The 57,671-nt window shown below is 62.6% G+C and carries 48 protein-coding genes and 1 pseudogene (2 of these 49 running past the window's edge); 20 read left to right on the forward strand and 29 right to left on the reverse strand.

Features of this window, described 5'->3' with window-relative positions:
• A protein-coding gene (locus tag FXB40_RS27810; protein WP_148775318.1) for an MATE family efflux transporter crosses the window boundary here: on the reverse strand, positions 1-567 show its 5' end (the start). The gene continues 1,014 nt to the left of window position 1, outside the view; only the first 567 of its 1,581 coding nucleotides appear in the window; it begins with the start codon at positions 565-567; the stop codon falls past the left edge of the window.
• Positions 568-745: 178 nt separating this feature from the next.
• Here FXB40_RS27810 and rffA point away from each other — a divergent pair, with 178 nt between their 5' ends.
• Positions 746-1,888 (forward strand): dTDP-4-amino-4,6-dideoxygalactose transaminase, encoded by a 1,143-nt coding sequence (rffA, locus tag FXB40_RS27815; RefSeq protein WP_148775319.1) that lies wholly within the window; start codon positions 746-748, stop codon positions 1,886-1,888.
• A 3-nt stretch (positions 1,889-1,891) separates the two neighbouring features.
• Here rffA and FXB40_RS27820 read toward each other — a convergent pair whose 3' ends face one another.
• Positions 1,892-2,587, reverse strand: coding sequence for a hypothetical protein (locus FXB40_RS27820; RefSeq protein WP_148775320.1), 696 nt, complete (start codon positions 2,585-2,587; stop codon positions 1,892-1,894).
• Positions 2,588-2,899: 312 nt separating this feature from the next.
• On the opposite strand from FXB40_RS27820, the gene FXB40_RS27825 reads away from it, so the two are divergent.
• A complete protein-coding gene (locus FXB40_RS27825) occupies positions 2,900-6,529 on the forward strand; it encodes an autotransporter outer membrane beta-barrel domain-containing protein (RefSeq protein ID WP_148775321.1) in 3,630 nt (1,209 codons plus the stop codon).
• A 10-nt stretch (positions 6,530-6,539) separates the two neighbouring features.
• Here FXB40_RS27825 and gspM read toward each other — a convergent pair whose 3' ends face one another.
• From gspM to FXB40_RS27870, 9 genes are read right to left on the reverse strand one after another with little or no spacing between them, the layout of a single operon-like run.
• Positions 6,540-7,133 (reverse strand): type II secretion system protein GspM, encoded by a 594-nt coding sequence (gene gspM / locus FXB40_RS27830; RefSeq protein ID WP_246207996.1) that lies wholly within the window; start codon positions 7,131-7,133, stop codon positions 6,540-6,542.
• Positions 7,130-8,167 (reverse strand): PilN domain-containing protein, encoded by a 1,038-nt coding sequence (locus FXB40_RS27835; RefSeq protein WP_148775322.1) that lies wholly within the window; start codon positions 8,165-8,167, stop codon positions 7,130-7,132. The genes gspM and FXB40_RS27835 overlap by 4 nt, the downstream gene beginning before the upstream one ends.
• Before the next feature lies 1 nt (position 8,168).
• A complete protein-coding gene (locus FXB40_RS27840; RefSeq protein ID WP_246207998.1) occupies positions 8,169-9,110 on the reverse strand; it encodes a type II secretion system minor pseudopilin in 942 nt (313 codons plus the stop codon).
• Entirely contained in the window at positions 9,107-9,823 is a 717-nt protein-coding gene (locus FXB40_RS27845) for a general secretion pathway protein GspJ (protein WP_148775323.1), read from the reverse strand. Before FXB40_RS27845 ends, FXB40_RS27840 begins: the two co-directional genes overlap by 4 nt.
• A 20-nt stretch (positions 9,824-9,843) precedes the next feature.
• On the reverse strand, positions 9,844-10,242 hold the full coding sequence (locus FXB40_RS27850) for a type IV pilus modification PilV family protein (protein WP_148775324.1): 399 nt from the start codon (positions 10,240-10,242) through the stop codon (positions 9,844-9,846).
• Positions 10,220-10,735, reverse strand: a complete 516-nt coding sequence (locus FXB40_RS27855; RefSeq protein WP_148775325.1) for a prepilin-type N-terminal cleavage/methylation domain-containing protein — start codon at positions 10,733-10,735, stop codon at positions 10,220-10,222. The genes FXB40_RS27850 and FXB40_RS27855 overlap by 23 nt, the downstream gene beginning before the upstream one ends.
• Positions 10,698-11,153 carry a type II secretion system major pseudopilin GspG gene (gene gspG / locus FXB40_RS27860; protein ID WP_148775326.1) on the reverse strand — a complete coding sequence of 152 codons (456 nt, stop codon included), beginning with the start codon at positions 11,151-11,153 and terminating at the stop codon, positions 10,698-10,700. Before gspG ends, FXB40_RS27855 begins: the two co-directional genes overlap by 38 nt.
• 25 nt (positions 11,154-11,178) lie before the next feature.
• Complete coding sequence (locus tag FXB40_RS27865) at positions 11,179-12,390, reverse strand: type II secretion system F family protein (protein ID WP_148775327.1); 1,212 nt, start codon at positions 12,388-12,390, stop codon at positions 11,179-11,181.
• Positions 12,391-12,394: 4 nt separating this feature from the next.
• Positions 12,395-14,092: a GspE/PulE family protein gene (locus FXB40_RS27870; RefSeq protein ID WP_148775328.1), complete on the reverse strand. Its 1,698-nt coding sequence runs from the start codon at positions 14,090-14,092 to the stop codon at positions 12,395-12,397.
• 126 nt (positions 14,093-14,218) lie between these two features.
• On the opposite strand from FXB40_RS27870, the gene gspD reads away from it, so the two are divergent.
• Both gspD and FXB40_RS27880 read left to right on the forward strand, forming a co-directional pair.
• Complete coding sequence (gene gspD, locus FXB40_RS27875; protein ID WP_148775329.1) at positions 14,219-16,603, forward strand: type II secretion system secretin GspD; 2,385 nt, start codon at positions 14,219-14,221, stop codon at positions 16,601-16,603.
• Between the two features lie 4 nt (positions 16,604-16,607).
• Complete coding sequence (locus FXB40_RS27880) at positions 16,608-17,204, forward strand: prepilin peptidase (protein ID WP_148775330.1); 597 nt, start codon at positions 16,608-16,610, stop codon at positions 17,202-17,204.
• Between the two features lie 134 nt (positions 17,205-17,338).
• On the opposite strand, the gene FXB40_RS27885 is transcribed toward FXB40_RS27880, so the two are convergent.
• Positions 17,339-17,845: a tetratricopeptide repeat protein gene (locus tag FXB40_RS27885; protein WP_430648163.1), complete on the reverse strand. Its 507-nt coding sequence runs from the start codon at positions 17,843-17,845 to the stop codon at positions 17,339-17,341.
• Positions 17,846-18,006: 161 nt separating this feature from the next.
• Positions 18,007-19,836 carry an acyltransferase family protein gene (locus tag FXB40_RS27890; RefSeq protein ID WP_148775331.1) on the reverse strand — a complete coding sequence of 610 codons (1,830 nt, stop codon included), beginning with the start codon at positions 19,834-19,836 and terminating at the stop codon, positions 18,007-18,009.
• 214 nt (positions 19,837-20,050) lie between these two features.
• Here FXB40_RS27890 and FXB40_RS27895 point away from each other — a divergent pair, with 214 nt between their 5' ends.
• Complete coding sequence (locus FXB40_RS27895; RefSeq protein WP_148775332.1) at positions 20,051-20,767, forward strand: WbqC family protein; 717 nt, start codon at positions 20,051-20,053, stop codon at positions 20,765-20,767.
• A gap of 109 nt (positions 20,768-20,876) precedes the next feature.
• On the opposite strand, the gene FXB40_RS27900 is transcribed toward FXB40_RS27895, so the two are convergent.
• Entirely contained in the window at positions 20,877-21,695 is an 819-nt protein-coding gene (locus FXB40_RS27900) for a right-handed parallel beta-helix repeat-containing protein (RefSeq protein WP_187437185.1), read from the reverse strand.
• Between the two features lie 607 nt (positions 21,696-22,302).
• On the opposite strand from FXB40_RS27900, the gene FXB40_RS27905 reads away from it, so the two are divergent.
• The 5 genes from FXB40_RS27905 (at position 22,303) to FXB40_RS27925 (ending at position 26,495) form a co-directional block, all read left to right on the forward strand.
• Positions 22,303-23,256, forward strand: coding sequence for a glycosyltransferase family 2 protein (locus FXB40_RS27905; RefSeq protein WP_283812954.1), 954 nt, complete (start codon positions 22,303-22,305; stop codon positions 23,254-23,256).
• The gene (locus tag FXB40_RS27910) at positions 23,253-23,897 is read left to right on the forward strand and encodes a class I SAM-dependent methyltransferase (RefSeq protein ID WP_148775335.1); all 645 of its coding nucleotides are present in this window, start codon (positions 23,253-23,255) and stop codon (positions 23,895-23,897) included. The genes FXB40_RS27905 and FXB40_RS27910 overlap by 4 nt, the downstream gene beginning before the upstream one ends.
• Positions 23,898-24,041: 144 nt before the next feature.
• On the forward strand, positions 24,042-24,782 hold the full coding sequence (locus tag FXB40_RS27915) for a hypothetical protein (RefSeq protein ID WP_148775336.1): 741 nt from the start codon (positions 24,042-24,044) through the stop codon (positions 24,780-24,782).
• Between the two features lie 26 nt (positions 24,783-24,808).
• A complete protein-coding gene (locus FXB40_RS27920) occupies positions 24,809-25,630 on the forward strand; it encodes a phytanoyl-CoA dioxygenase family protein (protein WP_148775337.1) in 822 nt (273 codons plus the stop codon).
• 85 nt (positions 25,631-25,715) lie between these two features.
• Positions 25,716-26,495: a class I SAM-dependent methyltransferase gene (locus FXB40_RS27925; RefSeq protein WP_187437186.1), complete on the forward strand. Its 780-nt coding sequence runs from the start codon at positions 25,716-25,718 to the stop codon at positions 26,493-26,495.
• A gap of 65 nt (positions 26,496-26,560) precedes the next feature.
• On the opposite strand, the gene FXB40_RS27930 is transcribed toward FXB40_RS27925, so the two are convergent.
• The 3 genes from FXB40_RS27930 to FXB40_RS27940 form a co-directional block, all read right to left on the reverse strand.
• The gene (locus FXB40_RS27930; RefSeq protein WP_148775339.1) at positions 26,561-27,478 is read right to left on the reverse strand and encodes a glycoside hydrolase family protein; all 918 of its coding nucleotides are present in this window, start codon (positions 27,476-27,478) and stop codon (positions 26,561-26,563) included.
• Between the two features lie 8 nt (positions 27,479-27,486).
• Positions 27,487-28,155 carry an acetyltransferase gene (locus FXB40_RS27935; protein ID WP_148775340.1) on the reverse strand — a complete coding sequence of 223 codons (669 nt, stop codon included), beginning with the start codon at positions 28,153-28,155 and terminating at the stop codon, positions 27,487-27,489.
• 138 nt (positions 28,156-28,293) lie between these two features.
• Positions 28,294-31,080, reverse strand: a complete 2,787-nt coding sequence (locus FXB40_RS27940; RefSeq protein WP_148775341.1) for a M10 family metallopeptidase C-terminal domain-containing protein — start codon at positions 31,078-31,080, stop codon at positions 28,294-28,296.
• 203 nt (positions 31,081-31,283) lie between these two features.
• Between FXB40_RS27940 and FXB40_RS27945 the strand changes: the two genes are divergently transcribed.
• Positions 31,284-31,586, forward strand: coding sequence for a hypothetical protein (locus tag FXB40_RS27945; protein WP_148775342.1), 303 nt, complete (start codon positions 31,284-31,286; stop codon positions 31,584-31,586).
• Positions 31,587-31,714: 128 nt separating this feature from the next.
• A complete protein-coding gene (locus tag FXB40_RS27950; protein ID WP_148775343.1) occupies positions 31,715-32,908 on the forward strand; it encodes a CaiB/BaiF CoA transferase family protein in 1,194 nt (397 codons plus the stop codon).
• Between the two features lie 78 nt (positions 32,909-32,986).
• Here the strand turns inward: FXB40_RS27950 and FXB40_RS27955 are convergent, their stop codons facing one another.
• Both FXB40_RS27955 and FXB40_RS27960 read right to left on the reverse strand, forming a co-directional pair.
• Positions 32,987-34,867, reverse strand: a complete 1,881-nt coding sequence (locus tag FXB40_RS27955) for a hypothetical protein (RefSeq protein ID WP_148775344.1) — start codon at positions 34,865-34,867, stop codon at positions 32,987-32,989.
• Between the two features lie 188 nt (positions 34,868-35,055).
• The gene (locus FXB40_RS27960; RefSeq protein ID WP_187437187.1) at positions 35,056-35,865 is read right to left on the reverse strand and encodes a class I SAM-dependent methyltransferase; all 810 of its coding nucleotides are present in this window, start codon (positions 35,863-35,865) and stop codon (positions 35,056-35,058) included.
• A 414-nt stretch (positions 35,866-36,279) separates the two neighbouring features.
• On the opposite strand from FXB40_RS27960, the gene FXB40_RS27965 reads away from it, so the two are divergent.
• The gene (locus tag FXB40_RS27965; protein ID WP_148775346.1) at positions 36,280-38,865 is read left to right on the forward strand and encodes a YfhO family protein; all 2,586 of its coding nucleotides are present in this window, start codon (positions 36,280-36,282) and stop codon (positions 38,863-38,865) included.
• 38 nt (positions 38,866-38,903) lie between these two features.
• Complete coding sequence (locus FXB40_RS27970) at positions 38,904-39,677, forward strand: glycosyltransferase (RefSeq protein WP_187437188.1); 774 nt, start codon at positions 38,904-38,906, stop codon at positions 39,675-39,677.
• A gap of 108 nt (positions 39,678-39,785) precedes the next feature.
• On the opposite strand, the gene wecB is transcribed toward FXB40_RS27970, so the two are convergent.
• Together wecB and FXB40_RS27980 are read right to left on the reverse strand one after the other, a co-directional pair.
• Entirely contained in the window at positions 39,786-40,868 is a 1,083-nt protein-coding gene (gene wecB, locus FXB40_RS27975; protein WP_148775348.1) for a non-hydrolyzing UDP-N-acetylglucosamine 2-epimerase, read from the reverse strand.
• Positions 40,869-40,902: 34 nt separating this feature from the next.
• A complete protein-coding gene (locus FXB40_RS27980) occupies positions 40,903-42,189 on the reverse strand; it encodes a class I SAM-dependent methyltransferase (RefSeq protein ID WP_148775349.1) in 1,287 nt (428 codons plus the stop codon).
• Positions 42,190-42,524: 335 nt separating this feature from the next.
• Here FXB40_RS27980 and FXB40_RS27985 point away from each other — a divergent pair, with 335 nt between their 5' ends.
• From FXB40_RS27985 to cysN, 4 genes and pseudogenes are all read left to right on the forward strand, one after another.
• Positions 42,525-43,403 carry a dTDP-4-dehydrorhamnose reductase family protein gene (locus FXB40_RS27985; protein WP_187437190.1) on the forward strand — a complete coding sequence of 293 codons (879 nt, stop codon included), beginning with the start codon at positions 42,525-42,527 and terminating at the stop codon, positions 43,401-43,403.
• Positions 43,404-43,994: 591 nt separating this feature from the next.
• Positions 43,995-44,801, forward strand: a complete 807-nt coding sequence (locus FXB40_RS27995; RefSeq protein ID WP_148775351.1) for a 3'(2'),5'-bisphosphate nucleotidase CysQ family protein — start codon at positions 43,995-43,997, stop codon at positions 44,799-44,801.
• A gap of 22 nt (positions 44,802-44,823) precedes the next feature.
• Complete coding sequence (gene cysD / locus FXB40_RS28000) at positions 44,824-45,720, forward strand: sulfate adenylyltransferase subunit CysD (RefSeq protein WP_246208003.1); 897 nt, start codon at positions 44,824-44,826, stop codon at positions 45,718-45,720.
• A pseudogene (gene cysN, locus FXB40_RS48155) lies at positions 45,720-47,589 on the forward strand (sulfate adenylyltransferase subunit CysN). Before cysD ends, cysN begins: the two are co-directional and overlap by 1 nt.
• Positions 47,590-47,678: 89 nt before the next feature.
• Here cysN and FXB40_RS28020 read toward each other — a convergent pair.
• The 8 genes from FXB40_RS28020 to FXB40_RS28055 form a co-directional block, all read right to left on the reverse strand.
• Positions 47,679-48,479, reverse strand: coding sequence for a YdcF family protein (locus FXB40_RS28020; RefSeq protein ID WP_148775354.1), 801 nt, complete (start codon positions 48,477-48,479; stop codon positions 47,679-47,681).
• A 133-nt stretch (positions 48,480-48,612) separates the two neighbouring features.
• Entirely contained in the window at positions 48,613-50,130 is a 1,518-nt protein-coding gene (locus tag FXB40_RS28025) for a tripartite tricarboxylate transporter permease (protein ID WP_148775355.1), read from the reverse strand.
• 11 nt (positions 50,131-50,141) lie between these two features.
• Positions 50,142-50,684 (reverse strand): tripartite tricarboxylate transporter TctB family protein, encoded by a 543-nt coding sequence (locus FXB40_RS28030; RefSeq protein WP_148775356.1) that lies wholly within the window; start codon positions 50,682-50,684, stop codon positions 50,142-50,144.
• A 69-nt stretch (positions 50,685-50,753) separates the two neighbouring features.
• Positions 50,754-51,740, reverse strand: coding sequence for a Bug family tripartite tricarboxylate transporter substrate binding protein (locus FXB40_RS28035; RefSeq protein ID WP_148775357.1), 987 nt, complete (start codon positions 51,738-51,740; stop codon positions 50,754-50,756).
• A 132-nt stretch (positions 51,741-51,872) separates the two neighbouring features.
• Positions 51,873-52,670: an enoyl-CoA hydratase/isomerase family protein gene (locus tag FXB40_RS28040; RefSeq protein WP_148775358.1), complete on the reverse strand. Its 798-nt coding sequence runs from the start codon at positions 52,668-52,670 to the stop codon at positions 51,873-51,875.
• 24 nt (positions 52,671-52,694) lie between these two features.
• Positions 52,695-53,894 (reverse strand): pyridoxal-phosphate-dependent aminotransferase family protein, encoded by a 1,200-nt coding sequence (locus tag FXB40_RS28045; protein ID WP_148775359.1) that lies wholly within the window; start codon positions 53,892-53,894, stop codon positions 52,695-52,697.
• A 112-nt stretch (positions 53,895-54,006) separates the two neighbouring features.
• Complete coding sequence (locus FXB40_RS28050; RefSeq protein WP_148775360.1) at positions 54,007-55,290, reverse strand: MFS transporter; 1,284 nt, start codon at positions 55,288-55,290, stop codon at positions 54,007-54,009.
• Between the two features lie 54 nt (positions 55,291-55,344).
• Positions 55,345-56,547, reverse strand: coding sequence for a pyridoxal-phosphate-dependent aminotransferase family protein (locus FXB40_RS28055; RefSeq protein ID WP_148775361.1), 1,203 nt, complete (start codon positions 56,545-56,547; stop codon positions 55,345-55,347).
• 132 nt (positions 56,548-56,679) lie between these two features.
• Between FXB40_RS28055 and FXB40_RS28060 the strand changes: the two genes are divergently transcribed.
• Positions 56,680-57,429 (forward strand): GntR family transcriptional regulator, encoded by a 750-nt coding sequence (locus FXB40_RS28060; protein WP_187437191.1) that lies wholly within the window; start codon positions 56,680-56,682, stop codon positions 57,427-57,429.
• A gap of 107 nt (positions 57,430-57,536) precedes the next feature.
• Positions 57,537-57,671 carry the 5' portion of an FAD-binding and (Fe-S)-binding domain-containing protein gene (locus FXB40_RS28065; protein WP_148775363.1) on the forward strand. It continues 2,841 nt past the right edge of the window, so only the first 135 of its 2,976 coding nucleotides appear in the window; the start codon lies at positions 57,537-57,539; its stop codon lies off the right edge, out of view.

The raw sequence follows: 57,671 nt of genomic DNA on the forward strand, positions 1-57,671 counted from the left end.
GCCGAGCAGCAGTGCGGCGTTTTGCATCCACACGGCCCGGCCATACAGGCCGCGGACGCGGTAAAGGCCGGAGCAGAGGTTGGCGGGCAGGCTCAGCAGCATTCCCAGTGTCATCACCAGCATCGCGGCGTCGAATGTCGGCATCGCGTCAAAACCGAGCACGGCCGACGGCGGCGCGAGATACTCGGCCGCGCAAAGCAGGACACCGAGCCCTGCGACGATGGCGAGATAGATGCGCAGCATCCCGTGGTAGACGCTCGCGGTGCGTCCGTCGCAGTCGACACAGGACTTGAAGGCGAGAAACCGGTTGATGGCGCGAAACTGCAATCCGGCATCGGCCACGATGACGAGGCTTCCGGCGGCATAGATCGCAAGCCACGCCGCGAGCACGTCGCCACTCCAGACGTGCAGGAAGGCGGGGATCAGCAGCAATTGCTGGGTCAGCCCCAGCACCATCTGGACCAGGTTCGCCGACCAGCCGCAAACGAGCCGATGCCGGCGGCCGCTGCCCTCTTCGCTTTTGGGGCCGTCCGTCCCGCCTGGCGCGTTAACTTGCGTGTCGGTCAAGCCGCATCCTTCCCCGCGAAAACACACCGCGATCCGTCGCGAGTGTCCGCGATGGTGCAGCGCGGCCGTTCCACCGGACTGCACATGATGGCCAGTTGATTTTCGCAGCGGGAAACGTCAACGTGGATTCGGACCAGAGCGTTAATGTGGTTCTTAAGGTGGTTCAACGGCTTAGGCAATGGCATTAGAGTACATCCCGTTCAATCGGCCCTACGCGACCGGAAAAGAGCATGGCTACATCCAGGATGCGCTGGACAGCCGTTACGTGTCCGGCGACGGTCGCTTCACCAAGCTTTGCCATCAATGGATCGAGCGGCGCACCGGATGTGCGCGCGCGTTGTTGACGCACTCCTGCACTTCGGCCCTCGACATTGCCGCGATGCTGCTCGACCTCAAGAGCGGGGACGAGGTGATCATGCCTTCGTTCACCTTTGTCTCGACCGCGAACGCGTTCGTGCTGCGCGGCGCGGTCCCGGTCTTCGTCGACATCCGCGAAGACACCCTCAACCTCGACGAACGGCAGATTGAGGCTGCGATCACCCCGCGCACGCGCGCGATCGCGCCGGTGCATTATGCCGGCGTTGGTTGCGAGATGGACACGATCGTCGCGATCGCGCGGCGTCATAATTTGCGGATCGTCGAGGACGCAGCCCAGGGGATCATGGCGAGCTACAAGGGCTCGGCGCTCGGCGCCATCGGCGATCTCGGCAGCTTCAGCTTCCACGAAACCAAGAACATCATGTCGGGCGAAGGCGGCTGCCTGCTGGTGAACGCCCCTGAGTTTGCGCAGCGTGCCGAAATCATGCGCGAGAAGGGCACCGATCGCGGCCGCTTCTTCCGTGGCGAGGTCGATAAATACACCTGGCAGGATATCGGCTCCTCCTATCTGCCGAGCGACATCACAGCGGCTTTCCTGTGGGCCCAACTGGATCAGGCCGAGTATATCACCGGCGAGCGGCTCGCGATCTGGGACAGGTACCACGCCATGCTGGCTCCGCTAGAGCAGCGGGGCTTGCTGCGGCGCCCGATTGTACCCGCTGACTGCGGACACAATGGCCACCTCTATTACGTGCTGCTGCCGCAAGATGCCGACCGCAACGCAGTGCTCAAAAAGTTGCGGGAAGCAGAAATCCAGGCGGTCTTCCACTACGTCCCGTTGCATTCAGCGCCAGCCGGGATGCAGTACGGACGCGCGCACGGCGATCTGGCACGCACCATCGATTTGTCCGCGCGCTTGATCAGGCTGCCATTCTGGATTGGCCTGCCGGAGCAGCATCAACAGCGAGTCTGCGAAACGCTTGGGGCGATCCTCGGACGGTAGCGCTCAGAGCCCGTCCGATTCGCCATTCTTTGGCGTCGAGCGCGGTACGAAGGGCGCGAACAAAGTGTTGGCCGTCGTCGGCATCGTCAGCTTGCTGCCGCTGTCCGCAGGCAAACCGGCCGTTGCGGGCGCCCCTGCCGGTGCGGGCGATCCGTCCGGCCGCTGCAGCGCCAGCACCTCGCTGCGATCGCCCCGCTTGAATGTCACCTCGCGCGGCTGGACCGAGGCCAGCGACCAGCCGTCCAGCGATTCGCCCTGCCGCAGCCGAACGATCTTCTGATCAGTGCGGTTGACGAGGATCGCGATCGCATCACCCTCGCCCACCACGGCCCCGACCAGCATCAGCGGTGGCGGCGCCTCGACCGGCTTGGGCGGCGGCGCCGTTTTGGCCTCTTCAGCCGGCGCGGCCGCAACGGCGCGCGGCGGCGGCCGCCGCGTCGCCGAGAAAATCGGACGCTCCTGGGTCCCGGTCAACGCCGATAACGGCACCGACCAGAGCGGATTGCCGCGAGGCGCAGGCTTGCTCGGCGCGGGCCGGGCAATCGGTCTGACCGCACCGACATCGACGCTCTCGGCAGGACCGCTGGCGGCATCGTCAGACAGGATGTCCATGCGCGACGAGATCGCCGCTACGCTTACGGTGATGCCGAGGACCGCGCAAAATACAGTCAATCCGACCGATCTCAGCCACCCGGACATCGAACTCCCCTGCGATCGGCCAGCGCGCGGCAAGCCAGAGGCAGCAAACTAGTTCTGATAGGCCTCACGATCAACCCGCGTCCAACTTGTTCTACCGGATTGGAGAAACTGGGCTTTCAGCGTTGTTGCAGAGCATGAAAATGTTGCCGAACGGCCACGATCCTCGAAATTGCAAACGAAACAGCATGGAACTCAACGCAAATGGACTCCCATTCATTGCAGGACGCCGCGACGCTATGGATTATGGCATCGGCAAGCGGCTTCGCTACACGCATAAGCTGCTGATTTTCTTTGTCGATTTGAGAAGACCCAATGGCTGGACCGACAATGTCGCGGGGAAGGATGGATGGCCGGTTGCGCGCCGTCGCCCGGCACTCGCTGGCGACCTTGCTCGCGACAACGGCGCTTGGCGTCGTCGCCGCGCACGCCGCCGTGGACGCCAACTGGACCGGCACCTTCAGCAACGATTGGACGGATCCGGGCAACTGGTCGACCAACCCGAGCGTGCCGGACGGAACCGCGACGTTCGCCAACACCGCTACCACCACGATCAACAACTTCAACGGCATCGTCACGATCGGCACGCTGCAGTTCACAAGCATCGCGCCGGCATACTCGTTCACGCTGTTCAACCCGTTCATCATCAACGCGGCGGGCATCATCAACAATTCGGGCAACACGCAGACGTTCGAGGTCACCTCCGGCAACAATCTGGTCTTCCAGAACAGCAGCAGCGCGAGCGGCGGCGCCGGGCCGGTGGCCATCACGAACGATGCCGGCGGCACCGTCAACTTCCTCCAGAACAGCACCGCCTCAAACGTAACGCTCACCAACAACAGCTTCGTCACGTTCGAGGATTCCAGCTCGGCCGGCGGCGCCTTCATCACCAACAACGTCAACGGCCAGATCGATTTCTTCACCAACGCCTCGGCCGGCACCGCGACGATCAGCAATGCCGCGGGAGCGACGCTGAACTTCCACAGCAACACCACCGCCGCCGGCTCGGCCATCACCAACAGCGGCACGGTGACCTTCGATGGCTCTGCCACCGCCGGCAATGCCACGATCACCACCAACAACGCCGCAACCACGAATTTCGTGGACAATGCGACCGGTGGCAACGCCCGCTTCATCACCAATGCCGGTGGCACCGTCGATATCTCCGGCCTGACCAGCGGCGGGATGACGTCCGGCTCGATTGAAGGCGCGGGCAATTACGTGCTCGGCGCCAGCACGCTCACCACCGGCAGCCTCAACACCTCGACCCAGGTCGACGGCGTGATCTCCGGCACCGGTGGCGGACTGACCAAGGTTGGTACCGGCACGCTGACGCTGACCGGCACCAACACCTATACCGGCGCGACGACAATCTCGGCCGGAACGCTGGCGCTGACAGGCCTCGGCAGCATCGCCTCGTCCAGCGTCGTGACGGTGAACGGAACGTTTGATATTTCCGGTTTGAGCTCGCCGCCATTCGATTCATTCATCACGACGCTGGCCGGCAGTTCGAGCGGCATCGTGCAACTCGGCAGCATGCGGCTCGACATCACCAACGGTTCGACCGAGTTCGCAGGTTCGATACAGGGCGCCGGCGGGATCGAAATTCTTGCCGGAACTCAAACGCTGTCCGGCATCAACACCTATACCAATCCCACCGTGATTCAGGCCGGTGCCACGCTGGCCCTGAAGGGCAACGGCTCGATTGCGAATTCGCTATTTGTCTCGTTCGTGCCCGGCGCCGGACTTGCAACGCTGGACATTTCGCAAACAAATGTCGGCTCCTCGGTCGGCGGCCTTTCTGATTTGCTCAGTTTTGGAGTCGTGGCGCTCGGATCGAAGACGCTCACCATCACCAACGGCGGCCTCTTCGGTGGCGTGATCCAGGACGGCGGCATCGGCGGCGGCGCCGGCGGCAGTATCCTGATCGCGAATGGGGCTACGCAGCAGCTCTTCGGCGCCAACACCTATACCGGCACCACGACCATCGCGAGCGGCGGCGAGCTCGATCTCATCAATTTTGGCGGCAGCGATGGCAGCATTGCGACCTCGAGCAACGTCATCGCCAACGGCATCTTCGACATCTCGGCCATGAGCGCCGGCACCTCGATCAAGTCGCTGGCAGGCTCCGGCAATGTCAATCTCGGCGCCAACACGCTAACCATCACCAACGGCAATGGCACCTTCGCCGGTGTCATCGACGATGGCGGCGCCGGCGGCGGCCTCACCATGGCTGGCGGCACGGAAATCCTGTCCGGCGCCAACACCTATACCGGCGCGACCACTGTGAACGGCGGCAAGCTGGAGGTCGACGGCTCGATCGTCAGCGCGTCCACCGTCAATGCCGGCGGAACGCTCGCAGGTACCGGCAGCGTCGCTGGTGTCGCAGTCAATGGCGGCACGCTTGCGCCGGGAAGCACAGCCGGCCCGACCGGGACGCTGACGATCAACGGATCGCTGAGCTTCACGGCGGCCTCGACCTATATGGTGCAGGTCTCCTCCGCCACGTCCAGCCTGGCCAACGTCACGGGCGCAGCCACGCTCGGCGGCGCGACGGTGAGCGCGATCTTCGGCTCCGGCACCGTCAAGAAGCAGTACACGATCCTGACCGCGGCCAGCGGCCTCGGCGGCACGGCCTTCAATTCGGCCGTCGTCTCCAACATGCCATCGATCAACGCGACGCTGAGCTACGACAACAACAATGTGTTCCTCAATATCGGCGTCAACTTCACGCCGAGCGGCGGCGGTCTTACCGTCAACCAGCAGAACGTCGCCAATACGCTGACCAATTTCTTCAACTCGACTGGGAGCATTCCCGCCGCCTTCGCCGCGCTGACGCCTCCGGGGCTGACTACGGCCTCGGGCGAGCTCGGCACCGGCATCATCCAGTCCGCGATCAACGCCGACGGCCAGTTGCTCAACCTGATGCTCGATCCGACCGTCGTCGGACGCTCGAGCGGCTTTACGAAGGCCGGCAGTGTCGCGCAATTCGCCGAGAGCGATGATGCGGCCGCCTATGCGTCGATGCGCCCGGCGACCGCGCGCGAGCGCGAGGCCTACGCGATGGCGACCAAGGCGCCGCTGCTGTCGTCGCAGCCGATCAATCGCTGGAGCGTCTGGGCGGCCGGTTATGGCGGCTCGGCGCAGGTCGGCGGCAATGCCGCGGTCGGCTCGCAAGACCTCACCGCGCGGGTCTGGGGTGGTGCGGCCGGCGCCGACTACAGGATTTCGCTGGATACGCTCGTCGGCTTCTCGCTCGGCGGCGGCGGGCTGAACTACTCGCTTGCCAACGCCATGGGCGCGGGCTCCGCCGACCTGTTCCAGGCCGGAGTCTACGGCCGGCACAATTTCGGCGCGGCCTATATCGCCGCCGCGCTGGCCTATGGCTGGCACGACGTCACCACCAACCGCACCGTGGCGCTCGCCGGTGCCGACCAGCTCCAGGGCCGGTTCAAGGCCGACACCTTCTCGGCCCGCTTCGAGGGCGGCTATCGCTTCACGACGCCGCTGATCGGCATCACGCCCTATGCGGCCGCGCAGGTGACGAATTTCAACCTGCCGAACTATTCCGAAGTCAGCCTCAATGGCGGCGGCCTGTTCGCGCTGAACTATGCAGCGCAGTCGCTGACCGACACCCGCTCCGAGCTCGGCCTGCGCACCGACAAATCCTACGCGATGCAGAACGGCGTGCTGACCCTGCGCGGCCGCGCCGCCTGGGCGCACGACTACGATCCGAGCCGCGCCGTCACCGCGCTGTTCCAGACCCTGCCGGGCGCGAGCTTCGCCGTAAACGGCGCCAGGGCCGACGCCGATTCCGCGCTTGTCAGCGCCAGCGCCGAGATGAAATGGCTGAGCGGCTTCTCCCTCGCCGGCACCTTCGACGGCGAGTTTTCCGGCAACGTCAACAGCTACTCCGGCAAGGGCGTGTTCAAATACAGCTGGTGAGCAGGCCGCCCTACTTCCCCGCCTGCCACTGGCCGGAGACCCCCAAAATCACCCTGACGCGGCCGGTACTGGCCTCGTTCAGCGCTGTGGTTTGCGGCACTTGGACGTCGAGCTGGTCGACGAACAGGAACGGCATGCCGGCCTCCAGATCGTAGAGCACCTTCTGCAGCGCGGGCTGCTCCAGCTCACAGCTGACGACGAGGCCGACGAAGCCGTCCTTCATTTGCGCGCCCGAGACGTCAACTTGCGAGGACTGCACCGAGCCGCCGACATTGCCGACCGCGGTCGCAACCCGCTGCAGCAAATTGGCGCCTGCGACCGTCACGGTCGGGCCCTCAAGGAACGGCGTGCCCGGATGTTCGGCCGAGATCGCCGCGGCATTCTTGGCGGCGCCCTTGCGGCCGCGCAGCTGGTCGAGCAGGTCGGAGGTCTGCGCCAGTGCCTGGCGGTGGGCGATGACGTCGGCGATCGACAGGCCCGCCATCAGCAACAGCCCGGCCGTCACCGCGAGGTAGAGCGTGACCGCGATCAGCGGCGAGCCGCTCAGCCACCGCGCAACCGCGTTTCCGCTTACCATCCCGCCGCTGCTCATGATCTTGCTCATGGCGCATTCCTCGGTTCGATCTGCGCCTCGATGTGGAAGCGCTCGCCGGGATCGGTGGAGCTGCGCGTGGTCGGGGCGTAGAAGGTCGCGCGGGTGAAATGCTGGGACTGCTCGATCAGCGGGATCAGCGAGGGCGCATCGCGGGTGATGCCGGCGATCTGGACCTTGTTGCCGGCCAGATGCATCTCGGTGACATAGGTGTGGTCGGGCAGAAGACGGCTCAGCGATTCCAGCACGATCACGCTCGCCGGCGTGTCGTATTTGCGCCGCTCCAGCAGCGCCAGCGGCGAGCGCTCCCCGCCGTCAATGCCGCGGATCGCGGCGCGGCGCTGAGTGATCTGCTGCTCAAGCTCGCTCTCCTGCGCGCTCAAACTGTCGGCCAGATAGCCCGCGCCGATCGAACCGAGAACGGCGGCGATCGCGGCGATGGCCAGCACCGCCTGCAGCATCCGGCTCAACCGCACCGGGTCGATCGCGCCGCGCGACTTCTGCTCGAACACCTTGATGCGGCCGCCCTCGGCCGGCTCGGTCAGAACCGCGATCGCGGACGGATGAAATCCGGACACTGCCTCGACATAACCCATCGCCAGCCGGCGCGGTGCGGCCGCGATCATCGTGGTGATGCCCTCGCTGCCCTGCGCCACCGGCGCGCTGCAACCGAACACGGCATCGCCCGCGCTCCACGGCGTCAGCCGATCGATCTGCGCCCGCACGATGCCATCGAGGAAATCGGCCGCACGCGCCGGCAGCTCCAGCGGACGGAACAGGAAGCGCGCCGGCCGCAGCACGATTTCGACGCGGCAGCCGCGGACGATGGGTGCGAGATTGGCGCCGGTGAACCTGCCGTCGTCGAACGCGATCTCCTTCGGCGCGTTCTCCGGCTTCGCAACCTCCAGCGCGAATGCACCAGTCTCGCCTTCGACCAGCCGCACCAGGCGCGGCGAGACCATTCGCTCCAGTCCGGCCACCGCAGCACCGGCCACCGTGCCGGTCCATGCATCGAAGATCACGCGAAGGGAATTGAGCGAACTCATCTCACAGAGGCTTTCCGGCGGAGCCGTCGAAGGCGTTGTGCCACGACAATACACGATAAGGCTCGTCGCCGCTTTCGAGAAGCAGGATAACGATCTCGGCCGAGCTCTGCCGGTGCGACGGCGCCTCGGCGGCGACCGTCACGCGGTAGGCCTTCGAGCCCTCGGTCGTTGCGCTGGCGCTGCCGGCGAGCCCGACCAGGGACCGCGGGTCCACGCTGGGATCGGCACGGTCGCGCAGCAGGCGTTGCAGGGTCTCCGGCGTCATATTCGGCAGCGCCGCGACCACCTGCGGCGCAGCATCCAGCACGTTCACGGTGCGCATGTTGCTGAACACGGTGACGAAGGGCAGCACGCGCTCGATCACCGCCGGCGGGATGCCGCGCACCAGCCACAGCTCGTCGCTGTGCGGAAATGGCGCGTGGCGCGGCAGATAGGGCGCGCCGAGCGTGCGGTAGTAGGAATCTTCCGGATTGTCCTGGCCTGTCTCTGCCGACGACCGCCAGGCCAGGATCCGGTCGGCGTAGTCAGGCGCATCCGACGCGGAGACGCCGAGCCCTATCATCAGGCCGGCGAGGACGGCCTTCGGCGCCATGTTGAGATCAATGCGCGCGGCCTCCGAGCGGAACGTCACGGCCACTCTTCCCGCCCCGACCCGAGCATTGAAGGTGCCGCTGGTCGGGCGCGTCGCCTCGCTCTGTGCGGTCAACCGATAGGCCGCGAGCTCGAGCCCCGCGTTCATCAATGCATCGGCCTGCAAGCGGTCGGTGTTGACGGCGACCGTGACGGCAGTGTTGGTCACATAGGTCAGATAGATCAGCGCGAGCGTGGCAAGCGCAGCCAGCATCCAGAGCACCACGATGACGATGAAGCCGCGGTCATCGCCAAGTGGTTGGCCAAGTATTTTTCGGCCAAGTGCTCCCCGACCTTGCGCCGCGGTCCTCACAGCTGCTGCTCCTCTTTCTTCTCTGCCTGTTGCGGCTTTGTGCCCGCCACGCAGGTCGTCGGATTCTTGGCCCGTGCGCATTCGGCCGGCGCATTGATATGCGGCAACGCCGCGGCCGAAACTGCCAGCACCTGGCCGGTGGCGCCGTCGCGCACCGTGATGCGGATGCGCTCGGGCAATTGCGACTGACCATGCCAGGTCGGCTGCCACTGCCTGTCAGACCCGGCGTAGGCGAAGCTGATGCGGAACGGCGCGCGGATCAGCACCACCTGGTCGACGAAACGGATCTGCCCGTCGGTCGGCATCGGCTGGAACGGCGCGCGCTCGCGCACCAGCGCCAGCCCCTGCGCGTCGGCCTTCTCGATGAAGCGGATGAATTCGAGGCCCGGACGCGCGCTCGGGCCGAGCGCGGTGCGCAGGAAAGTCACCGACAATTCGGCGCCGTCGAACAGAGGCACCTTGGCGTCGCCGTTCACGGTCATCTGCTCGGCGACGGAGAGATCGGCAACAATGCGATCGAGCCCTGTGGCGAGGCGCTCCGCGCGCTGCACCCGCGCAATGCCGCGATTCCAGTTCGGCAGCCACTGTGCCGTGACAGTCGCGAGCGCGGCCAGGATTACGGTCATCAGCAGCGTCGCCAGCAGCACTTCGAGCAGGGTGAAACCCGCCTCGGAAGCGAGCGTGCGGTGCAGAGGTTTCGCAACACGGTTCATGACGCGTCTCTTGGCGCGGATCATTGCGTGGACCTCGGCACCAGCTTCACCGTCGTGACCTGGATCGCGCTGCCGTCGGCGCGCTGGAGGCGCAAATTGACCGCCAGTGGCACGAAGCGATCGGTAGCAGGATCGCCGCCGGCAACATTCATCGGCGCAATATCGACGCGCCAGCGGCTGCCGGCGAGCTGCCCGCTCTGCCGGCCGGGTTTCAGCAGTCCGCGCGCCGGCAAATCCGCAAGCAGGGTCTCGGCCGTGCCGGCCAGCGCCAGGCGCTGGTCGATCGAGCGCGTGCCCTTGGTCGTGACGGCGATGACCGAGCCGATGGTTCCGAGCACGATGGCGATGATCGCAAGCGCGACCAGTGCCTCGATCAGCGTGAAGCCGGCGGCGCCGTCAGAGCAGCTTCTGCGGGACAATCTCGACGCCTCCGGTCAGCCAGTTGACGCGCACTTCGTAACCCATGCCGGGCCGCGCCAGCGCGATCGTCCCGCCGCACGACATGCCCGACGGAAAGAAATCGATCGACCGCCCCGTGGCGCGATCAGCGCAGCGCGCGGCCAGCGTCGCCTGCATGACCACGTCGCGCGGCAGGCGGATGGTCTGTCCGGTGACGCCCGAGCGGATCGCGCGCGCCTCCGCGTCGACCTGGGTTGCGACCCTGACCTGGCGACGCAGCGCGCTGTTGCGATCGGACTTCAGCAGCGCCGCGGTCTCGACCGCATAGCTCTCGAGCTTTGCCCGCGTCGTCGAGTGCGGAATTGCCGGCAGAATGATCGCCGCGAGCAGGCCGATGATTGCAAGCACGCACAGGATCTCGATCAGCGCGAAGCCTCGCGCATCGAAGGCTTGCGTCCGCACGTCACGAACCAGCTCAGCGCGCGCCGCTGACAATATCGGCTGCCGTTCCACTGCCGCCTTCCTGACCGTCTGATCCGAGCGAGATGATCTCGTAGGGAGCGCTCGCGCCCGGTGAACGATAGACATAGACGTGGCCCCAGGGATCGTTCGGCACCACACCACCGCGCAAGTAAGGTCCGTTCCAACCGGCCTGATTGTTGCTGCGCGTCAACCCGGTGAGACCTTCATTCGACGTCGGATAGCGGCCGAGATCGAGATAATAGAGATCAAGCGCGCTGGAGAAACTCTCGATCTGGATTTTCGCCGCCTTGGCCTTGGACTCGCTGAGATAGTTCAACACCCGCGGCCCGACCAGCGCCATGATCATGCCGATGATGGTGATGACGACGAGCATTTCGACCAGGGTGAAGCCGGCCTCTCCGCGGGGGACGCGCCGCTGGCGTCGCCTTGACGATGGATATCTGGTCACTTCATGCCCCTCTCATTACATCCGCCTAACCGACAATCTGGCTCACCGACATCAGCGCCGTCATCACCGATGTGATCAGGCCGCCGACAACGAGCGAGATCGCGATGATCGCCGCGGGTCCGGCAATGCCGACTGCACGGTCGAGCGTGCGTTGCAGCTTGGTCTCGTAGAATTCGGCGACCCGGCCGGACAGCATGGGCAATTGCCCAGTCTCGTCACCCAATCTCAACATGCGCACCGCCATGGGCGGCAACGCCTCGGTCTCGGCGAGCGCATCGGAGAGCTTTGAGCCATGGCGGACACGGTCGGCAGCATCGCTCCAGACCGTCGATGATCCGGTTGTCGCCATCATGTCGACGAGGATGCGCAGCGTGGTCGTGAGGTTAACGCCGCTGCCGAGCAGCAGGCCGAGATTGCGGCAGAACAGCGCCGTGCGATATGCGCGCATCACGTTGCGGATCGCCGGCAACCGCGTGATCGCATTGGTCATGCCGCTGCGGACGCGCTCCTGACGCAACAGCAACCACGCGGCGGCGATCGTGGCGGCAAGCCCGGCCAGCACTGCCTCTGAATTGCCGCGCAGGAATGTGGAGATGTTCAGGAATACGCCGACGATCGGATCGACCTTGGCACCGAAATCCTGCAAGACGCTCGCAAATTGCGGCAGCACGAATGTCAGGAAGAACAGCAGCACGCATCCGGCCGCGCCGAGCACGAAAATGGGATAGCGGATCGCATCGGTCAGGCGCCGCTTCAGTGCCTCGCCGCGCGCGCGTTCGCCGGCCAGCACCTCCAGCACCTGGTCCAGCGACCCCGATGCCTCGCCGACCCGCACCAGCGCGATGTACATCGGCGGAAACAACCCCTCATGCCGCGCCAGCGCCTCGCCGAAGCTCTCGCCGGAGACGACGCGCGCGCGGATGTCGGCGACGACGGACCTCAGCCGTCCGAAATCCGGATCGGCGGCGAGCAGCTCCAACCCGTCATTGATGCGGGCGCCGGCGCGCAGCAGCAACGCGAGGTCGCGGGTGAAGATGGTGACGTCCTCGGCCGTCGGCCTGTTGAAGAGGCTGAGCGCGCCACGCGCCACGCCGCCCTCCTCCGGCGTAACGTTGTCGACCAGCACCAGGCCGAGCCGCTCGATCCGCTGCGCCACGTCGCCCGGCGCCGGCGCGGCGATAGCCCCGGAGATCAGTTCGCCGTTGGCATTGAGCGCGCGGTAGCGATAATTCGGCATGGTTCTACCGCACCGTGGTGACGCGGAAGACCTCGGGCACCGTCGTCAGCCCGGAGCGGCATTTTGCGACAGCATCCTCGAGCATCGTCGTCATCCCGCCCCGCATCGCGGCGGCGTCGATGGAGTGGGAGTCGGTCTGCGGTCCGATCAGCGTACGGACCTCGTCGGACATTTCGAGGATCTCGAACACGCCGTTGCGGCCGCGATAGCCGGTGCCGCCGCAGCGTTCGCAGCCGCCGGCCTCATGCACGACCTCGCCGCACTTGAAGCCGATCACGGCAAACCGAGGATCCTTGGCCAGATCGGCCTCGGTCAGCGCGTGCGGCACCTTGCAACGGTCGCACAGCATGCGGACCAGCCGCTGCGCCACCACCGCGCGCAGCGTCGATTTGAGCAGGAAACCCTCGATGCCGAGATCAATCAGGCGCGGCACGGCCGCAGCCGCGGTCTCGGTGTGCAGCGTCGTCAGCACGAGATGGCCGGTAAGCGCAGCGTGGATGGCAATATGCGCGGTCTCGGCGTCGCGGACCTCGCCGACCATGATCACGTCGGGGTCCTGACGCACGAAGGCGCGCATGGCGGAGGCGAAGGTCAGGCCGATCGACGGCTTGACCTGGGACTGGTTGATGCCGGGGATCTCATACTCGACGGGATCCTCGATAGTGAGGATCTTGCGCGTCGGCTCGTTGAGGATCGACAGCATGGTCGCAAGCGTGGTGGTCTTGCCGCTGCCTGTCGGCCCGGTGATCACGATCATGCCATGCGGCATCGCGAGCAGGCGCGTCATCGCGCTCTCGTCGCGGGTCCGCAGGCCGAGCTTGCTCATTTCGAGCAGACCGCGATCGCGCGGCAACAGGCGGATCACGGCGCTCTCGCCATGCTGCGTCGGCATGGTCGCGACGCGGACGTCGAGCTCGTTACGGCCGACGCGGACGCGCGCCGCACCGTCCTGCGGCAGGCGGCGCTCGGCGATGTTGAGGCTTGCGAGAATCTTGATGCGCGAGATCAGCGCCTGCTGCGGGATACCATGCGGCGAGGGCAGCGCGCGCAACAGGCCGTCGACGCGCATGCGCACCGTAAGCCCGGCGCGGAACGGCTCGACGTGAATGTCGCTGGCGCGCAGGTCGACCGCGCGCTCCAGGAGATCGTTGAGCGCGCGGACGACCGGCGCGCCGCTGGCGAGATCGCGCAGGCTTTCGATGTCGTCGTCGGACTGCTGCCCGACGCTGCGCACGCCGTCGTCTGTCTTCGCATCACCCGCTTCAGCGCGCTGATCGAGCACCGTGGTGATGTCCTCGAACGATGCGACGACGACCTCGACGCTCTCGCCGAACACGATCTCGGCGGCGCGCACCGCTGCGGTGTCAGAGGGATCGGCGATCGCCAGCCGAAAACCGCCGTTCGGCGCACGGAACGGAAAGATGGTGGACTCACGCAGGAAGCGCTGGGAGAAACCGTCGAGGCACGGTGTCGTCGTGAGCAGTTGCGGCAGGCCGAGCCGCGCCAGGCCGAAATAGTCGGACACCTCGTCGGCAAACTCGGCCGCCGACAGATCGGTCGCCTCCCATAATTCGAGCAGGGGGCGCGTCAGCGCCGGGTTGGTGGAGTTTTCCACACGGGCGCGCGCCCGCGGCGGCAATGAATATTTCTCGAGGAGATGCTGCCGGAAGCTCTCTGCGGAAAGGTCTCGCATCGCACTCACAGCTTGCCTTGTTACCGGAAAGCAACAGCCCCCGCGGCCGACGGAAGTCCTTTACCCTTGACTTATTCATTAGCAAAAACATAATCGTGGCGCAAATTATTGCGCGTCCGAACCAAGGGGGATCGGATGCTGTTTCCAGTCACTTCCAGCGTTGGCAGGCGTATCTTGTTTGAAGTGGTCAAGCCGCTTTTGCGCCACCGCTCAGCGTTGGCTGGAATGCTCGTGCTATTGTCGTCCGCCTTCCTGCTCACAGCCTGCATCGTCACTGCCGACCAGTCAGTCGAAGCGGACCCGAAGGACCCGCGCAGCCAGGACATTGTCGACAAGATCCGCGGCCTCGATCTCCAGCCCCGGCAACCTGCGGATGCAGGGGCAACCGGCGTTGGCCAGCCGAAATCGTCGAAACCCGCGATCTATCTGAGCGATGGTGCACAGCAAGGCGGCGCGCTGGCCGAGCGCGACGATGGCGGCGGCAGCGGGTATGACCTCAATTTCGAGAATGCGCCGGTCGCGACCGTGGCCAAGGTCATCCTCGGCGACGTGCTCAATGTCGGCTACACGATCGATCCGCGCGTACAAGGAACTGTCACACTCGCCTCGGTGCGTCCGGTTCCGAAGGCGGACGCGATTTACGTGCTGGAGAATGCGCTGCGCATGTCCGGCGTGGCGCTGGTGCGCGACCGCACCGGCTATCGCCTGCTGCCGGCACCGGAAGCCGGCCCCGGCGGCATCGACCGCTCGGCGAGCACCGAAGCCGGCCAGGGCATCACCGTTGTGCCGTTACGCTACACGTCGGCGCAAAACATCTTCAAGCTGCTCGATGCTTTCGGCGTGAAGGCATCGACCATGCGCCCCGACAGTTCCCGCAACACCCTGATCGTCAGCGGCAGCGGAACGGACCGGGCGACCGCGGTTGACACAATTCTGTCATTCGATGCCGACTGGATGCGTGGACAATCGGTCGGCATCTTCCCGGTGCGCAATTCCTCGCCCGAGCCTGTCATCGCCGAGATCGAGAAGATCATGGATTCCGGCGAAGGCGGCATGGGGCAGAACGTCATCAAGCTCCAGCCGATCGCGCGGCTCAACTCGATCCTCGTGGTGAGCCAGAAGCCGGAATATCTGAAGCGCGCGCAGACCTGGATTGCGCGGCTCGACCGTTCCGATACCGACGGTGTGAACCTGAAGTCCTATCCGCTGCGCTACGGCAATTCCAAGCTGGTCGTGTCGATGCTCAACGAGATGCTGTTCAACCAGAGCTCGGCGAGCAACTCGACGCTCGACAGCGCGTCGAGCCAGGTCGCTCCCGGTGCGGGGATTTCGACGTCGACCTCAACTAATCCTGTCGCCTCACTGAGCGCACTGCCGACCGCCGCTTCAGGCGCTGCGACGCCGGTGACCGGACCGGCGAGCTCAGCGCTCGGCGCCCGTCCCGCTCCGGCAGCGTCCGCGACGCCGGCGCAGGACAACAACAGCTTCGGTGGCCCCAACGGCAATGGCTCGAAATCCGGCGTCAACGGCATCCTGCAGAACGTGCGGATCACCGCCGACGTCACCAACAATGCCGTTCTCGTCTATGCCAACCAGGACGCGCAGCGCGTTGTCGAGCAGACCATCCGCCAGATCGACCGGCCGCAGCGCCAGATCGCCATCGAGGCGACGATCGCCGAGGTGACACTGAACGACCAGCTGAACTATGGCGTGCAGTTCTTCCTGGCGAGCCAGAAAGGTTCGATCTCCAACACCATCTCGGGCGTCAGCAATGCCGCGACAGTTGGCAGCGGTGCCGTCGAAGCGGCGTCCAACGCCGTCAACGCCGCATCCGGTGCGCTGCTCGGACGTGTCTTGCCGGGCTTCAACTTCCTGATCGGCTCGGAGAACTCGCCGCGCGTCATTCTCGACGCGCTGCACGGCGTCACCGACGTCAAGGTGTTGTCGAACCCGTCGCTGGTGGTGCTGGACAACCAGGCCGCAACGTTGCAGGTTGGCGATCAGGTGCCGTTCTCCACCGGCACCGCGACGGTGCTGACCGCCAACAACACCGTGGTCAACACCATCGACTACAAGAACACCGGCATCATCCTGCGCGTGCTGCCGCGCGCCAATGCCAACGGCAATGTCGTGCTCGATATCGAGCAGGAGATCTCGAGCGTGGCCGCCGGCAGCGCCAACTCGCTGACGCCGACGATCTCGCAGCGCCGGGTCAAGAGCTCGATCGCGGTGACGAGCGGACAGACCGTGCTGCTCGCCGGTCTGATCAGCGAGACCGAAAACAAGCAGCGCCAGGGCCTGCCGATCCTGGATTCCATTCCGGGCGTGGGCGACGCATTCGGACATCAGACCACCGCACGCGCCCGCACCGAGCTGATCCTGTTCATCCGTCCGACCGTCATCAAGGACGGCGTCGACGCGCGTGTCATCGCCGAGGAGATGCGCAGCAAGATGAACGGCCGCCTGGTCGGGACCAGCAATCCTGTGGTCACCGTCAGCCCGCCCAAGGCCGCGCGCTGACGGTGTGACCGGGGAAGATGCGCATGACGGGATCCGCGCCCCGCTCGTCCTCAGCCTCGCGCTGCTCGTGGCCGTGTTCGCAAGCCTCGTCACGGCACCCACCGCGGAAGGCCTCTATGGTGCGTTCCTGGCCGCTCTCATGCTCGCCATCGCCGCGAACGATGCCCGCCATTATCTGATCCCGAACGAGCTGACGGGGGCCGCCTTCGCGCTCGCCCTGCTCCGCGCCGCGGCCTTCGTGCCCGATTTCGGTGCCGAGGCGCTGCTCTGGCCGATCGCGCGTGCCGTCGCCGCGGCACTTCCGCTGCTGCTGCTGATGCTGGCCTACCGGTACTGGCGCGGCCGCGACGGGCTCGGGCTCGGCGACGTCAAGCTCGCTGCCGTCAGCGGGGCCTGGCTCGATCTTGCGACGGTGGCCGCGGTGATCGAGCTCGCGGCGCTGCTCGCGATCGGCGCCTATGTCGCCAATGCTGCATTGCAAAGGAAACCGCTGCGCGGGACCGCCTTCCTGCCGTTCGGGCTGTTCCTGGCACCGTCGATCTGGATCGGGTGGCTGGGCGAGACGTGGTATCTGAACTGGCTCGGCGGCTGGGCTGGCTAAAGCCTGGTGCGCTCAGGGTGAATCCTCACCGCGGCGCAGGCGCGAGGCGTCCGGCCGCCTGCCGTCGCCTACTGTGCATGGGGTTGTTTTCGACTTTTTTGCTGGAGGCGTCCTGGAATCCCAGGCGGCCGGCGTCAGCGCTCGCGGCTCGGCGCCCATTCCAGCGCCCGCAGGCGGGCCTGGGCGATCTCCCCGCGCGTCATCTTGGTGGTGACGGCGTCGCGGATCCGGGCCCGGGATTCCCGCACCCGCGGCGGCGACGCGGCGGTCGACAGGTTCAGCCATTTGGAGGCCTCGACGATGTCCTGCGGCACGCCCTGGCCGCGGTCGTAGAGCAGCCCCAGCGAATATTGCGCGCGGGCATCGCCCTGCTCCGCCGCCCGCCGGTACCACATCGCAGCTTCCGTGTAGTTCTGCGGCACGCCGCGCCCGGTCTCGAACAGGAAGCCGAGATAGGACTGCGCCGCCACGTTGCCGCGCTCGGCGAGCGGAATAAAGACGCGGGACGCCGTCACATAGTCCTGCCGCTTGAAGGCGGCGAGGCCTTGGCCGAGGGATTGGGCGTGGGCCGGAGCAACGGCGCAGAGTAGAAACAGCGCCACAGCCAAGCCGTTTGTGATCGCAGCGCGGTTCGATGCCAAGCCGCGCCCTGACCCCTGCGCCAAGCTGCCAGCCCGACAGTCTTCAAAGACTCGTTTCATCGCCGCCCGCATTGGTCTCTCAACCTCGGCAAAATCTTAAACGTGTGGGCCGGTGAAATCCATACCGACCGGCCGATAACGATCCCTCTGCCGCGCAACCCCTACTCGATCCGCAACAATCTGGCGATAAATTCCGCACCTTCGATCGTGAGATGACCATAGTCCCAAGTCAGCAATTCCGTCCTCGACGACGCCGTGTGCGTCAGGCAGCCCGCTTCGTTGCACAGCACCGCAAAAGGCGAAACGAACCGCACGCCCGTCTCGGCCGCCATGCGCGCCAGCCCCATGTTGATGGACTGATAGTTTTCGGTGCGAGGCGGCAAGCGATCGGGAAGCTGCCCGTTTGATCGCCAGAAATCGTAAACCTGTATTGGCAGATCAGGTGTCCAGAGCGGCGGCGCACCAACCAGGATCACCTCACCGACTTCGGTCTTTAGCTGGCGAAGCATCTCGGCCAGACTACTGCTCATCGCGTTTTCCGCGTTGAGCCCTTTGTACTCCGGGTAGCTGGTCCAGACCGCGAAAAGAATGACCCTCTTTGGCTTCAGTTCGGAGATCTTTGCGAGAATCGCGCGATTGCTGGCGGCGCAAGCCTCTCCTCCTTCGAGCGCCGAGGGCGGGCAACTGTCCCGCGTAAACTGCGCGATCTCGCTGGTGCTCTGTTTTAGCGCCGCCAGCCCCGCATAAAGGCGCCCTGCGTGAGAGTCCCCCCAAACCAGGGTGGAACCCTCACTGCATTCGGGACGATAGCTTTCGAAACTCGTCGTCAATTCCAGCCAGCACTTGAGAACCCGGCCACCTAACGCCGGATTGTATTGCATGACCGCTAAAACCGGACGGATCTGCTCGGGGAACCGCGAGGAAACACCATCATCGCTCCAGACCGCCGTCGACAGGCCGAGCACCGAGGCCATCAACGAAAGCGAAACGGCAACGCTCGATGGACGCAGCCAGCCAAATCGGATCGGGCGCTCGATGAACGCGGTCGTGAGCGCCGCCAGAACCAGGCTTGACAATATCACGGCGAGCTTCGCCGGCACCGACACGAAGCCGGCCAACGCCGCGAACGTCAGCAGCGGCCAGTGCCACAGATACAAGGGGTAACTGATCAGGCCGATCGATACGATCCACTGCTGCCGCAGGATACGCGAGCCGAAGATAACAACGAGTGCCGTGCCCGTTACCGGGATCAGGGCCGCGGGGCCCGGGAAAACGTTCGACCTCTTCAGAAAAAAACCGCCTGCGACGATCAGCACGATCCCTGCAAGCGACATGAGGTCGGACCGCTTCGTCGCAGGAAATTTGCCCGTTGCAAGGAATCCGCCAATCGCAAGTTCCCACAGCCGTGATATCGGAGAATAGAACGCCGTGGCCGGGTGGTATCGCGTCGCATAACAGCAATAGAGGAACGACACGATCGCCACGAATATTAGCCCGACCGTCGACCATTTCGGTATCTTCGTCAGGCCTAACAGCAGCAGCGGCCAGAACAGATAGAATTGCTCTTCGACACCGAGCGACCAAAGGTGCAGCAGCGGCTTGGTTTCTGCCGCCGCGTCGAAATATCCGACCTCGTTCAAAAGCAACAGGTTGGGAAAGAACAGCGCGCCGGCGATAGCGTGGAGACCGAGATTGTGAAACGGCAACGGCAGCATTGCCACCCATCCGATCGCCAGCGCGGCAAGAAGCACAGTCGCAAGGGCAGGAAGAATTCTTCTCGCGCGCCGCGCATAGAATTTCCTGATGCTGAAGCTGGATGAATTAATGCCCGAGAGAACGATACCCGTGATCAGGTACCCACTGATCACGAAGAACACGTCGACGCCGATGAATCCCCCGCTCATCGCGCGCGGGAACGCGTGGTAGACGACGACCAAAATCACTGCGACCGCCCGAAGACCGTCGACATCAGCTCGATACTTCTCGGTCATCTTGCAGGGGCGGTATCAGACACAAGCGGCCGATCGCGTGCTGGCCCCCGGGCATGCCGGCGCCCACGGTCCTGACGGACTATGGACAGCAGAGGCAGGAACGGCGACAAGCAGTCCGATGTGGTAATAGTATGGGAAGTCCTGAAGATCATTGAATTCCAACTTACCATTTGTGTTACCAAGTCTGTCAACCATACACTCCTCAGGTCTTCACTTGCGCATCTGCATCATTCAGTCCTGCTACATCCCCTGGAAGGGTTTTTTTGACCTGATCGGGCAATGCGACGAGTATGTAGTCTTCGACCGCGTGCAATATGCCAAACGTCACTGGCACAACCGCAACAAGATCAAGACCGCCAACGGCGTGCAATGGCTGACCATTCCTGTGCTCGCCAAGGGCCGGTTTGAACAGCCTATCGACGAGGTCGAGATCGAGCAGCCGTGGGCAGAGAAACACTGGCGCACACTTGAGCTGGCGTACAAACGAGCCGCGTGCTTCGAGCAGTTCGCGCCAACGGTGAAGGGCTGGTACGAACGCGCCGACAAGGAACGTCTGTTGACCGATGTCAATGCGATCTTTCTCCACGGCATCGTCGGACTGCTCGGGCTCAAGACGCGCATTACCCGGGATACCGCCTATCCGGCGCAGGGCACCAAGACAGAGCGGCTGCTGGAGATCGCCCGCGCGGCCGGCGCGGACTGCTACCTTAGCGGGCCGTCGGCGCGTGGCTATTTCGACGAGTCGATGTTCACAACCGCCGGCGTCACTCCGGAATGGATGAGCTATGAGGGCTATCCGGAATATCCGCAACTTCACGGCGGCTTCGAACACGCCGTGACCATACTAGACCTACTGTTCAATACCGGGGCGGACGCGCTGCGCTATATGAGCCGCACCGGCCAGGTCGATCGCCAGCCGGCTTCATCCTGACCGCGCCACCGCTGACCGTCCCGCGGACAGAAGAAGAGCCTCGGACATCGCTGTCCGGGGCTCTTCATCCACTGTCTGACGACGCGACGGCCAGATGTTGAGCGAATTGTTACTGCTCGCCGAGGTTGGACGAAGCTCCACCGGCTGGCGTCACCGCGACCCCGAAAGTCGTATTTCCGGCCAAACGATTGTTTCCATAGGAAACTGTCGCCAAGCCGGCGAACCCTGTGGTGTTGAGCGTCACGTCGGAATTCGACAGCCGGATGACTCCGTTCGCCGTGATGCCGGTACCGTTGCTGGTGATCGAGCTGCTATCCACATTGATTGCCGAGCCACCGTCGTTCACGATCCCGCTGGCTGCGTTGCCAGCAATGACGGTCCGCGTGACATAAGCGTTATTGAGATTGCCGACGCCGAGGCCGCTACCGACACTGTTGATCAGACTCGAGTCTTCAATAACTGCCTTGTTGGCGGCGGTAGCAGTCAGACTGATGGCATTTCCAGTATTATAACTGATGATGGTGTTGCGAACGAAAAGCAGTGTATTGCCCGCAGTCCGGGCATCGCTGATGCCGGCTTGTGAGAATTGCGTGATCACGCAGTTCTCGATCGAAACCGACGCCGCGGTGAGGATACGGACGCCGTTGAGACCAGGGGCAGCGGTACCCGCAAGGCCTTGAATCTGGATGTTGCGGAGGACGACTTTGTCGGTCGCCGCCGCACTGATGACGATACCATTCGTGCCTGCGACCAGCACTGATCCGAGCGTGGCACTGCAGTTCAGGGTCATCGACTTGGTGATCGTCACGGCGCCGAAGCCGCCCGGATCCAGACAGTTGATCTCACCGAAGGCTGCTGTTTTGGAAATCGCGCCGGCGAAGGTCTTGCATGGCGCAGTGCGGCTACAGGGATTTGCGTCGTCACCCACACCCGATACCCAAGTGCGGGAGGCCTGGGCATGTGCCGGGGCCGACGCGAATATTCCCAAAAGAACCGCGAGTAAAGCTATACGACGCATTATCGTCCTCCTCAAATGAGCCGGGTTTCGTCCGGCCGGGTGCACAACTGCTTAGGTTGGTTCGACGAATGAAACGGGGGTGTTTGGGTCGACTGACGTCCGCAGGGAATAGACAAAATACCCCTATTCCCCAAGACGGCAGGCCTTTAGACGGTGGGCTTCTGAGTGGCAGGCTTAAAACTGCAATTCTGAACTACACTTAGCAATAGTTTTGCGGCAAACTTCCCTGGAGATTGCGTGCTGAGGGCAGACACAACTCGCCCCAGTGGTAAGTCGCCGACAGCCACACCTGAGGTTCAACGCCAGAGACTCTTATTTGGCGTGCTGGATTGGTTGAACTTTTCCTCCTCACGCCGCGGATGACTGATTTGAGGAGATGCGCTCGGCGTTTGCGGCTTCAGGCAAATTGCCCTATTAACTTCCAACGCGCCCAGGCCTCCCGTGGAAACTCACATAAGATGCTGATGGTAATTATCTTTTATATCGTCACGGAGACAGTTGGGTGAAACTCTCCATCGTGACAACTCTCTACCGATCCGCCGCCAGCATCGAGGAGTTCCACAACCGCGCAATGAAGGCCGCGCAAGCCCTCACCGACGATATCGAACTGATCATCGTCAACGATGGCTCACCAGACAACAGCCTCGAGCTCGCGCTTGAAATTCAGCGCAGCGACCCGCGCGTCGTCATTGTCGATCTGTCCCGCAATTTCGGACACCACAAGGCGATGATGACGGGTCTCGCCCAGGCCTCCGGCGACCTAGTCTTCCTCATCGACAGCGATCTCGAAGAGCAACCGGAAGATCTCGCGACTTTGTATCAACGCTTCTCGCAAGGCGACTGTGACGTCGTGTATGGGATCCTGACGACGCGACGCGGCAATCTTTTCGCCAGGTTGCCCGGCGCAACCTTCTTCAGTCTGCTCGACCTCCTGAGCGACCATCCGGTTCCGCGTAACGTCTTCACCGCGCGCCTGATGACACGGGATTACGTCAAGGCTCTCGTCCGGCATCGCGATCGTGAGTTCTCGATATCCCATCTCTGGGAGGTGACGGGCTTTCGCCAGCAATCAGTTGCGCTCAAAAAACTCTCGCTGTCGCCGACCAGCTATACTTTCCGGCGACGGGTCGAGATGGCGATACGCGACATCACGACAACGTCGAGCAAATTGCTGTATTTGATCTTCTACGTCGGCCTTTCGATATTCGGCCTGTCAATTGCGGTCATCATCTTTTTTCTGGGCCGGTATTTTACACGGGGAGTTGGCGTCGACGGGTTTACGTCGGAGATCGTCTCGATCTGGTTTCTTGGTGGGCTCATCATCCTCGTCCTCGGCATCTTTGGAATCTACATTGCGAACATCCTGGCCGAGACAAAACGCAGGCCGTACACGATTATTCGCCGGATCTATCACCCGGAAAACGCGACAGTCCCGCAATCGCGCGCGCCAGACAAGGACATCAACGGATGAAGGACCGGGTTGACGCTGCAATCCTGCCTCAGGTTGCGTCGTATTACGCTTCAAAGCTTGAGCTGCACGGAACGACTTCGCAAGGCGTGGACTGGAACGGGAATGCTTCGCACGATCGGCGCCACAGGCAATTTCTTCGTCTGCTCGAGGGTAGTTCAAACGCCAGTGTTCTCGATCTCGGCTGCGGGTTCGGAGATTTCCTGCGCTTCCTCCGCTCCGAAGGGTTTCAGGGCCGCTTCACCGGCTATGATATTGCCGCAAGCATGATCGAGAAGGCGCGGGAGTTATTTGGCGAGGGTGAGGATCGTCAGTGGCGTATCGGCAGCGAACCGGAGGAAGTGGCCGACTTTGCTATCGCGAGCGGCATTTTCAACGTCAAGGGCGACGTTCCCACGGAGGCCTGGATCGACTATGTCGACGACACGCTCGATATTCTCGCGCGCGCCGGGCGCCGCGGATTTGCATTCAACATCCTGAGCCTGTCGAGCGACCCTGAAAGGCGGCGCCCGCACCTTTATTATGCCGACCCGGTTGCCATGCTGCGCCATTGCCTTGCGAAGTATGGACGCTCGGTCGCTCTGTTGCAGGACTACGAGCTCTACGAGTTCACCCTTCTCGTTCGGCACCCCGACCGGGGGTGATTCGCCCGCCGACTTAGGGGTTGCGGAACGCCGGTCAATTGATATCAATCGACGAGTGAATGGCTCGAATTTTCTCCGGAAGGGCTGATCTTGCGAGGCAACAACTGCCCCGATGCAGGCTTTTCCGCGCCGAGGTATTGAAAGATGAATATAGCCGAAATCGATCCCGCCGAGATTGATCGCGAACTGAACTCGAACGGATACATGATCTTCCGCGATCCGGAGATCGCTCAGACGAGCCTGCAAGCCCGGGCCGAATATGTACGCTGCCTGCAGGCGTCCAAATTGCATGCCACGCGCGAGAAATTCCACTACACCACGCTCGCAAACGAGCCTTGGAGAAAACTTGCGATCGGCTCGAGCAACGGTCTTGGCGAGAGCTACGCCCAGAATTTGCAGTCGATCTACTTCGGCGCGAATGACAAGAATTACCCGGCGCTCGGATCGCTGTTCGCGACCATGATCCAGATCCGAAACAAGCTGATGGGCGTCGACCCTTCGTTCGGGTCCGACCCGGAACGCGAACGTTTCTGGGACGCCTGCCGGGTCCATCACTATCCGCGCGGCGGCGGTTTCATGGCGACGCATCGGGACACGCATTTTCCGCAGATCATCAGCGCCCAGATCGCCAAACCATTTTATCAGATCTGCGTGCTCCTCAGCCGCAAGAATACCGACTTCTTCACCGGCGGCGGCGTGATCTATGACGGCAACAAGCAACGCATCGACCTCGAAACCGATGCTGGCTTTGGCGCGCTGGTCCTGTTCGACGGACGCACCTATCATGGTGTGGAGGACGTCGACCTCGATCAGGTTATCGACTTTTCCCGGACCGACGGACGGCTGGCCGCGTTCGTGAATCTTTACTCGGTCCCGGCGACCTGACGTATCCGGAAACAGCACGAGGTCACATGCAACCGGCCAATTCCAGACGGTACGGCGTTATCGAGCAAACCGCCTCGGAGACGGACATCGCGTATGCCTGTGAATCGATCCGGCAGCTCGGCTACGCCGTGATCGATGGCGGCTACGATTCGGGCTGGCTCGGCAGCCTATCGGATGCATTCGAACGTGCGCGGCAGCGTCACTACGCCGAACACGGCGGCATCGAGGCCCTGAAGGCGCTCGACGAACATAACACCGTCAGATTGCCGATGGCGTATGAGCCGCTATTTCTCGAACTCGCCACCAACAAGATCATACTCGAGATCTGCAATCGGCTGATTACCGGCTACAGCATCCTCAATCAGCAGAACGGCGTGATCAATCCGCCGCACGCCGAACGATACAATCAAGGTGCGTGGCATCGCGACTTGCCGTATCAGCACTTTGTCTCGTCCCGCCCGCTTGCGATCAACGCGCTATTTTGCCTGGATGCCTTCACGATCGAGAACGGCGCAACCCAGGTGTTGCCCGCTTCGCATCGGCTTGAGGCATTTCCGTCAGACCGTTTCCTGGCGAGCGAAGCGGTCACCGTGGTGGCGCCGGCCGGCTCCTTCATCATTCTCGATTGCATGATGTTTCACACCGGAAGCGTCAACACGACCGATCGGCCGCGACGCGCCGTCAATCACGTCTATACGATCCCGCTGCTGCGCCAACAAATCGATTTGCCGGCCGCACTCGGCGAGAAATTCACGACCGACGCTCAGCTCCGCAAATTGCTGGGATATGAGGTCCGTACACCCGACTCGGTTACCGGATATCTGGCGTCGCGTAGCAAGAAGTCATAGCGGGTACGCCGGACGAACCATTTTGGTCGCAACATGCAAGCAGCAGAACATGCTGAGCGGGACCGACCCCAGGGACATAACCAAAATGAAATTCGTACGGATCAACCCGCCCGGCAGCTTCTGCACTCAGGAGGCGCTTCGCGACGCGTTCAGGGAACGCGGCGGGACGACCTTTCTCGATGTCGGCTGCGGTGGCGGCGATCTGTCCAAGCTGTTATGCGATGAAGGCCTCACCGGTGTCGGAATCGATTTTTCCGAGCGCGCGCTGGAAGTCGCCGCGACGCTGCTCGATCCCTACATCCAGCAAGGCAAATACCGGCTGAAGCTTGGCGACCTGCACGACCTGCCCGACGATTTCGTCAAGGTTGACCTTGCCATCAGCTACATGGTCATGGAGCACATCGCGGACGATGTGGCGTTCCTGCAGAAGATTGCGAAGTTTGTGAAACCGGGCGGCAACATCATCCTCGGGGTTCCCGGACGTCGCGACCACTGGTCGCTGGAAGACGAGACCGTCGGCCATTTCCGCCGCTATGACCGCGACGATCTGGACGCGGTTTTGCGCAAGGCCAATCTGGACCAGACCTCGGTCTGGTCGGTTGGCGTTCCCACCATCAACATGCTGTTCAAGGTCAGTCTGTGGATGATCATCCGCAGCGGCGCGGCCGCGAAAAAAAACGAGAGCCAGAGAGAGCAGACCGAGACAAGTGGCATCCGTGAAATACCCTGGAAGACGGTGTTTCCTTCCTGGGTACGGATCATTCTGAACCGGGCGACGCTGTACCCCCTCTTCCTGATCCAGCGACTGTTTTACCGAACCGGCCTCGGCGTCGTCATGATGGGAATGGGCCGGGTACCCGATTAGAGTACAATTCGAAAGGGCGAAGCCGACTTCCCGGCAAGCATGCCTCCACCTGGTTGAAGCACGCCCTAGAGTGGAAGTTCGCCTTCCCAGACCGCCAGGCCGAAACCGGTCGCGCCATAGCCGTTGCCGTTGTAGGCGAGCCAAAGCCGTTCCCGATGCCAGAACAGTGCTGGATAGCAGGTCATCTCGCTATCCCATCCGCTGCTTGACGGGCTCAGTCCCATCGTTTCGTCAAGCCGCGTCCAGTTCAGGCCGTCATTGCTCGATGCCGCACCGATACTGTAGCGCTCGCCACGGCAGGCGAAACACATCAACAGCTTTTCGCCGATCTGCACGACGCTGGGACGTGCGAGAGCGTATTCGGCGGCCGTCGCAAAACCGACGGCAACTGTGCCATCACGTGTCCAACGGACGCCATCGCTGGAACGCGCGACCTTAATGGCATGCTGCATGTCTGCATTGCCGACGGCGGGAGCAAGGTTGGAGCCGTACCACATCCACCAGTCGCCGGGTCCGCGCCGAAATACGCTTGGATAAGAAAGGGTGTAGGGGTCCTCAGGCGAACGATCGAGGATCGGCCCCGGCGAAAAACGTTCGAACGCCCTCGACAGCGTCGGCGATTGCGCCAATCCGATTGCATTCCGCCACGGCGAACGAATGCCGAGATTCCAGCCCATGTAATACAGTGAAAAACCGTCTGCTGTTTTGACGACGCAACCGACCCCGACACCGCTGTCGTCGAAGGCGCCGTCCTCACCCGGCGCCATCACAGCTGCATGCGCAGCAGCGTCGACGCGCGGTCGTTCAGAGACTTCGACGTCCACCCATCCGACATGCGAACGTCTATCCGTATCGCGCGAGCTGTAGAAGAAGCGAAAGATATCGCCCGCGAGGTGGACAGGCGCCGGAAGCGCGGCATGGCTATGCGCCCAGGGCGATTTGCCGTCGGGAGCGAAGATTTGGCCGAGACGCCGCCAGGCCATTCCTGATCTCACAAATTTCTAAGGCGTGTGCTCGGTACCGCCGAGCGCTCGGTTCCGCGCGGCGCCACGACTGAAAAGTCCGGCTGATCTTCCAACACCAAGGCCCCGGCGCCAAGCACGCACTTCTTGCCGATCGTGACGTGATCGCGGATCGTGACGTTGACACCGACGAAACTCCCCTGCCCGATCCGCACGCCGCCGGACACCACGACATGCGACGCCAGAAAGACGTCGTCCTCGATGGTCGAGTGATGGCCGATATGGTTGCCGCTCCAGAGCGTCACGTTGGCGCCGACCGTCGCAAATGGCTGGATCGTATTGTCTTCCAGAATGAAGCAATTCTCCTTCGCCTCGAACCCGGGAAACACCGTGGCGCGACTGCTCAGATAAGTCGCAAGCCGGTAACCTTTGGCGCGGACGGCTGCGACCTTTTCGGCCCGAACCGCATTGATCTTCGCGTAGCTGACAGCGACGAAAATATCGTGGCTTTCGGGCGCGAATTTCGTGGCGACGTCTTCGAACGCCACGACCGGCCGGCCGCGAAATTCCGACTGCTTCTGGAACGCAGCATCGACGGTAAAGCCCGCTACTTCGTAGCGTGAATCATGTGAGAAATAGAAATCTGCCAATTCCGCAATTTCGCCTGTACCAAAAATGACGATTTGCTGCTTCTGCAATGGAATACCCTCACGGGACCGTTATATCCGTTTACAGGGCGATCGCAACAAAAGACGACCCCATGATGGTCGTCCGCCCAGGGCATGCGTCAACAAGATCGGCCCTATCGGCCGCGCCGATCGGTGGTCCCGTCAGACCTAGACAATGTGCCAATGGCTTGCGAGCAGGCCGGGACCGGAAACGACGGCAGCATGCGGATCGGGGATATTTGCATGGGCGCCGATCACACTGTCACCGTTCAGGTCCTGGTGGAAGCTTGCCTCGAGCGCTTCGAATGCTGCACTGGACCCGGAACCAGGCATGTACAGATTTCCGGTATAATTGCCGCTGCTATCGGTGCTCCACACCGAATACAGATCGGCGCCAGCCATCTTCCACGCCACCTCGTAGCCGGTTGAGGTCGGCTCGACGCCGAGCGGCGTGTAACCGCCAAACTGACCAGCCGCCACGGCCGCCCCGCCATATTTCAAGGTTGGGCCGGTACCCGTGCTGATGTCTTTCAGATAGAAATTCTGACCGACCTGCACGAGGCTCGTCGACCCCAGCGCTTCGATCACAGTGCCGACAATAGTCGCCACGCCGATCACACCATCACCATTCAAGTCCTGATGGAAGCTTGTCTCCAGTGTTTCGAGCGCTGCGCTGGATCCGGGACCAGGCTGATAGGAGTTTCCGGTGTAGTTGCCGTTGCCGTCGGTGCTCCACACCGAATACGTATCGGCGCCCGCGACTTTCCAGGCCACCTCGTAGCCGGTCGAGGTCTGCTCGGCACCGATGGGCGTGTAACCGCCAAACTGGCCGGCGACCACAGCCACCCCGCCATATTTCAACGTCGGGCCGGTACTAGCGCTGATGTCTTTCAGATAGAAATTCTGACCGGCCTGCACCAGGCTCGTCGATCCCAGTGCCTCAATCACGGTGCCCGCAGGCACCGGCACGCCGATCACACCATCACCGTTCAGGTCCTGATGGAAGCTGGGCTCCAGCGCTTCCAGCGCTGCGCTGGAGCCGGTACCGGGCTGATAGTAGTTTCCGGTGTAGTTGCCGTTGCTATCGGTGCTCCACACCGAATACGTATCGACGCCCGCGACCTTCCAGGCCACCTCGTAGCCTGTCGAAGTCTGCTCGACACCAATCGGCGTGTAACCGCCGAACTGACCAGCGACCACGGCCACTCCGCCATATTTCAACGTCGGGCCGGTACTGGTGCTGATGTCGTCGAGATAAAAATTCTGACCGACTTGCACGAGGCTGGTCGATCCGAGCGCTTCGGTCACAGAGCCGACAATAGCCGCCACGCCGATTACGCCGTCACCGTTCAGGTCCTGATGAAAGCTTGACTCCAGCGCTTCGAACGCTGCACTGGACCCGGAACCAGGCATGTACAGATTTCCGGTATAATTGCCGCTGCTATCGGTGCTCCACACCGAATACAGGTCAGCGCCAGCCATCTTCCACGCCACCTCGTAGCCGGTTGAGGTCTGCTCGACGCCGAGCGGCGTGTAACCGCTGAACTCCCCGACCGTAACGGTTGCTCCCTGATATTTCAGCACCGGCCCGCTGCCGCCGGCCGTCGGATTGAGCAGATAGTTACCGCCACTCTCCACCAGGCTGGTGACGCCGATCGCCTCGACCACGACGGGGGGAAGGAGCTGGCTGATCAGCAAGGCGCTTGAGATCGTCCCGTCGGCGAACTGGAAATTCTCGACGTTGGTGACAGTATCGGTGCCGTCGGGCGAACCCGAACGTAGATCCGTGAATGTAAACGTCTGCGAACTCGCATTGTAGGCGATGCCGTAATTCGCGCGGCTGCCAGAATACACCGCCGTATCCGTGCCGGGACCGCCGTCGATGGTGTCGTTGCCGCCGCCGCCGGTGATTGTGTCGTTGCCGGCACCGCCCTTCAGGATATTGGCGATGGCATTGCCGATGATGATGTCGTTGCCGGAGCCGCCGGTGGCGTTGTCGATATAGGAGCGCGCGTCGCCATTATAGAGATAGGCGTTGTAGACGTTGCCAGCGGCGTAGTGGCCATTGCCGAGATAGGCCAGCTGCGTAGTGGAGAACACCGACGAGGCGCCGGGATTGAGATTGATGGTGAGATTCGTCGTGTAGGTCGACAGGTCATAGGTATCGACGCCATTGCCGTCCCAGACCGTGTCGTAGATGCGGTTGGCCGAGCCGCCGACGCCGCCACCCGGCGCGAGCTGTCCGACGCCGTTGATGAACTCCTGCCCCGTCGTCGGGCTCCAGGTGTAGACGGTGTTGCCGCTCTGGGTGTTGTAGTTCGCGCCATAGAGCGTCTGCAGCGCGAGGATATCGTTGGCCATATAGGTCTGCGGATATCCGTAGGCTTCATTGGTGTAGCCAGTCAGCGGTCCGCCGACATAGCTGCGATAGCTCATGACGGTGTATTCGCTGTCGTCATGCGCACTCGGCACCGCGACATCGGCGACGCCGCCGGTCTCCTGGCTATGCTTGAGACCGAAGGCATGCCCGAGCTCGTGCAGCGCGGTCGTGAAATAGTAATTGCCGAGCTGCGCCTGCGTGTAGTCGTACTGCGTGCCAAACCAGACGTCGCCGCCGGCCGCGTAGTTGCCGGGGTAATAGGCGTAGGAGGTCGGATTGGCCGCAGGCGACTGCGCGACCATGATGTCGGCGGAGCCCGAGCCGTTATACGTGATGCTCGCGTTGGTGTAGCTCTGGATCAGCGCAATCGCGTAGTTGATCGCCGCTTGCATCTGAGTCGGCGCAGCCGAAAAGCCCAACGTCGTCGGTTCGCCACTGCCGCCGGAGTAGGGATTGGCATAGGTGCTGGACGACGTGGGAAAGCTGTAGCTGATCGTGCCGGACCATTTGGTACCCGCCAGCAGGCCGTCGATGTCTGCGTTGTTGGTCGCACTAGCGATGACGGAGGTGGCCAAGGGATATCTCCGAAGCAGCAAGCCCCGGTCGATTCGGGGCGCGGACAGTTGATTCTATCTTCAGAAACATACGTTTGGTTTAAATTTGGCGATGCGGCCAGACCTCTTCCATAATGCCGTGCGAGGCACCAAATTCCGTACTTATACGGAACAATGACTACGATGCCGGTTCCAGCTGCCCCCCGTGATTATAAAGGGCAATCATGAAACTACGCCTGCTCTCGGCCGGCCTGTTCGGTGCCCTGGTGGCATTCGCCGGGATGGATCACCTGCCCCTCGGAGGAGTGCCTATCATGGTCGGAAAAGCCAACGCGGACGACGGCGGCAACGCGTTACGCGCGCCCTCGGTTCCACCGGCCCGCGCCCCATCGGCGGCCGTCGCCGAGGAATACGAGCTTGCCCGCCAGAAGGGGACGCCGGAGGCGTTCGAGCTCTTCATCGCGCGCCACGGTGACGATCCCCTGACCGAGAAGGCGCGCGCCGAGCTTAAGCGCTTGTCGCGCTGATCTCCCGAGGGGACACAGGCAGCACGAGGCATCGCATTTTGGCAGACGGCATCGGCGCCGGGCCGGACTTGCCGCATGATCTTTCGGCACTATGGTAGGCCCGCAATCTGTTCCCGGAGCCTCCCAAAATGCCCTTTCCGCATGCCTCGGAAGCCCTGTCACGCTTCACCGTGCTCGATCTGACCCGCGTCCGCTCCGGACCCACCTGCGTGCGCCAGCTCGCGGACTGGGGTGCCACGGTGATCAAGATCGACGCGCTCACCGAGGATTCCGGCGGTGAGCAGCCGGGCGGACCGCGGCGGGGCTCCGACTTCCAGAATTTGCACCGCAACAAGCGGGCCATGACGCTGAACCTGAAGGACGAGCGCGGGCTAGCCGTCTTCAAGCGCCTTGCGGCCAAGGCCGACGTCGTCGTCGAGAATTTCCGGCCCGACGTGAAGAAGAAGCTCGGCATCGACTATGAGAGCCTGCGCGAGATCAACCCGCGCATCGTCTATGGCAGCATCTCCGGCTTCGGCCAGGACGGCCCCTATCACAAGCGGCCGGGCTTCGATCAGATCGCACAAGGCATGGGCGGGCTGATGTCGATCACCGGTGCGCCGGGCGAGGGCCCGATGCGGGTCGGCATTCCCGTTGCCGACCTCACCGCCGGCCTGTTCTGCGCCATGGGCATCCTCACCGCGCTGCTCGAGCGCGAGGTTTCGGGCAAAGGCCAGTGGGTCCAGACCTCGCTGCTGCAGGCCCAGATCTTCATGCTCGACTTCCAGGCCGCGCGCTGGCTGATGGAGAAGGAAGTGGCAAAACAGGCCGGCAACAACCATCCGACCAGCATCCCGACCGGCGTATTCAAGACCTCGGACGGCTACATCAACATCGCCACGACGGGCGGGCGGATCTGGGAGCGCTGCGCGCAGGCGATCGGCGCGCCCGAGCTCTACAGCCATCCCGATTATGCGACGGCCCCTGCCCGTTCCAAGAACCGCGATGCGCTGAACGCCGAGATCGAGAAGCGCACGGTGACGAAGTCGACCGAGACCTGGGTCCGCGAATTCAACGAGGCCGGCGTGCCCTGCGGGCCGATCTACGCCATCGACCAGATGTTCGAGGATGCGCAGGTCAGGCATCTCGGCATCGCCCAGGACGTGCCGAACGACGAGGACCGCCACATCCGCCTGGTCGGTCAGCCCGTGACGCTGTCGCGCACGCCGAGCAAGATGGTGGCGCGGCCGCCGGAATTCGGCGAGCAGACCGACGAGGTGCTCGCCGAATTCGGTTTCAATGCCGAGGAGATCGCGAAACTCAGGCAGGCCAAGGTGGTGTAGGCGTCCGCGCGACGCGATCGTGCACACTTTGCTCTTCTGTTGACGCCGGTGCCGAGCGACACGTCGAACTTGTTCGCTCTAGCCATCAAGCTTGTAGACCACGAACGAGTGGTTCGCAAAGACGACGGGAAACGACAGTGAATTCCACCCGGCTTTGCGGACCAGGTAATCTCCACCAAACTCGCTTTTGAACGCTCGCCATTGATTTTCATCGAGCCTGGCCCAGCCTTCTGAATCATCGACGATCATGTTCCGCGTCTTGAAGTCGGCCATCCGGGCGTTGTAGCTCTGCGCCTCGGGCGTCGAAACATAGACGTTTCCGACAGCATAGGTCACGATCGTCTGACGCCTGCTGACCCCGCGCCAGGCCAACGGCGCCAACCCGGTGTTGATGAAAGCCGATCCAGGCTGGGTATGATCGCGCGCCCAGACCTGCGCATCGTACAGGTCACGATGTTCACCCGTCGTCTCCGCCAGGCCAACAGCGTCATTGTCCAGCGACATCGCAACGATGAGGGCGCAGGCCACGACGGCAACTGCCACGCGAAATTCAACAATCTGCCTTGCAGGCAATGCGATCAGATCCTGCCCCCAGGAGGTCCGGGCAAGGATGCTCGCCAGTGCGATCATCGCAGCGCACGGGATCAACAGATCCCATCTGAACAGATTGAGCCTGTTTTCCGTCAACATCCAGCCGATGGTTTGCCCCATCCAGAACAGCACGTTGTGATCAACGGCCGTCGAATAACCGGCCACATGACGAACGAGCAGAATGGCTGACGTCACGAAGGCGACAGCGCTGCCCAGCCACGCCAACGCAGTTCTGACACGGCTCCCGGCGGCCCCGGCAGGATACGACGACAGCGCAACGAGGCCCAGGATCGAGAGCGTGCAGCAATTGAAGAGGAGCAACAGGGCGGCAATCACACGGAGCGCCGACCCGCTCACGAGATCAGCCACCACCCGCCGCATGACAAAGGGAACGCTCACGAGAAGAAGAAGAATGCAGGCGCGCGACAGGATCAGGTTCATGACCGGAGCGAACTGAAAGATCACCGCAAGAGCATGCAGCGCACAGGCAACCCCGGTCATCGCGCCCGCGCTGAACAGGAACCAGCGCGCCTGCTTGCTCGCGCCGTTCAGGCCGGACAGCCCGAGCAGAAACAGTCCAACCGTCCAGAATATGCCGTTGATGAAGGCTGCCAGACCGTAGGGGTACTCGGCCCCCAACGGATAGATGTGCGCATTGTTCAACAGCGCCTTGGCCGACATCGAAATTGTCGCCAGTCCGCGTGTCGAAATGTACCCCGGAACATATGCCACGAGGAGAACCACCGCCCCCACGCCGGCGGCGAGCAACAAGGTGCTGAAATCCAGTCTACGCTGCGTCAGGACATAGGCGACCACGAACATGGTGGCGATCAGCGCCATGATCGGATGAATGGCTGCACCAACGCCGAGCCACATCGTGCTGGATCCGACGCGCCCCTCGATCACCGTCGCCGCCGCCATGATGAGGCAGGGCAGCGCGAGCCAATTGGCATAGGGCATCCAGTCGAGCCCCCCGATGAGGGCGGGGCTGAAGAAGTGTGGCCGCCACATCAGCACGAAGAGCGCGGTCAGCCAGGAGATGCCCCGCGACTTGAACAACGCCATCGCGAAACAGTAGCAGGCACAGCTGAGGCCTGCGGCCTGCAAGATGACGAAGAGCGCGAAGAATATCCCTGGCGGGACGGAGAGGTATTTGAAGAGAAACGCCGGAAGCCAATTCGTGACTGAGCTGATCGCAACATGAGACCAGACTTTCATGTAGGCATCTAATGAGAAGTCGCCGGGGTTAGCGAAGAAATAGGCGTGCGCCACCGGACTTTCGTCGATTGGCGACTGCGACAGCCGGACTCCGAAATCCCGCACGAGAAGCCAGACCTCGACCGTGCTCAGCAGCGCAAGCAAAGTCATATCGACGGCGCCACGGCTTACTTTCCGCGGACTCAGGAAGTCCCACCTCCAAGGCATTCTCAGACTTTTCCTGATTTCGCCGGCGAGCTCAGAGCAATCGAGCCCCCAAATGCTCCCGTTGACTTGCTCACCACGGCCGGCATCGATGGACCGAAGACGGGTCCCACCGGCCTGGCGCGCCGGAAGCTTCAGGACGGCCGCGTTCCGATGGCCGCCCAGCTGTACCCGTGCCTGTGAACCATCTTGATGTCGGTAAATCCCGCGGCTTCGAACAACTGCCGCAGCTCCGGCCCCCGATAATAATGCGCATAGGTCGGATTCAACTGGTCAAACACGAGCATGACTCGTTCATGCCACGCGACCTTCATGAAAACCGAACGAAAGTAGACATGCATCGGCAAAGGGGCGACGCGACACAGCGCGCCGTAGATCGATGCACAGCCGGCCAGGAACTTCGATACGCCCACCAGCCAGGAATCGGGCAGCTTGGTCGTCATCCATCGCAGCGGAAGCACGAAGTAATAATAGAAGGCGTTTCCTTCCCGCGACATCACCAGGACATAGAACCGGCCGCCAGGACGCAATGCGTTGCGAATGGCACGAAACGTCGGGAGCGGGTTCTCGATATAGCTCACGACGCCGAGCGAAATCGCGAGGTCGACATCGGAGTCGATATCGATCTTGTCGCCGGTGCAGTTCTTATAGGTAATTCTTTCAGATCGCTCGCGCGTGTTCTCTTTCAGGATCTCGATCGTTTCCGCCGGCTCGACCGCGTAAACATGCTGCGCACCCGACTTCAATATCCAGCGCACGATGCGACCGGTGCCGCTACCGAGATCGAGAACCCGCTTGTCCGAAAAATCATTCAAGCTCAGCAAGCCGGCGAGCGAGTCCTCGAACAGATCGATAGAAACGAAATAGCCCGAATTGTCCGGGAACGTCGTCCATTGGCTCGAAAAGTCGGCGACTGTCCTCGAGCTCCGCGGCTCACCGTTCATACTCACACCCTGGCCCTCGCGATGCATGATGCTCACTTGTCAAGCAAATTTCGGCATTTGACGCCTCTGTAGACCGCGAACCCTCCAGTATCAAGAGAACAAAAAGAGCCATCCCATGGCCTCCGGAACCAGCCTTTCGGGGACCGCCGGACCGACCCTGCATCCAGCACGATGCGGGGCAAAAAAGTCCGACTGAGATGCTCTTGTTTGCACGATCTGCCCGGCGCTTAACCCGTCGATGCCGAAGCCGCGACGCAACCGAGGCGCCCCGATTCCGCGGCACACGCCGCCAGAGCTCTGTTGGTTACTCAAATCGCGAATTGACAAATCGGGCCGTTATGGCCATGGGCAAATCGGGACCACGACTTGCTAGAATCCCGCACTGGCCGCCGTCTCTCACCGCCTGGCCGTGCTATGGTGCGCGAGGTGCCACAAGGCCGCTACGTTGGCGCTGGCGGCGATCGTAAGAGCGAAGCGGATCGAGGCGGAATGTTGGGGCGGCGCGGCTTTTCGGTTTTTACAATTTTCGCAAAACACGAATCCGATGGAAACGACCGAAGGCTGCTCGGACGTTGCGCGCTGGCCGCAATCTGCCTGATCGTGGCCGCATTTCCAGACGTCATCTTTTTCAAAGCCAGCCTGAGCAACGCGAATATCGTCAACATCACCTACGATCAGCAAAAGAAGGTTCGGTTTCTTCCTGAGCGGGAGAACCGCAGCATCTACGACGGGCTGACTGATCCGGGAGGCGCCGCGTTCCAGTCCGAGCCTGGCATACAATTCGTCCGACGTAGCTTTCGCGACGGGCAATCGATCTACTGGAATCCGTATTCGGCGACCGGTGCATATGGTCCGGAAACACTCGTCGATATCAAGACGTCGCCCCTCTCGATCGCAACCGCGCTTCTTGGCGGCAGCGACGGGGTGTTCCATGCCGTCTTCCTGTTCTTCAACCTGATCGCCGTCTTTTGCCTGCTCGCGCTGCTTACGATCGAATTCCGGCTCTCATTCGTCGCAGCACTGGGCGGGGGTGTCACATATCTGCTGAATGGATATTACGTTGCCAACATGGGCTCGAATGTCTCGCAGACATGGCTTTATTTTCCGGTTTTGACGTTGGCTTTGGTGAGCTTCGCTCGGCGTCCGAGCGCCCTGAAGATGACGGGAATTTCGTGCGGGGCGGGATTGATCCTCGCCACGACGTTTCTGCCGACGACGATCCTGACAATGGCGACCGCTCTGTTGGTTGGCGCTGCCGCGTCCGTTGGACATTCAATCTCGCGAGAGCGAAAGCTGGGCTCGATTTCCAGATCTGCCGGAGGGTTGATTGCAGGCCAGCTTGGTGGCGTCGCGCTGGCGCTGCTCGCGCTTGCAATCGTGTATCTGCCGATTTTCGAAGCGCTGAAATACATGGGCACCGGCGACTTCTATGCAAAACGGCAATTCTTCCCGACCAACCTCTTCAACCTGATCTCGCTCTTCACGCCCAAGCATGCCTTCGAGTCCTATGTCGCCGCTACGCCGCAACTCGCGGTGATGCGCGGCAATTTCGCATTTCACCAGGGCATCATCGGCGCCCTGCTCGCGACCCAGATTGCGCGGCCATGGCCGGTTTTTCAGCGAACCATCCTTATTCCACTCTGCGCGATGCTCCTGTTGCTCATCGCGCGGGTCTACGGAGTGGCTGGCGTATCGTCGGTCATCGATGCGATTCCGGTACTCGGCAATCTTGGTGAACAATATGTTTGGATCAGCATCGGGCTGATCTTCACGATCATCGTAGCACTCGGGCTGCACGGCCTGCAGAATGGCGGACTGCGGTGGATCCCGTTGCTGGTCGGCGCGGCGGTGATTGGGGGAGCTTTCGCCTATACAACACTCCTTTGGGGCAAGGAGAACATCAAGGAACCGCTCTATCTTGCGGTCACACTGGCCCTTCTCGAAGCAGGCGTGGCACTGATCATTCTGAGACGAACACGGGTCGCTTCGATCGTCGTGGCATCAAGCCTGGTCGTGCTTTCCTGGGGCGAGCTCACGTTCGACCTGAATCACTATAAGCCGGTGCGGTACGACCGCTTCCTCGAGCCCGCGCCATTCATCGGCGTCCTGCAAAAGCAGGGCGGTCTGCACCGGATCGCGAGTTACGGGCAGCCAGGCGTTCCACCCGAATACGGTAGCGCTTATGGATTGTATCAGATCGGATCGATGAACTTTCAGCTGTTCCCCCGATATGAGGATCTTTTCAATCGCCTGATCCTGCCCAATCCGGCCCAACGTTGGGAGACATTCGCAACGCTGGTACTGGCGCCTGACACCGATTTTCTCAACCTTCCCGGGCTCGATTTCCTGGGCGTCAGGTTTCTGGTGTTGCCGGCGACGTACGGGCGCCTTCGTCACTTCGTGGCAGATTCCGGTTGGAAGACCATTTATGAAGACCCCAAGTTTGCAATCGTCGAAAACCCCAATCCGTTGCCGCGCGCGCTCATTGTCCATCAGGTTTCCGAAGGACGTCAAACGCCGCTGGATATCGACAGGTCGCCGCGCGACGTCGTGACCTCCGACGATCCCGTTTTCATAGCGGAGGCAAGAGCGCGTGGAATTCTGGGCCCGAATGCGGAGCCTCCGAGCCAATCCGAGCATGCCGAAATCACGCGCTACGACCACACCCGGCTCGAGATCTCGGCCAGCGTGTCGCAAAAGGGCGTCCTGGTGCTCAACGATGCCTGGCACCCGAACTGGAGGGTCTGGGTCGATGGCGAGGAGCGTCATCTCGGCCTGGTCAATCAGGCCTTCCGGGGCGTGCTGCTGGACCCGGGCAAGCATGTCGTCGAGATGCGCTATGCCCCCCGGACATTCTTGATAGGCAAGATATTTTCGGGCATTGGGCTTGCCGTCTTGGTTTGTCTCGTTCTATTCCGGCGGTGGATTGATCCGCGGCTGGCGGCCCTGATGGGAAGGGCCGCTGACGGCGCTTCTGCACAGGTCCGGCATGCCGGATAGTGGATCCTGTATCGGTTAGCCCTGTTGGAGATCTGCACTTGCAAGACCCCGCCGACGCTTCGTCCCGTGCTGCGAGCTCCCACCCGGCGGAAAGTGCCGACAAGCTGCCGAGCTTTTGTATTGCGCTGCCCACCTACAATGAGGCGGCTGCGATCGAAAACTGCGTAACCAACATTTCTTCATTCCTGGGCACGGTCCCCGCACGGACGGCGATCATTGCCGTCGACGACGGCAGCAGTGACAAGACCTGGGAGATCCTGCTTCAGCTGCAACGCAAGTTCCCGTCGCTCATTCTCGAACGCCACGCTAAGAACGGCGGTTACGGCGCAGCACAGCGGACCCTTTGCAGGGTCGCGGTTGAAAATGGCTTCGAGTACGCGCTGGTCATGGATGCGGACGGAACGCAGGCGCCGCATTTCATTGCCAACTTCTTCGAACCCATGCGGCGCCATATCGATCTGGTGAAGGCGACCCGGTACGATAAGGGCGGCACCGTCAAAGGCGTTTCCTGGCAGCGCTACTGGATCTCGCGTGCGGGAAATCTGCTTGCCCGGATGGTGATGGGCCTCCCGATCACCGACTTTACCAACGGCTTTCGCGCAATCCGCACCCAAGCCTGGACCAGGATCTCGACGACCGAGCGAGGCTTCATCGTCCTGATCGAGGAGGTCTATCTTGCGGGCAAGCTGGGCTTCAGCTTCGCCGAAGTACCCTACGTCTTGACCGTGCGACAAGAGGAGGGATCGGAGTCGAAATTCACCTACCAGTGGAGCATCTACTGGCGCTACCTCCATTACATCTTCAAAAGATGATGTCGCCGGAGACCGTCGCCCGGTCTCCAGCATCCGGGGTCCGGGATAGCCGGCCTCCGCTCGAGGCCGGCACCCCATCCATCCGTTCGCCGCGCGTCTTCAGCCTGCTCAGAACCAGTTCGTGATCTGGCTGCGGATGCAGTTCACGACGACCGAGGACGCCGCGAAGTTCTCGTTGAAGTCGTAGCGTACCTGCCAATCCTGACCGGTCACCGTTTCCACGGCGTCGACAAGATTGGATACTTCCATGCCGCCGACAACGACGGCGCCAGCCTCGACAGTCTCCGGCCGTTCCGTGGTCATGCGCAGGCTGACGCAGGGCACCTTGTAGAACAACGCCTCTTCCGGGGCGGTACCGGAATCCGAAAGCACGCAGAAGCTTTCTGCAAGCAGCTTGTTGAAATCGTAGAATCCGAGCGGCGCCATGACGCGAACGCCGTCCGCGATCTTGATATCCTTCAGCTTGCTCTTGGTGCGCGGGTGCATGGGATAGATCACCTCGCGCTTGAAACGACGCCCCATCTCCCCGAATGCCTCGAAGAGACGGGCAAGATAGACCGGATTGTCGACGTTCTCGCTGCGATGCGCGGTGACCAGGATGTAGCCCTTCGGCGACAGGTTCATGCGCTTGAGGACGTCGCAGGCCTGGATTTGCGGCAGGAAGTGACGCATCACCTCGAAGGTCGGATTGCCGGACAGGAATATCTTCGAGGGATGAATGTTCTCACGGAGCAGATTCTCCCGGTGATAGGCATTGAACGGCAGCAAGATGCTGCTCATGTGGTCGATCAGGATGCGGTTGCGCTGCTCCGGCATCCGCTTGTCCCACGCGCGAAGCCCGGCTTCCATGTGGAAGATCTTGATGCCGCGCTGCGCCGCCGGCATCACCGACAATCCGCTGAACGTATCGCCGAGGATCAGCAACGCGTCCGGCTTGTGCTGTTCGAACAACTGATCGGACTTGATGATCACGTCGGCGACTTCGCGCGAATAGCTCGAGGTGTCGATATTGAGCTGATGATCCGGCTCGCGCAGCTCGAGATCGCGGAAGAAGAAATCCTTGAGCTCCGGCGTGAAATTCTGGCCGGTATGAACCATGACGTGCTCGAAGTTCAACGCATCGAGCTTCTTGAACGTCGACCACATCTTGATCATTTCCGGCCGCGTGCCGAAAATCGACATAACTTTCATTCTAGTCTCCGACTTTTAGCGGGTAGTTCATTTTTTAGAGCAGGTCATCCGAGGTCGGATAGAACGTTATCCGCACATCGGGAAGCGGTACCATCAACCGGCCGCCTTGCGCGACGTAATCCGCGCTCTTCGCCGCAATTTCGTTGAAGAAACTCCAGGCAAAGATCAGCAGATAATCCGGAGGTTCCGTGCGCAGCACGTCGTTGCTGCGGATCATGAGATGCGAACCGGGCGTCGAATAGCCGTGCTTAGCCGGCGCATCATCGATCATGTATTCGAGATGCTCGCGTCCGATCCCGCAATACTGGATGATGGTGTTGGCACGGCCGGACGCGCCGTATCCGGCGATCGTGCGGCCCTTTGCGCGCAGCCGCGTCAACAGGTCCATCAACCGTTGGCGTCGGTCGGCGCAGTTCGCCGCAAAGGTCGTGTAGGTCTCCGGGCGGTCGTAGCCAAGCGCCCGCTCCTCGTTCCGCAGATTATGCACGCGGACCGAAATGTCCTTGGCGTGGAAACTGTTCTTCTTGCAGACATAGTAGCGCATCGAGCCGCCGTGGATCGGTATCGGCTTGATGTCGAAGACGGTCATGCCGTGACGGGCGAAATGATTTTCGAGCGCGAGCAGGGAGTAATAATACAGGTGCTCGTGATAGATCATGTCGTATTGGAGATCCTGGATAATCTTGCCGAGATAGTGCACCTCGAACACAAAGACGCCGTCGTCCTTCAGGATCCTCTCGACTGCCCGTGTCACGCCGTTGATGTCAGGGATATGCGCGAACACATTGTTGGCGAGAACCAGATCGGCCTTGCCGAAACGCCCGATCAACTCCTCGACGAGAGATTCGTTGAAGAAGCCATGGACCGTGTTGATTCTCGGATCATCGATCGTCTTCAGAATGTTGAGCGCGGGATCGACGCCGATGAGATTGGCGATGCCCTGGTCCGCCAGCGGCTTCAGGAGGATGCCGTCATTGCAACCGAATTCGAGCACCGTGGCATGGCGTGGCGTGACAAATCGCGCCACCACCTCCGTCGCGTAATCGTTAAAGTGCTCCCGCAGCGTCCGGATCGCCGACGAGAAATAGAAATAGTCGGCGAACAGGAGGTTCGGATCAACCTTGTCGGGAACCTGAACCGCGTAGCAACTCGGGCAGAAGCACACGCGCAGGCGGAATTTCGATTCCCGGGCGAACGCTTCCTCCTTCAAGAACCCGCCGGCCAGCGCCACGTCACCGAAATCAATGACTTCTACCAGACCCTCTGTCTCACAAAATGCACATCGCTCATTCTGGGGGTCAATCGGATGCAATCTTTCCATAACGACAGTCGAGGTCCTACTTGATGGGGGCGAGCCCCGAGATTAGGTCCAGATGCGCGGCAGTTAGCGAGTTTTATAGCCAGCAAGCCCTATGCACCAGCCGTGCGCCCGATGGCACGAACTTGTCAAGCGGGACCGAGCCACCAGACGGACGGGAAATGACACATCAAGCTACCCTCGGTCTGGGCCGACCCACGCGAAATCCGGAATTTCTTGACAGACCGGTGAGATAGATGCCATCCGCTGAGATGCTCAGCCACGTCAATCGTGAGTGGAAATGAAGAATGTCGTCGGAATTGCCGCCTGATCCACACACGGCTCGCCGCGTCCCGCACGTGCTGGTGCTCGGAGCAACCGGCATGCTTGGGCACAAGCTTGTCCAGAGGCTGGCGGCGCAGGGCCTTCAGGTTTCCGGAACGATCCGTTCGTCTTCGATTCCTGACACGCCCGCAGCCCGACTGGCCCTGGCTGGTGCCTACCGATTTCAGCCGAATGTAGACGTGCTGCAGGACGCAGACCTTGAGGCTGCGATCGAGACGACGAGTCCCGATGTCGTCATCAATGCGGTCGGCGTCATCAAGCAGATCGATCTGGCGAAGGACGCCATTACTTCGATTGCGGCCAACGCGATGCTTCCGCACAGGGCCGCAGCGCTCTGCCGCAAGCGCGGCGCTCGCCTGATACAATTCAGCACCGATTGTGTGTTCGCCGGTCGGAAAGGTCCGTTTTCGGAGAGCTCGCCTACCGATGCAGAGGATCTGTACGGACGCAGCAAGCTGCTGGGCGAAGTCTCTGGGCCCGGCTGCCTGACCATTCGATCGTCCATCGTCGGCAGGGAACTGCGCGGACGCTCCAGCCTGGTCGAATGGTTCATTTCGCAACGTGGCGGGCAAGCGAAGGGATTCGCCGGCGCTCTCTATACCGGCCTTACGACCAACGCCATGTCGGATCTGGTCGGAAAATTGATTACGGAACATCCAGACGTCGATGGCGTCTGGCACGTTGCCTCGGATCCGATCAGCAAATACGAGCTTTTGCAGATCGTGAACGCGCAATACGGGCTCGGCGTGACCCTCGAGCGCGACGAGAAGTTCTTCTGCGATCGCAGGCTCGATGGCAGCAATTTCGCCAAGCGAACCGGATTCCGTGCATCCGACTGGCAAGCCATGATCCGGGACATGCATGACGATCCGACGCCCTACGATGGGCATTGATCGCATAGTGACGTCACCCTGATGCACGACAGGGCCAGCCGTACATCGAGAGGTATAAAAATACCTCCGCCCGCCTCTCCCCGCCGGCAGTCTTTACGACCGAAATTGCGCCCATTGCGGCTTTGCCGCAGCGGATCGCGGTCGGTGATTTGTCGACGGTACCCCTGATCAGCCAAGCGACTTTGGCGTCGAGCATGCCGCCAGGACGACTTCGTTGAGCAGGCCCGCTGCTTGTGCGCTGCCTGCGCGTCAAACGGCTCGCCGGTGAGCGCCCATTTCGTTGACATGCCGCGGCGGCGCGATGTCTGCAGCGGGCTCAGCACGTGTCGGGAACACGCGACCTTGACCATGGGCAGGCCACGGAGCCCGCTCGCGTGCTTGTCTTTCGGACGGATTCCGAAAATACTCCTACACACCCGTAAGTGGTTCTGTCTGCGGCATACCCGCCGCCAATGGCCGGTCTACTATATTTCCGAACAATGGATCTTGTGAGGGGGTTATGAAGGGGATCATCTTGGCTGGCAGCGCCCGCTCGCGCCTTTGTCCGGTCGCAACCGCCATGTCTGGGCAGCGCACCGGTGAACCGCTCCAATGAGCGGCGCTGGAGTGTTGGGCGAGACGGATCGCATTGCGCGCCTGTTTGGCTTGATCGCCGTTCGAGCCGGCGAAGCCATCATGAGGGTCCGCGCGACGGCGAGCGATCCGCAATACAAGAGCGATGGCTCGCCGGTCACCACCGCCGATCTTCAGGCCGACGAGGTCATTCGGTCGTGCCTAGCACGCAACCTTGCAGACCTGCCCGTCATTACGGAAGAAACCTGCGACGGCACCGTGACGATACGGCATCCGCGCTTCATCCTTGTCGACCACCTCGACGGCACCAAGGAATACATCCGGGGAACCGCCGAATTCACGGTCAATATCGCCCTGATCGAAGACGGATCACCGGTCGCGGGCGCGGTCTATGCGCCGGCCCTGTCCCAGCTCTATCTCGGCGGATCAAACGCCTACAAGCTGCATGTCGAACCCGGCCCGTGTGGTCCCTCGTTCAGCGACATGCAGACCATTGAGGTGCAGGTCCCCTCTCCCGAAGGCTTGCGGGCCGTCACGAGCCGGTCGCACCTCGACGAGGCTACCCAGGCATGGATCAGCCAGCGCCGGATCCGGGAACTGGAGCCCTCCGGATCGTCGCTCAAATTCTGCGCAGTCGCAGAAGGTGCGGCAGACGTCTATCCGCGTCTGGCTCCGACCATGGAGTGGGATACGGCCGCAGGGCATGCGGTGCTGCTGGCGGCCGGCGGACGCGTTCTCGGCCTGGATGGAGATGACGTTCGCTACGGCAAGCCGGCCTATCGCAACGGTCACTTCGTTGCCTGGGGCGGACGCATCGGCGAATAGCGCACTGGATCAAAAGAAAAATATGTTGCCCCGACATCTCCGCCGCCTCGAGGCTGAATCGATCGAGATCATGCGCGACGTGGTCGCCGAGTTCAAAAAGCCGGTCATGCTCTATTCGATCGGCAAGCATTCGAGCGTGATGCTCCACGTGGTGATGAAGGCGTTTCATCCTGCCAGGCTCCCCTTCCCGCTGCTCCATGTCGACACCACGTGGAAGTTCCGGGAGATGATCGCTTTCCGCGACGAGACGGCCAAGCGCATCGGCGCCGATCCGATCGTCCATGTGAACAAGGAAGGCGTCGAGCCCGGCATCAGCCCGATCGCCTCCGGCTCCTCTTTGCACACCCAGGTCATGAAGACCGACGCACTGAAGCAGGCGCTGGACCTCTACCAGTTCGATGCGGCTTTCGGTGGCGCGAGGCGCGACGAGGAGAAGAGCTGGGCCAAGGAGCGCATCTTCTCGTTCCGCTCCGCCGGCCATGTCTGGGATCCGCGTAACCAGCGACCGGAGCTGTGGAACCTCAATGCCCGCATCCGGCAAGGCGAGACGATGCGCGTGTTCGCGATGTCGAACTGGACCGAGCTCGACGTCTGGGAATACATCATGCTCGAGAACATCCCGGTCGTGCCGCTGTATTTCGCCAAGACGCGCCCCGTCGTGCGGCGCGGCAGAACGCTCATCATGGTGAACGACGACCGCCTCCCGCTGGAGCCGAACGAGACGGCTGAAATGCGGATGATCCGCTTCCGTACATTGGGATGCTATCCCCTCAGCGGCGCAATCGATTCCTCCGCAACGACGATCAGGGACATCGTCGCGGAGATGCAGACGGCAACGGTCTCCGAACGGCAGGGCCGTCTCATCGACTCTGATGAAGCGGCCTCGATGGAAAAGAAGAAGCGCGAGGGCTATTTCTGATGAACGCCTCCGTTCTTCGCGAGCCGCATCCGACTGGGACCAAGGACCAGCTCCGCTTCATCACCTGCGGCTCGGTCGACGACGGCAAGTCGACCCTGATCGGGCGGCTGCTGCACGACAGCAAGCTGATCTTCGAGGATCAACTCGCCGCGCTCGCGCGCGACAGCGCCAAGCATGGCACCACCGGCGACGACATCGATTTCGCACTCCTGGTCGACGGCTCGAGGCCGAGCGGCAACAGGGCATCACCATCGATGTCGCCTATCGCTTCTTCACGACCCCGCGACGCTCCTTCATGGTTGCGGACACGCCGGGCCACGAGCAGTACACGCGCAACATGGCCACCGGTGCCTCGACCGCGCAGCTTGCCATCATCCTGATCGATGCCCGCAAGGGTGTCCTGGTGCAGACCAGGCGCCATTCCTTCATCTGCTCGCTGCTCGGCATCAAGCACGTCGTCGTTGCCGTCAACAAGATCGACCTGGTCGATTACAAGAAGAACGTGTTCGATCGCATCGTCGGCGACTACGTCGCCTCGCCACCGGCCTTGGCTTCTCCTCGATCGTTCCCGTCCCGATGTCGGCGCGCTACGGCGATAACGTCATCGAGCGCTCGGGCAATACCGAGTGGTACCACGGCCCTTGCCTGCTCGATTATCTCGAAAGCATCGAGGTCGCGAGCGAAACGACCGGACTGCCATTCCGCTTTCCCGTGCAGTGGGTCAACCGCCCCAATCTCGATTTCCGCGGCTTCACCGGAACGGTGGCATCAGGCAGCATCTAGCCCGGCGACGAGATCGTGGTGTCGGCGTCCGGCCATGCGAGCCGCATCAAGGAGATCGTGACCTACGACGGCGAATTATCGAAAGCCGAGGCCGGCGATGCCGTGACAATCACGCTCCAAGACGAGATCGACATCGTCCGTGGCGACATCCTGGCGAAGCCGACCGAACGTCCCGAGGTTGCAGACCAGTTCGCCGCCCAACTGATCTGGATGGATCAGGACCCGCTCGTACCCGCGCGCAACTATGTCGTCAGGATCGGCACCCAGACGATCACGTCGGCGAGCATCACCGCGATCAAATACCGCATCGACGTCAACACCCGTGAGCACCTTGCGGCGACCACGCTCGGCCTGAACGAGATCGCGTTCTGCAATTTCGCCACGGCGCTGCCGGTTGCCTTCGACCCCTATGAGGCCAACCGCCGGACCGGCGCCTTCATCGTCATCGACCGCTACACCAACCGGACCGTGGGCGCCGGCATGATCGCATTTCCGTTGCGGCGTGCCAGCAACATCGCCTAGCAGCCGCTCTCGATCGGCAAGGCCGAACGTTCCGCGCTCAAGAACCAGAAGCCGCGGATCATCTGGTTCACCGGCTTGTCCGGTGCAGGTAAATCGACGATCGCCAATATTCTCGATCAAAAACTGTTCGCGACCGGCAACCACACCATGCTGCTCGACGGCGACAACCTCCGCCATGGGCTCAACAGGGACCTCGGTTTCACGGAAGCCGATCGGGTCGAGAATATCCGGCGCGTGGGCGAGGTCGCCAAGCTCATGGTCGACAGCGGCCTGATCGTGATCTGCTCGTTCATCTCTCCCTACAAGGCCGAGCGTGACATGGTCCGCGGCCTCGTGCCCGAGGGAGATTTCATCGAGGTGTTCGTCAACACGCCCATCGAAGAGTGCATGCGGCGCGACCCCAAGGGGCTCTATTCCAAGGCGAGGGAAGGCAAGATCAAGAACTTCACCGGCATCGACGCGCCTTATGAGGCGCCCGAACGCCCGGAAATCCGGCTGGAGACGGTCGGTCATCGCCCGGACGAGCTCGCCGATCAGATCGCCGAGCTCCTCAGGCGCCTTTGAGCCGCCTTTGAGCCGCCTTTGAGCCGCCTTGGGGCTGACCTTGGGGCTGACCTTGGGACTGACCTTGGGACTGACCTTGGGCTGACGTCTCAGCCAGGCGGCCCCGGAAGCAATTGGTCGATGCGGCCGGTGGCCCGATAGGCGATCAGGCCGAGCCACTCACGGACCGCGATGTTGGTGCGCGACAGACCGTCCTGTGCAACGTCCGTGAACGAGAGAACGTCCCGTCCCGTGCCGACACGCCAATCGACCGGACAAGGCTCGACCGCAAATCCCACTTTCCGAAACAGACCGATCGACCTCGGCATGTGAAAGGCCGACGTCACCAGCAGCCAGCGCTCGCCTGGTTTCGGATCGACCAAGGCCTTGGTGAACAGCGCGTTCTCGTAGGTGTTGCGAGCGCGGTTTTCGAGCATCAGCCGGCTCTTGTCGATCCCAAGGCTTTCGAACAGCCCGGCTGCGAAGTCGGCCTCCTTCGCCTCGCCGGAGATCAGGTTGGCATTGCCGCCCGTATAGACCACGCGCGCGTTGGGATATTTCCGAGCCAGCGCAGCGGTGACGATGATCCGGTCGGACGCCGCCGTTACAACCGGCGTACTGTGAGCCGCGGACAGATCGACGTCGATCGACGCACCGAGAACGATGATGCCATCCGGCGCGGCCTGGGACGGGCTCCAGGCCGGGAAGCGGGACTCCAGCGGATAGAGCAGCAGGTTTCCGACCGGTGCGAACCCGCATACCGCGAGCAACAATGCAGCAAGGACCAGAAGCGTGCGACCGAGCCTGAGAAATCGCGTCATGAGCAGGAGCGACCCGAGGACACCGAGGGCGATCAGGAAATTCAGCGGCAGCGCCATGATGCCGAGCGTCTTGGACAGAACGAAGAACACGATTTTCCTCCGACCACAAAGATGGTCGTCATATCATCGATTGACGGAGGAAGCAGGCTTCGCCCCAGGCAGCCAAACGAGGTTCGACGAAACCCTTCGCCAGAAATGGCCCGGCTGATCCGGTCGCTCAGTCCTAGCGCGATGTCGTCCTGGTCCGTTGCGTCCATCCGACGCGGCCAAGCAACGCGTCGATCGCCGGCCAGCACAGCAGCACGATGGCCAGCGTCGTGATCGAGCCGACCAGTCCGTTCGACCAGAACACCTTCAGGTCGCCGCCTGAGCCGATCATCGAGAGGCGGAAGGCGTCCTCGGCGCGGTTGCCGAGCACGAGCGCCAGCGTGAACGGCGCCAGCGGAGTGCCGATCTTCTTGAAGACGTAGCCGACGACACCGAAGCCGAGCATCAGCCAGATGTCGAACATCGCATTCTGGATCGCATAGGCGCCGATCGCGCAGGACACCACGATCATCGGCGCGACGGCCGCGAACGGCACGCGCAGGATCGAGGCGAAGATCGGCACAGTGGTCAGCACCAGCACGAGCCCGACGACGTTGCCGAGATACATCGAGGCGATCAGGCCCCAGACGAAATCCTTGTGCTCGACGAACAGCAGCGGTCCGGGATTGAGCCCCCACACCATCAACCCGCCGAGCAGGATCGCAGCCGTGCCGGAGCCGGGAATGCCGAGCGCCAGCATCGGCAGCAGCGCCGAGGTGCCGGAGGCATGCGCGGCCGTCTCCGGCGCGAACACGCCCTCGATGCGGCCCTTGCCGAAACTCTCGGGCTCCTTGGCAAAGCGCTTGGCCAGATTGTAGCCCATAAAGGACGCCGCGATCGCGCCGCCCGGGGTAATGCCCAGCCAACAGCCGATGAAGGAGGAGCGCAGCAGCGTCACCCAATATTTTGGCAGGTCCTTCCACACGCTCAGCACCACGCGCAGCGAAATGCTCGCCGCATGTCCGCGCAGTGCCAGCCGTTCCTCCATCGTCAGCAGGATCTCGCTGATGCCGAACAGACCGATGACGGCGACGAGGAAGTTGATGCCGCGCAGGAGCTCGGCCGAGCCGAAGGTCATGCGCAGCTGGCCCGACACGGTGTCCATGCCGACGCCGGCGAGCAGAAGCCCGAGCGACATCGAGATGACCGTCTTGTGCTTGGCCTCGCGGCCGAGGCCAACGAAGGAGCAGAAGGTCAAGAGATACACCGCGAAGAACTCGGGCGGGCCGAACTTCAGCGCAAAGGACGAAATCATCGGCGCGAGGAAGGTGATGAGCAGCACCGCGACCAGCGAGCCGATGAAGGACGACGTGAACGCCGCGGTCAGCGCCTCGGCCGCCCTGCCCTGCTGCGCCATCGGATAGCCGTCGAAGGTGGTGGCGACCGACCAGGCTTCGCCGGGGATGTTGAACAGGATCGAGGTGATCGCGCCGCCGAACAGCGCGCCCCAATAGATGCAGGACAGCATCACGATCGCCGAAGTCGGATCCATCGTGAAGGTGAGCGGCAGAAGGATCGCGACCCCGTTGGGGCCGCCGAGGCCGGGCAGCACGCCGACAAAGATGCCGAGCACGAGCCCGACCATCATCAGCACGAGCGTCTTCCACGTCAGCAGGACGGCGAAGCCGTGAAGCAGGAGACCGAAAGCTTCCATCGCGGGTCCGCCTAGTAGCCGAAGGCCGCTTCGAGCGGCCCCTTCGGCATGATGACGTCGAAGGCGATGTCGAAGGTGACGAACATGATCGCCGTGAACAGGAAGGCAGTGAGCAGCGACTTCCACAGCGCGATCTTGCCGATCGCCCGCATGAAGCCGGCGATCAGCAGGAAGCTCGCGACGTAGAGGCCGAAGAACTGCGTCACCACGCAGAACATCAGCGTCGGCACGAACACCGCCATCACCCGGCGCGCCTGCGCACGCGTGACGAAGGCCTCGGCGGCCCCGCGGCGTCCAACCAGCGCGGCGATCAGGCCGTAGAGGCTGCCGCCGCCGAGGACAAGCGAGAGATAGAACGGGAAATAGCCCGGCTCGGGCCCGGTCGAGTCCCAGGAGGCACCGGTGCGCCAATTGTCGTAGCCGAGGGTCGCGGCCAGCGCGAGCAGCAGCAGGCAGACGATGATTTCGACCGTGCCTGAGCTGGTGACGGCAGGAGAGTTTTCCTCAGGCGCGGTCGGATCGTCGACGACGATTTCAAGATCGGTTCGGGGCATGCTCTCTTGAGGACGGAGTGGTTTCGCTTCTCCCTCTGCCCGCCTGCGGGGAGAGGGAGAAAGAGAAAGTTACTTCGCGACGAATCCGGCTTCCGTCATCAGCGACTTGTTGGTGGCATCGTCCTCCTCGAGGAATTGCACCATGTCCTTGCCGGTGAGGAAGATCGGCTTCAAGGCCTGCTTTTCCATGTAATCCCTGTATTCGGCGGTCTGCGTCACCTTGTGGAACAGCTCGACATAGAACGCCTGCTGCTCCGGCGTGACCTTGCCGGGCAGGAACATCGCGCGCAGCATCAGATACTGGACGTCGACGCCCTCCTCCTTGCAGGTCGGAATGTCGGCCCAGGACTGCGTGTCCGTCACCTTGCTGGTGTAGGAGATGCGCTCCTTGTCGAACACGCAGAGCGGACGCACCTGGCCCGCACGCCAAACCTCGAGATTTTCGCTCGGATTGTTGACGTTGGATTCGGTGTGGTTGCCGACGAGCTGCGTCGCGGCCTCGCCGCCGGACTTGTAGGGCAGATAGGAGAATTTCGCGCCGGTCTTCTGCTCCAGGAAGACGGTCAGCACGTGATCCTCGCGCTTGGAGCCGGTGCCGCCCATCTTGAAAGGTGCGGCTGCCGCCTTCGCGGCGTCGACGAATTCCTTCACCGTCTTGGGACCGGCGCTGTTGTCCCATAGCACGAACTGGTCGAGTGCGATCACCGAGACCGGAGTGAGCTCGCGCCAGTTGAACGGGATCTTGGCCGACAACGGCAGCATGTAGATCAGCGAATAGGCGATCAGCACCTTGTTCGGATCACCCTCGCCGGACTTCATGTACATCAGCGCTTCCGCACCCGACGCGCCGCCCTTGAGCGAGACCACGATCGGCTGCTTCATCAGATTGTTCTTCTGGATCGCGGCCTGCATCATCCGCGCCATCTGGTCGGAGGCACCGCCCGCGCCCGCCGCCACCACAATCTCGACCGGCTTGGTGGGCTCCCAGCCGGCAAAGGCCGGCGCGCTCAACAACAAGGCCGTCGCAGCCCCGACGGCTTTCACTGGAATTCGCACGAGTCTCGTCCCCTGGTTCTTATTGGCTTTGTGACGCCGGGAAATTGATCGACGCATAGTGCGGACTAAAGCGCGCGAGTTCAAGCAGGCGGACATTACGCCGCATATGACTTTCGGCTGACGCAGTGTGCGCTACTTGCCCTTCCAGTTCGGCGTGCGCTTGTTGAGGAAGGCGTCCATGCCCTCGCGAAAGTCTTCGCTCATATAGGCCTTGAGGATCAGGTCCTCGCCCTGTTCGCGCGACAGCGTGGGGCGGATGCGGCGCACCGCTTCCTTCGTCGTTTCGAGCGTGAGCGGAGCATGGCTCGCGACCAGCTTTGCAGTCTCGTCGGCGCGGCGCTGCAGCGTCTCGACATCAGGCACGATTTCGGTGAGCAGGCCAAGTGACAGCGCTTCCTGCGCCTCGACCAGCCGCGCCTTGAAGATCATATCCTTGGTGCGGGCAGGTCCGACCAGCGAGACGATGCGGCTGATGTTCGACATCGACAGGCAGTTGCCGAGCGTGCGTGCGATCGGAAATCCCATGCGCGTCGTCTCGGTGCCGATGCGCAGATCGCAGCAGGCGGCGATGCCGGCGCCGCCACCGGTGCAGGCGCCCGCGATGGCCGCGATCACGGGCACGCGGCACTGCTCGAGCGTGCCGAGCACGCGGTCGATCCGCGCCTCGTAGTCGAGTGCATCCTGCGGCGTCTTGAAGGCGCGGAATTGCGAGATGTCGGTGCCGGAGGCAAACGCCTTGTCGCCGGCGCCGGTGAGGATCAGCGCCTTGATCGAACGATCGGCGTTGATCTCCAGGCAGATCTCCGCCATGCGGTCATACATGGCGAAGGTCATGGCGTTGCGCGCCTGCGGGCGGTTGAAGGTGATCCGCGCGATGCCGTCCGTGACGGAGTAGAGCAGGTCTTCGTTGGTCGTCGACGGTGCGTTCATCGCGCGCTCACTTTCCAGATTAGTTCAAGCCACCTGAGCCTTGGCCATCGGCACCACATCGCGTCCCTTCAGGACGTCCATGGCCGCCAGCACGCCGCCGCTCCGGTGCGGAATCTTTGCAAGATCCAGGCCCATCTCGACGCCGGCGAGCGTGCCCATCAGCATCAGATCGTTGAAATGGCCGATATGGCCAATGCGGAACACCTTGCCCTTGACCTTGTTCAGGCCAGTGCCGAGCGACATGTCGAAGTTTTCCAGCACCACCTTGCGGAAGGCATCGGCGTCGTGGCCGTCAGGCACGCGCAAGCCGGTCAGCGCCGGCGAATGCGCGGCCGGATCGACGCACTGTGTCTCGAGGCCCCAGACCTTGGCGGCGGCACGCGTCGCGGCGCTGTGGCGCTTGTGGCGGGTCCAGACGTTCTCCAGCCCCTCTTCTTCCAGCATCTTGACCGCTTCACGCAGGCCGTAGAGCAGATTGGTCGCGGGCGTATAGGGGAAGGTGCCGAGCTTGTTGAAGCTGATCACTTCCTGCCAGTCCCAATAGGAGCGCATGCCGGGGTTGGCCTTCGCCACTGCGAGCGCCTTCTCCGAGACGGCATTGAAGCTGAGACCCGGCGGCAGCATCAGGCCCTTCTGGGAGCCGGCGACCGAGACGTCGATGCCCCAGGCGTCGTGCTCGTATTCCATCGAGCCGAGGCCGGAGATGGTGTCGACCATCAGCAGCGCCGGATGTTTGACGCGGTCGAGCAGCTTGCGCACGTCGAGCGGCGGCGTCACGCAGCCGGTCGAGGTCTCGTTATGGACGACGCAGACCGCCTTGATTGCGTGCTGCTTGTCGGCGCTAAGGCGCTTCTCGATCTCGGCGAGGTCGGCGCCATGGCGCCAGTCGCTCGGGATGAAGTCGACGTCGATCTTGAATTTTTCGGCGATGCCGCGCCACAGCACGGCGAACTGGCCGGTCTCGCACATCAAGACCTTGTCGCCGGGCGCGAACACGTTGACCATGGCCGCTTCCCAGGCGCCGGTGCCGGACGAAGGGAAGATGATCACGGGCTGCTTGGTGCGAAACACCCGCTGCATCGAGGCCAGGACCGCGAAACCGAGCTCGGCGAACTCCGGACCGCGATGGTCCAGCGTCGGCATGTCCATCGCCCGCAGCACGCGGTCGGGCACGTTGGTCGGTCCTGGAATCTGGAGAAAATGCCTTCCAGTATGCACGGTCATAGGCGTCCTTCCCGGTCTAGCCTTGTTTTGATGGCCGCCGAATAGCACCATTTGACCGGCTTGTCCCCTCTCCAAAGGGCTCCTCCCATGCATAACCGGGGGCCCCTCCGCCCTACTCGGCGGCCACCACCTTACCCGATGGCAGGCGCCCTTCGGCCTCGGTAAACGGACGTTCCGGGTGCATCAGGAAGGCCGAGACGCCGCCGAGCAGCAGCAGCCCCATCGACATCAGGAACGGCAGGTACCAGTTTCCGGTCGCATCGATCACGAAGCCCGCAACCAGCGGGGAGACGATGGCGGCAAAGGCCGAGCCGGTGTTCATGAGGCCCGACGCGGTCCCGGAATATTTCGGGGCAATGTCCATCGGGATCGACCACATCGGGCCGATCACCAGTTCGGCGCAGAAGAAGCCGGCCGACAGGCACAGCGCGACGATCGTGATGTCGTGGACGAACAGGATTGGGAACAGCGAGAGCAGCGCCCCCGCAAATCCCGCAACGGTGACGCTGAGCCGCGCCAGGCGGACAGTGCCGGTGCGGTCGAGGATCTTGTCCGAGATCACGCCGCCGACGCTGTCGCCGATCACGCCGGCGAAGAAGACGCCGGAGGCGAACAGCGCCGAGTTCTTGATGTCGAGATTGTAGTTGTTCTTGAAAAACAGCGGCAGCCAGTTGAGATAGAGCCACAGGCACCAGCCGTAGCAGAAATAGGTCAGGGTCACCGGCCACATCCGTCCCAGCAGCGGTCCCCAGGGCACGCGCGGCCTCTCGCCGGTCGGCCGCGGCGGCAGCGCGGCGAGCTCGGCTTCCGTGATGGAGGCGTGCTCCTTCGGCTCGTTGCGGAAGTACCAGACCCAGATCACGCCCCAGATCAGGCTGACAAAGCCGAGCACGACGAAGGCGCCGCGCCAGGTCAGCCAGAGGATCAGGAGCGCCACCACCGGCGGCGTCACGGCATTGCCGAGCCGGGCAAAGGAATGGGTCAGGCCTTGCGCAAAACCGCGGCGGTTGGCCGGCGTCCAATATTGCATCGCGCGCGTCGCGGTCGGGAACGTTGCGCCCTCGCCGAAGCCGAGCGCGAAGCGCGCGACGAACAATGCGCCAAGACCGTTGACGAAACCGGTCGAGATGGTGGCGGCCGCCCAGATCATGCCGCACCAGAACAGCGTCTTGCGCGGCCCGAAGCGATCACCGACCCAGCCGCCGATCACCTGGAACAGCAGATAGGGATAGGCGAAGGCGGAGAAGACGAGGCCGAGCTGGGTGTTGGAGAGAGCGAGCTCCTTCTGGATCTCGCTCGCCGCGGTGCCGATGTTCACCCGGTCGACATAGGTGATGAAATACATTGCGCAGAGCATCGCCAGCACGACATGCGTCGCCTTGAACCGAATTCCCATCTCCACCCCTCCAGATCGCTTTTTATGATTGGCCTTGCGTGTCCCCGCGCAATTCTAGGTGCCGACCACTTTCAGATGCGGCGATGCATTGCCCTGCGGGCGCTGCTCCAGCAGCTTCATCGCGACGTCGACGCCGCCGGAGCGGTGCGGCACTCCGGCGACCGACAGGCCCATCTCCACGCCGGTGAGCGCGCCGAGCAGCGTCAGCGCATTGCATTCGCCGAGATGGCCGATGCGGAACACCTTTCCGGCGACCTTGGAGAGGCCCGAGCCGAGCGACATGTTGTAATTCTCGAGCACGATCTTGCGGAACTGGTCGGCGTCATGGCCGGGCGGCATCAGCACCGCAGTCAGCACCGGCGAGAATTCCGACGGCTCCTGGCACAGCACTTCGAGCCCCCAATGATTGACGGCAGCGCGCGTCGCAGCTGCGAGCCGCTGATGCCGTGCGAAAACGTTGTCGAGCCCCTCTTCGAGCAGCATCGCGATCGCCTCGCGCAGGCCGTAGAGCAAATTGGTCGCCGGCGTGTAGGGGAAGAAGCCGTTGGCGTTCGGCTTGAGCATCTCCTCCCAGTCGAAATAGGAGCGCGGCATCTTGTTGGTCTTCGCAGCCGCGCGCGCCTTCTCCGAGATCGCGTTGAAGCCGAGACCGGGCGGCAACATGAATCCCTTCTGCGAGCAACTGACGCTGACATCGACCTTCCATTCGTCGTGGCGGTAGTCGACCGAGCCGAGTGAGGAGATGGTGTCGACCATCAGCAGCGCCGGATGCGCGGCGCGGTCGATCGCGGCGCGGATCTCGGCGATGCGGCTGGTCGCACCGGTCGAGGTCTCGTTGTGCACGACCATCACGGCCTTGATCGCACGCGCCTTGTCCTCGGTGAGTTTTGCCTCGACCTCGGCCGGGTCGGCGCCACGACGCCAGTCGCCCGGCACGAAATCGACCTCGATGCCGAAGCGCCCCGCCATCTGCCGCCACAGCGTGGCGAAATGGCCGGTCTCGACCATCAGCACCTTGTCGCCCGGCGACAACGTGTTGACGATCGCAGCCTCCCAGGCCCCCGTCCCCGACGAGGGGAATATGATGACCGGACCCTTGGTCTGGAAAATCCTTTGGCTGCCTTCGAGCACGGTGCGGCCAAGCTCGCCGAATTCGGCGCTGCGGTGATCGATCACCGGCATATCCATGGCGCGCAGGACGCGCTCGGGGACCGGGCTCGGGCCCGGAATCTGAAGGAAATGGCGCCCCTGATGCATGAAAACCTCCCTCGCAATGGATTCTGGCCGGCCCGGTCGCTATTTTGCATTCATTTTTTGTCATTTCAATTGAAATTTGGTATTCGCTTGTGGACGTCGACGCGGTTAATCGAGCAAACTATTGTGCTGCAAATGAAATCCACGATTCCCGACACCGGGGTCCCGATCGCCCCACCGGCCACAAATGGCGGCGACCGCCAGGAAAGCCGTCATGAGGCCTCGCTCCATGGCGAGATCCTGCTGCGGCTGCGCGACTACGTCGTGGAGGGCAACATTCCCGACGGCGCTCGCGTTCCCGAGCGGCAGCTTTGCGAGATGCTCGGAATCTCCCGGACACCCTTGCGCGAAGCGCTAAAGGTGCTCGCGGCCGAGGGCCTGATCGAGCTGCTGCCCAACCGCGGCGCCCGCATCCGCCAGCTCAGCCAGCGCGACCTGGAGGAGCTGTTCGACGTGATGGCCGGACTTGAGAGTCTCGCCGGGCGCCTTGCCTGCGAAGCCATTACGGACGAGGAAATCACCGCGATCGAGCAGCTGCATTACGAAATGTACGGCCATTACCTGCGTCGCGACATGCACGGCTATTTCCAGGCCAACCAGCGCATCCACGAGAGCATCGTCGCGGCCGCACGGAATGAGACGCTGAAGACCGCCTACGCCAATTTCGCGGGACGGATCCGCCGCGTCCGCTACTCCGCCAATTTCGCCCGCAAGCGGCAGCGCTGGGCGGAGGCGATGCGCGAGCACGAGGCGATCCTGGACGCCCTGCGCCGCCGCGCCGCAAGCGAGCTCAGCGACATCCTGTTCCAGCATCTGCGCAACAAGCGGATGGCCGCGATCGAGCATCTGGCCGAGCCCGAAGAGGACGCGCCGGCAGCGCCCTAACAGGCAGCCGGCTTGCTAATTTTGAATTCATAATACAATCGGTCAGAAACAATAATGAATACTCCAACCCGGCCCGGTGCCGCGTTGGATCACTTCCGGGACCAGGGATGACAAACGCCTCCTCGCTCGAACGGCGCCTGCGTGCGGACATGACCGGCGACGTCCTGTTCGACGGTTTCAGCCGCGGCCGCTACGCCACCGATGCCTCGTTCTACCAGATCGTGCCATCCGGCGTGGTCGTC

Origin of the sequence: Bradyrhizobium rifense, from assembly GCF_008123425.1 — a bacterium.
Taxonomy (GTDB): domain Bacteria; phylum Pseudomonadota; class Alphaproteobacteria; order Rhizobiales; family Xanthobacteraceae; genus Bradyrhizobium; species Bradyrhizobium rifense.

Bases quoted from the DNA above. Each gene is read 5' to 3' on its own strand.
- rffA (WP_148775319.1), top strand. From the start codon at position 746: ATGGCATTAGAGTACATCCCGTTCAATCGGCCCTACGCGACCGGAAAA.
- FXB40_RS27820 (WP_148775320.1), bottom strand. From the start codon at position 2,587: ATGTCCGGGTGGCTGAGATCGGTCGGATTGACTGTATTTTGCGCGGTC.
- FXB40_RS27825 (WP_148775321.1), top strand. From the start codon at position 2,900: ATGGCTGGACCGACAATGTCGCGGGGAAGGATGGATGGCCGGTTGCGC.
- gspM (WP_246207996.1), bottom strand. From the start codon at position 7,133: ATGAGCAAGATCATGAGCAGCGGCGGGATGGTAAGCGGAAACGCGGTT.
- FXB40_RS27835 (WP_148775322.1), bottom strand. From the start codon at position 8,167: ATGAGTTCGCTCAATTCCCTTCGCGTGATCTTCGATGCATGGACCGGC.
- FXB40_RS27845 (WP_148775323.1), bottom strand. From the start codon at position 9,823: ATGAACCGTGTTGCGAAACCTCTGCACCGCACGCTCGCTTCCGAGGCG.
- FXB40_RS27865 (WP_148775327.1), bottom strand. From the start codon at position 12,390: ATGCCGAATTATCGCTACCGCGCGCTCAATGCCAACGGCGAACTGATC.
- gspD (WP_148775329.1), top strand. From the start codon at position 14,219: ATGCTGTTTCCAGTCACTTCCAGCGTTGGCAGGCGTATCTTGTTTGAA.
- FXB40_RS27890 (WP_148775331.1), bottom strand. From the start codon at position 19,836: ATGACCGAGAAGTATCGAGCTGATGTCGACGGTCTTCGGGCGGTCGCA.
- FXB40_RS27910 (WP_148775335.1), top strand. From the start codon at position 23,253: ATGAAGGACCGGGTTGACGCTGCAATCCTGCCTCAGGTTGCGTCGTAT.
- FXB40_RS27915 (WP_148775336.1), top strand. From the start codon at position 24,042: ATGAATATAGCCGAAATCGATCCCGCCGAGATTGATCGCGAACTGAAC.
- FXB40_RS27920 (WP_148775337.1), top strand. From the start codon at position 24,809: ATGCAACCGGCCAATTCCAGACGGTACGGCGTTATCGAGCAAACCGCC.
- FXB40_RS27925 (WP_187437186.1), top strand. From the start codon at position 25,716: ATGAAATTCGTACGGATCAACCCGCCCGGCAGCTTCTGCACTCAGGAG.
- FXB40_RS27930 (WP_148775339.1), bottom strand. From the start codon at position 27,478: ATGGCCTGGCGGCGTCTCGGCCAAATCTTCGCTCCCGACGGCAAATCG.
- FXB40_RS27945 (WP_148775342.1), top strand. From the start codon at position 31,284: ATGAAACTACGCCTGCTCTCGGCCGGCCTGTTCGGTGCCCTGGTGGCA.
- FXB40_RS27950 (WP_148775343.1), top strand. From the start codon at position 31,715: ATGCCCTTTCCGCATGCCTCGGAAGCCCTGTCACGCTTCACCGTGCTC.
- FXB40_RS27955 (WP_148775344.1), bottom strand. From the start codon at position 34,867: ATGACTTTGCTTGCGCTGCTGAGCACGGTCGAGGTCTGGCTTCTCGTG.
- FXB40_RS27960 (WP_187437187.1), bottom strand. From the start codon at position 35,865: ATGAACGGTGAGCCGCGGAGCTCGAGGACAGTCGCCGACTTTTCGAGC.
- FXB40_RS27965 (WP_148775346.1), top strand. From the start codon at position 36,280: ATGGTGCGCGAGGTGCCACAAGGCCGCTACGTTGGCGCTGGCGGCGAT.
- wecB (WP_148775348.1), bottom strand. From the start codon at position 40,868: ATGAAAGTTATGTCGATTTTCGGCACGCGGCCGGAAATGATCAAGATG.
- FXB40_RS27980 (WP_148775349.1), bottom strand. From the start codon at position 42,189: ATGGAAAGATTGCATCCGATTGACCCCCAGAATGAGCGATGTGCATTT.
- FXB40_RS27995 (WP_148775351.1), top strand. From the start codon at position 43,995: ATGAGCGGCGCTGGAGTGTTGGGCGAGACGGATCGCATTGCGCGCCTG.
- cysD (WP_246208003.1), top strand. From the start codon at position 44,824: ATGTTGCCCCGACATCTCCGCCGCCTCGAGGCTGAATCGATCGAGATC.
- FXB40_RS28025 (WP_148775355.1), bottom strand. From the start codon at position 50,130: ATGGAAGCTTTCGGTCTCCTGCTTCACGGCTTCGCCGTCCTGCTGACG.
- FXB40_RS28030 (WP_148775356.1), bottom strand. From the start codon at position 50,684: ATGCCCCGAACCGATCTTGAAATCGTCGTCGACGATCCGACCGCGCCT.
- FXB40_RS28040 (WP_148775358.1), bottom strand. From the start codon at position 52,670: ATGAACGCACCGTCGACGACCAACGAAGACCTGCTCTACTCCGTCACG.
- FXB40_RS28045 (WP_148775359.1), bottom strand. From the start codon at position 53,894: ATGACCGTGCATACTGGAAGGCATTTTCTCCAGATTCCAGGACCGACC.
- FXB40_RS28050 (WP_148775360.1), bottom strand. From the start codon at position 55,290: ATGGGAATTCGGTTCAAGGCGACGCATGTCGTGCTGGCGATGCTCTGC.
- FXB40_RS28055 (WP_148775361.1), bottom strand. From the start codon at position 56,547: ATGCATCAGGGGCGCCATTTCCTTCAGATTCCGGGCCCGAGCCCGGTC.
- FXB40_RS28060 (WP_187437191.1), top strand. From the start codon at position 56,680: ATGAAATCCACGATTCCCGACACCGGGGTCCCGATCGCCCCACCGGCC.